We start from the raw sequence: 57,482 nt of genomic DNA, 5'->3' as shown, positions 1-57,482 counted from the left end.
CGAAAACATGACGATCTGACGATGAATTTTCAAGGGACATGTAGGGATCGAATACCGAAGCGTTTAGATCCTTGACCTCGATAATTTCCATCCGTCTATATCGTCGATAAAATTCCCGGATAATCTCGGTTGTAGCGGCGTTCGCTTCGTCTATAATAATCGGTTTTTTATTCCAAATTAAGATATGGAGAAACCGTTCTACAGTATCTTGAGAATAATCATGCGAACCGGAAAGTAAGGCATAGCCATCAGCTAATAAAAGCAACTGCCATTGCCTAGTGCCAAAAGGGATATTTATGGTGTCATAAATCGCTTTACTTGCTAGGAGATATTCGGGAACAAGTACTTCTTTTGCCAAATTACCATCTATCATGTCGGGATATGTATATGGACTTCACTTATTTGCAAACTGTCTCCACTCATTTAGGATTGATACAGCTAGAGGTTGATGTATCTTCCATAGAATCGTTTGTATTTCTGGGTTTGAGCAGGTAGCAGTTCCTCAATCGCGGTCTAGTTGAGCGAACTTTTGTGTCTCTAGTTGGGCAATGTCCTTCATCGAATTATGCAGCCACTCTTGAACAGACAATTCCCACCCCTGTGTAAACTCAGTGCTTAACCAAGTATCCACAATTTCCTGAGCTACCTGGGGTGTGGTTACTAACCCTCCTAAAGTCAGAATGTTAGAGTTGTTGATAGAGCGGGACAGACGGGCAGCTTCAGCATTCTCACAAACCGCCGCATATATACCCGGGTGCTTGTTGGCGACAATCGCCATTCCCATACCACTAGCACAGAACAAAATACCCCGATTTACTTGGTGATTCGCTACCTGCTTGGCTACCAAAGAAGCCGTCTGATAATAAGGTGTTTCTGCATTGCGATCGCTGACACCTACATCCTCGATTTCCCACCCTTTGTCAAGTAGGTGGTTTTTCACCTCTTGTTTGAGGTCAAATCCATGATTATCAGAACCCAGGGCAATTTTCATAACACTATCTATATTTAATATTTTTAGTTTATTGTAATGCATTTAATTTGATCAGGCAATCTTGGTTACAGCTATTTGCCCACATTCCGCACTTCAAGTTTAAGCACAAAACACTACATCGCTAAAAACGGGGGTAAATCGGAAAAATTGGACTATTGAAGACTAAATAAAAATGAAACACAAATTATAGCACTACGCACATACGTTAGGATATTTAGCTGTGATCAGGAATCTAAGCATGTGCCATTCCTTCTTTATATATGTGTAATATCTGCTTTTGTCAATGCTTGGTAATAATTTTTATTGTAAGTTTAACAAAATACATGGGTTCAACGGGATATAGGGAGTGAGACGAAAACCAGGAGTTATACAAAGTTTTACGAAAATTCAAGGGGTTTAGCTGTGTCGATCTTATTTTTACCCAAAAAATACCCACCATAAATAGTATACCGGAACATCGCACAATCTCCTCACAATCGCCGTAAGCCTTTAAAATTCGTAGTTTTTTCTCAAAAAAAGGTAAAAAACGAGCAATCATGAAGTTTTGTTGAGAGCTGTGCCTGATTGAAAAATTTAAACCATTCTGGGAGAAAGAATCATTTAACTTATCAGAACTTGACAGGTTTAGGAGAAACGACATTATGTAGAGACGCGCCAGGGAAAGTCTCTACACAGATTGTACGGGCAGATCAACATGGACATCTAGATCCAGTAGTCTTTCTGATTCCCCGATATCTGCTCTTTCTGGGAACAAGCTAAAGTCCAATCTTCAGCCCGATAACGTCGCTTATAGTCGTGTTGAGGCAGTCGCGGCTGATGAATGATCCATGAGGCATGATCCATGATTCCCAAATTAATGATATTGTTAAGGAATCGTTAAGTTTAATTAACGATTCCCGCTTGATTTGCGTTAATACAAGTCGAACTGACTGCCACTATCAGGAGTAAGCTAATACCCATGATTCTCCAGCCACCCCACTCCTCTACCCCCAATCCTGCTGAATCTGATCAGATTGTCAGCCAACGCCCCGACAAACCTGAAGAAGCTTGCGGGGTTTTTGGTATCTATGCACCGGAAGAAGATGTCGCGAAGCTAACTTACTTTGGTTTGTTTGCCCTGCAACATCGGGGTCAAGAATCAGCGGGGATTGCCACCTTTGAGGGAGAACAGGTGCATCTCTATAAGAATATGGGACTTGTCTCCCAAGTCTTTAACGAAGAGATTTTGAACCAAATGCCCGGAACAATAGCGGTGGGTCATACCCGTTACTCGACAACCGGGTCGAGTCGGGTTGTCAATGCCCAACCTGCTGTGGTGAATACCCGCTTAGGTTCTTTAGCTTTAGCACATAATGGTAACTTGGTCAATACCAGCGAGTTGCGAACAAATTTACAAAACCGCAACTATGATGAGTTTGTCACCACGACAGATTCTGAAATGATTGCCATTGCAATCGGTGCTGAAGTGGATCAAGGGAAGGAGTGGCTAGACGGGGCGATTAGTGCGTTTAACCTCTGTCAAGGCGCCTATAGTTTGGTGATTGGTACACCAGAGGGGATGATGGGAGTGCGTGACCCCCATGGCGTGCGTCCCTTAGTGATTGGTACCTTAGGTACGAATCCGGTGCGCTATGTTTTAGCCTCAGAAACCTGTGGGTTAGATATTATTGGTGCAGAATACTTGCGGGATGTCGAACCTGGAGAATTAGTTTGGATTACAGAAGCCGGGATGGCGTCGTTCCACTGGAGTCGTAAGCCAGAACGCAAGCTGTGTATTTTTGAAATGATTTATTTTGCCCGACCGGATAGCGTGATGCAGGATGAAAGCATCTATAGCTATCGGCTGCGTTTGGGGCGTCAATTGGCAAAAGAAGCACCAACTGAGGCAGATATTGTGATTGCGGTGCCGGATTCGGGTGTACCTGCGGCGATTGGCTTTTCTCAGGAGTCGGGAATTCCCTACGCCGAGGGGTTGATTAAAAATCGCTATGTGGGGCGCACTTTTATCCAACCGACGCAAACTATGCGAGAGTCGGGGATTCGGATGAAACTGAATCCTTTGAAAGATGTTCTTATGGGTAAGCGAGTGATTATTGTGGACGATTCGATTGTCCGGGGAACCACGAGTCGGAAGATTGTCAAAGCGTTACGGGATGCAGGGGCGACTGAGGTTCACATGCGCGTTTCTGCACCGCCAGTGACTCATCCGTGTTTTTATGGGATTGATACCGATTCTCAAGACCAGCTTATTGCGGCAACCAAGTCGGTTGATGAAATCGCTGCACAAATTGGTGTGGATTCCTTGGCGTATTTGAGTTGGGAAGGTATGATGCTGGCGACTCAAGACAATGCTAATACCTTCTGTTCGGCTTGTTTCACCGGAGATTATCCGATTCCGGTTCCCGAACAGCTTAAGCGGTCTAAGCTGATGCTGGAAGAAGCGAAGGTTTAAGCAAATCACGAAGAAAATTTCTTGCTTTCTGCTATAAATCGGGCGCACGGAGCGTTATCGATTTCCGAACTATGGCAAGGGGTTTTCTGGGCAAACATACAGTTGACGCAGGTTTTGGTCAGTTCAGGGATATTCTCTACTATGTGGCTAAGCAACGCGGTGTTTACGTCGCTGAAGTTGACCACCGAGGTACATCTCAAACTTGTCCAAATTGCCGCATCGAAGTCAGAAAAGAACTGTCTGATAGGTGGCACAGTTGCCCAGAATGTAAATACCATCTCGATAGAGATATAGCCTCAGCACAAGAAATTTGTAACCGAGGCTATGAGCAACTGAGTACCCAGGGACTCTGGGGGAAAGAAATTGGCTGTCAAGTCGGGCTGTCGGGGGCTTTTAGCCTAGATAAGTGGCGTAGGGCAGCAATGTCTAACAGCGATGTTGGAAGCCTACACCATAATCTCTGATTTGGTGTAGGAGGATGTCACACGAGCAGTGGATGAGGTATCCAGCCTAAAGTATCTGGCACGCGATCGCAAGGGCAAAGCTCTAAAGTCTTTGAAAAAAGTCTGCCAGCATATTCAACAGGTGGGGATTACTCTACAGGTGAAGAAGAAAAACGGACACCTGATTGCCAAAAACTGGGATTATCCCGAATTTGCCGTCGGTCCCAATGAAAAGAAAGAAGTGGGCTATCGTCAGTTATGGCATTATGAATCTCCTGATAGCGACACATCGGATATTCCCGAAGACTTGATTATCGCCCATGAGGTGACGGCGGATGAATTTGAAGGGGTGATCGATACGTCGATTGAGTATGAACATGAATTGAATATTTCCATGTTCCACTCCGATGAAGTGAATGAGGAAGCGATTTTATTTGCGAATTGGGCAGATCGACTACTTCATGATGCGATTATCTCCCATCGGCATATTTTAGCCGGGAGTCCCTTATCCTGGTTAATGCAGCTTCCTTTTGCTGTGGAAATCCTTTGTTCAACGGCTGACGAAACGGAAGTAGTGACAGAATGTTCAGCAACCTGTATTAACTACAAAGATTTCGAGAGCAAAGTGATCCGTCGTTCATTTACCTGTCAATTCCATCCAGAACTCCTCCAAGATCTACGGGATATTAGTCACAGTCATCCTCCAACTTATGATGAGTTAAAGCATGATGATGGCGCTCGTTTATTTGCCCGACTATTGTATTCTGGGATGCAGGAATAAGGGCATGATCAAGGGAAGCTGGGGGAGCTTCCCTAAAATTATGACCCGAGGAGCGCGATCGCACCACAGCAAATCTGTCCGCCTGCATTACCTGTGGGTTGACCAAAGTCAAGCTTTTTTCATGAGCAACCCTTCCTCTTCTGCAAATTCCTATTACTCGACTCCCAATTCAGGAGCAGTTTCTGATTCAAAATCGGATTCTGTGCCTCGAAGTTCGTTATCAGTCTCCGCTTCTAAACCGGATTCTCCGCCTTGAAGTTCGTTGCCAATTTCCGTGCGTTTACGGGTGCGCCAGCTAAGCCTATAGAGGCTAGAGAAATTACAGACACCACACCGACAGATGCAAAACTGGATGGGAAAAATCTGGTACTCATGATTATAATCTCCTTTCCCAAGGGCATTCCCTTCTCAGAGCCTGGGAACGAGGAGAAGACTAGCTTAAGAAAGCAGCAAGACGTTCTGCCAAAACGCGCAGATGAGGTTCCAGAATAAACGAATAGTGATGTCCTGGAACTGGAATCACGTCAATCTCTTTCGCATCTAAAATAGCAAACAATTCCACCCAAACTAATTGAGGATCAGGGGCGTGTAAATGCTTCTCCTGCGCCCGGAAAACGGTAACTTTTCCGGGATATGGCTGGCGTTTATAGGCATACGTGGCTTTTAGTGTTCCCACCAATACATCTAAAATACGCCGATTTTGTTCCTGATTGCCTTCAGTGGGAAAAACTCCAACCTGTTGCGCTTTAGCGAGAATGTAGTCGATTTGTTCGGGAACTGTTAATCCTTTTAATTCATCGGGGGAAACTAAATTATCTTGACCAAACATACCCCCAAATACGCGGGAACAAACCCCCACTAAGTAATGATCATCAATCTTTTTCCCTTGATCCAGTATAATCGGTACCCAAGAGTCTAAAATAGCCAGCCGACTGACCTCTTGACCCTGTTTCTGTAACTGCTGGGCAACCTCATAAGCCACCACTCCACCAAATGACCAACCACCAATTTGATAGGGTCCTTCGGGTTGCACCTCTCGGATGGCTTTGACATAGAGATGTGCCATATCTTCAACCCGAGTTAATGTTTCCTCCCCCTGATTAAACCCTTGGGCTTGTAAACCATAAAAGGGTTGGTCTGTACCTAGATAATCCGATAACTTCAGATAACATAGTACATTTCCGCCGGCGGGATGGACACAGAAAAATGGGGGTTTGGTTCCCTGAGGCTGAATGGGTACGATTGGAGAATAGGACTGAACCTCGGAACGGCTGATAACATTAGCTAATTCGGTAATCGTGGGACTCATAAACAGAGTGGTTAATGGCAATGTTTGACCAAACTGTTGCTGAATTTTTCCCATTAATTTCAGGGCTAATAGGGAATGACCACCACGTTCAAAGAAGTTGTCATTGATGCCGATTTGGTCGATGTCTAGTAAGTCTGACCAGATTTTCGCTAATTGTTGTTCCTGATAATTCCGAGGGGCGATAAATGTCGTTTCTCCACCAAAACTGGCGGGGTCAGGTGCAGGAAGAGCGCGACGATTGACCTTACCATTTGGCGTTAGCGGTAAAGAGTCTAAGCTGACAAAAGCAGCAGGAATCATGTAATCGGGTAGGGTTTCTTTGAGGAAGCTACGTAAGGTACGGGGAGTGGGTTTTTCTTGAGTTGATACTAAATACGCGACTAACTGTTTCCCCCCCGATTTCTCGTTTCTGGCAATGACGACGGCTTCCCGTATTTGCGGATGTTCGGTCAAGGCATTTTCAATTTCTCCGAGTTCGATACGGAAGCCGCGAATTTTGACTTGATGGTCAATGCGGCGTAGGTATTCAATTGTTCCATCGGGACGATAACGGGCTAAATCTCCGGTTTTATACAATTTTGACCCATGATATGTCTGTCGGGATTGGTTTTGAAAGGGGTTAGCAATGAATTTTTCTTGGCTTAATTCGGGACGATTCAGATATCCTCTGGCGACTTGTACGCCGCCAATATGAATTTCACCGGGAACGCCAATGGGAACCGGGTGTAAATAGGGATCAAGGATATAAATTTGGGTATTTGCCACCGGATGTCCTATGGGAACGATGCTTGAATTACTGTCTCGTTGACATTGCCAATAGGTGACATCAATAGCGGCTTCGGTGGGACCATATAAATTGTGGAGTTCACAGTCTAACCGAGAAAAGAAACGCTCTTGGAGGTCAAAGGGTAAGGCTTCGCCACTGCAAATCACTCGCTTTAGGGATTGACAACCGTTGACTTTGGGTTCTTCTAAGAAAAGTTGCAGCATGGAGGGGACAAAGTGCAGTGTGGTAATCTGCTGCTGGGTGATTAGATTAACCAAATATAGACTATCTTGATGTCCCCCCGGTTTAGCCACAACTAAACAAGCCCCCGTCATTAATGTCCAGAAGAATTCCCAGACGGAAACATCGAAACTAAAGGGAGTTTTTTGGAGGACAGAATCTTCGGGTGTCAGTTGATAGGTTTGTTGCATCCATAGCAAACGGTTACAAATTCCCCGATGGGTGTTCATCGCCCCTTTAGGTTTACCTGTTGAACCGGAGGTGTAAATAACGTAAGCTAGGTTTTCCGGTTGAATCGTGCTATCAGGATTGTGGTTATTTTCTGCGACAATATCTTCCCATTGGGTATCTAAGCAGATTATTTGGGCGGTGGATTTAGGTAAGTGCGGAACTAAGGGTTCTTGAGTGAGTAATACCGGAACTTGGGAATCTGCCAGCATGTAGGCAATGCGGTCAACTGGATAACTCGGATCAATGGGAACATAAGCCCCTCCAGCTTTGAGAATTGCTAAGAGTCCCACAACCATTTCTAGGGAACGTTCGACACAAATCCCGACTAAAGATTCGGGTTTTACGCCTAATTTTTGCAGGTAATGGGCGAGTTGATTGGCACGAGTATTTAACTCTCGATAGGTTAATTGTTCCGATTCAAAGATGACAGCAATAGCATCAGGGGTTTTCTCGACTTGGGCTTCAATGAAGTGGTGCAGACAGCGAGATAAATCATAATCGGTTTGGGTGGCATTCCAATCCTGTAAAATGTGCTGTTGTTCAGCGTCACTCAGCACAGGTAATTGACCCACAGGTTGGTTGGGATTGGTGATAATTGCGGTCAGTAAATTCTGGTAATGCTGGATAATCTGGGATATTGTATCAGCGTCGAATAAATCGCTGCTGTATTGAAGAGAAATCAGCAAGGAATCAGTTAATTCAATAATCTCTAGGCTGATGTCAAATTCGACGCTGTGCTGAGGGAGTTGAAAGTAGCTAACTTTTAGTGTACCGCATTGAGTTAGCTGATTATTAACCGTTGCCTCAAGTAATTGAGAAATTGTTGACAATGACTGCCAATTCTGAAACGTAAATGAGGCTTGGCAAATCGGGGAATGACTCAAGTTAGACGCGGACGGTAATTCTTTGACTAATCGGGGGAAGGGATAGTCTTGATAATCTTTGGTTTCAGTAACCGTCTGATGCACTTGTTGGAGAACTTCAGCGAAGGTTTGATTGCCAGAAATTTCATCTCTGGTAACCGTTACGTTACTGAAATCCCCAACTATTTTGGCAAATTCCGGTTGAGTTCGGGGACTATTCGGGATGCCGACTAAAATATCAGATTCTCCGGTATAGCGGTAAAGCAATACTTTAAATGCCGTGAGAAGAACCGTATCCAGAGAAACCTTTGATTGCTGTGCTAGTTGGTTGAGATTTTGGGTTATGTTCTGATCAAGTTTCAATTGACAAGCAGAACCTTTATAGGTGCGTAATGGGGGACGAGTCGCACTTCCTGGTAAGTCTAATACAGGCAACTCTCCGGCTAATTTGTTGTGCCAATAGGTTTTAAGTTGTTCGGATTGGGCAGGATTTAAATGATGGGTTGTTAGCTGTACCCAGTTTTGATTAGACTGATTCAGCTTACTTTTCACGGAATCGGGAAAACCTCTATCCATCCCCCCTTGCCCCCATCCCCCCTTGCCTCCATCCCTTTTTGCCTCCATCCCTCTTTGCCTCCATCCCCCCTTGCCCCCCTTTGAAAGGGGGGTATAAGGGGGGTATAAGGGGGGTATAAGGGGGGTATAAGGGGGGTTATAGAGAGGAGGCTTTGAATTCTCTCCATTAAGAGTCAGGGAATCGCTATAAAGAATTAAAAATTCATCGATTAAGATAAATAAAGATTCTTGATCACTGGCTATTTTATGAACTGTTATTAACAAAATATGGTCAGTTTGGGAACGACTCAATAGCCTAACCCGTAACCCGGAATTCTGTTCTAAGTTAAAGGGAACAGTCGCCATCTGTACCAGGGTTGTATTCAAATCCTGCCAACTTTGGTTAGAGACATCGATCGCGTCAAAATCCACCGTCATTGTATCGCTGATTTCCTGAGTCAATTGACCGTCGCGATCGCGGAAGGTACTCCGTAAGCTGGGATGACGATCAATTAATCGTTGAAACGCCCTGACTATGGCGTCTAGATCGACCGGAGATTGAATCCGCAAGCCGATGGATCGTTTATCATGAAGTCCCTGGGAAGCTAACTGATACAGAAACCAATGAGTCTGTTGAATGGGGGATAGGGGAAAGGATTGGCTTTTGCTGAGTAATTGAGTCATTTTTCTTGATTAACTAAAAGGAACAAGGAATAAATAAGGGATTATTTCACTGTATTTTGTTTAGCATTTATTTGACTTTTCATGAGATTGGGATAACCTCTATCCATCCCCCCTTGCCCCCATCCCCCCTTGCCCCCATCCCCCCTTGCCCCCCTTTGAAAGGGGGGTATAAAGGGCGGTATAAAGGGCGGTATAAAGGGCGGTATAAAGGGCGGTATAAAGGGCGGTATAAAGGGCGGTATAAAGGGGGGTATAAAGGGGGGTATAAAGGGGGGTATAAAGGGGGGCAAGAGAGAGAAGGCTTTTCACTCCCACCTTTTCTAAAAAAGTCTGGCATTTATTTTTGCAGATAGCGTTAAAATCAGACATTTTTAAGCGGTTTTATGGGCGAGAAAAACTTGAGATACTAAGTAGATGAGACCCCCCGCCGCCATACCCGGAAGCACCTCGTAAACTATACCCGATAAATTCAGTCCCAACTTCCAGAACAACGCCGCCGCAATCCCCCCTAACATCATCGCGATCGCGACTGGCGTGATCACCGATTTTTGCCAAACCCGCAAGATTAATAGAGGTCCTAAACCTGAAGCTAGAACTGACCAAGAGAACGTAATCAAGGCAAAGACATTATCATCTCCGGCTAAAGCAATACTCAAGATAATTAACGTCACCGTTAATGTCCCTAACTTGGCATACTTATACGAATGTGCCAATCCCGGAAACAAGTCTTGAGTTAATGCGGCTGAACAGGACAAAATTTGCGAATCTGCTGTCGATATTGTAGCCGCAAATAGTCCAGCTAGCATCAGTCCAACTAAAATAGCCGGCAATAATTCCAGGGCTAAATAAGGTAGTGCCAATTCTGGATCACCATTGGTTAACAAATCGGGCAAAAGCACCCGCGCCGCCATCCCCACACCCATGGCTGAAAACGAGGTGAATAACGCACAAATCACTTTAATATCCCGGGCAAAACCGATATTCTTCGCCGAATCAATCGACATCGCCCTGACTAAAATATGAGGTTGTCCCACGACACCAAATCCGGCTACAACCCAGCAAATTAAAAAGGGCAAAAATCCCCACTCTAGATTCTGTGGACTTAAACTCACCAATTCTGGGTCAATTGCTGCAAGCTGTGTCCAAAATCCAGCCAATCCGCCACAATTTGCAATCGCCACCACCACCAACAGTACCAGGGAACCAATCATAATCGTGGCTTGCACCGCATCTGTCCAAATTGAAGCCCGAATCCCCCCCGAAAAACAGTAAATCACCACGACAATTGCGCCAACAATCACACCGAGGGAACAATTCCAATTAAACACCGCATGAAGCGCCTTACCTCCAGCAACCAGTTGCGCCGCCGCATAAGAACCCAGAAACGCGATGGTAATTAAAGCCGAAATTGTGGTAATCCAGCGAATTCCTTTCGTTTCTTGACCCAGGAAAGAAGACACTGTATCGGCAGAAATTTCTTCAGAAACCAGTCTTAATCGTTTAAACACAAACCACCAAGCAATATAATCTCCAATTGCCCAGCCAATGGTTAGCCAAATCGCCGATAGTCCAATCGTATAAGCAAAGCCAACCTGACCAATAAATAGTAACCCACTTTGACCCGTCGCCATAGCGGAAAGGGCGACTAGCCAGGGATTCACATTTCGGCTGGCAAGGAGGTAATCGGTTGTCGTATTTTTCTGTTGAGTTGCCGAGTAAATACCGACTCCGGTAAATAACAAAAGAAATAAAATAAATGTTGTTGCAATCATTTTGATTAGTGATTGGTGGTTGGTTTTGTCAGGGTGGGTTTGACGATTCTCACCCCGCTGTAACTAAACCCGTCCCCCTGTAGAGACGTTCCATGCAACGTCTCTACAGGATTAATCTCCCCCCAACTCCACCAACTTACCAATATTAAAATCAATCCTGATCCAGCCCTGCATCCGGCGCAGATTATCCAGCAATAATAAAGGAATTTGCCAATAGTGTACCATCAAAAAGGGGAGGGGGTCATCCACCTGAAAAATGGCATCTTTACCGCCAAAAACTGTCTTAAACCAGCGATTTATATCCCCAAACGAGCGAATCTCATTCAACCGCCAAACTTCGTGATATAACCAATAGGTTGGTTTACTTTCCGGCAAGGGCTGCAAGGGTTCAGGTAACGGCGTGTCACTCAAATACGCCTCTGCTACTCCTGGATGGTTATAAAACATGGTAATAGCCGAATGAGTGCGAGGATTACACTCGATCGCGTAAACCGTCCCATCCTCTGCCTTGATAAAATCAAAGGAGGCTTGTCCCGTCAGATTCAATCCCTGGACAAACCGACTCACCCACTGCAAAATATCCGGCTGATCCACGTTTTCATAGTTCACTTGAAACGCCGATGATTCACAGCAGCAGTGCAGTCGTAATTCCCCATTCCGCACTGTACTATGAGTACAGTATTCCGTTCCCGGAATAAACTCCTGCATAATCCAGGGTTTCTCCTCACTGATGGGCAAACTATTGACAAATGCAGCAGTTTCTGATGGAGTTTCACAGGGAAGTTTCGTTAAGTTTAAACGCCGCACAGAGTCGTAGGGAATGCTTTTCAGGATATACTTTCGGGTTTCCTGAGAAAAGTCAAAATCAATCACCTGTTGCGGGTGAGTAATTTTAAAGGATTTCGGTACAGATAAGCCAAATTCTCGTGCTTTTTGGGCAAAAGCAAACTTATCATCCAGAAGTTGGGTAACATCTGGATCAAAGTGGAACACTTCACAACAACCCGATAACACAGGCTTGGCTAGAGAGTCATAATAACTAGCGACGGGACTACAGACGGGAACATAAACATCCACATTTTCTTGTTTCGCGATCGCGAGTAAGGCTTGAATGTAGCCATCGGGATCTTTGTTGGGCGCAGGAACCGTATAAAAGCGATCAACCGCCCGGGAAAATCGATGTCCCACTAACCAATATTTATGACTTTCCACTAAAATAACCCGATGTCCATCGGCGGAGAATGACCGCGCCAGTTGCAGCGCTTTGGTCATTTTCCCCCCAGTGAGCATAATAGTTTTAGGATTGGGGTTAGCAATCTTAGGTTTCTGGAAGGGGCGGGTGAGACTATCCCACAACAGCGCCACGACGACAGTGGTTAAATTTAACGGAAACGCGAAGGCGAGTAAAGTTAATGTCCCCAGGTTTTGCAGTACAGCGAGAATACGTGATGTTGTCATTTGTCATTTGTCATTTGTCATTTGTCATTCGTCATGGCAAAAGTCGTAGGTTGGGTTGAGGAACGAAACCCAACGCAAGCGGGTTAGCTTAAACATCTTTTACTTTCCCTGACATGCTTCCATTGAGGGTTGAGTCGGGGCGGGTTTAGTTACATTTTGGTGGGGTAAGCAAGGATAGTTGTCAAACCCGCCCCTACAGATGTGGGTTTAAACCCGCCGGATTAGGGTCAAACCGTCACGCAACGGTAATACAACCTGTTCCACCCTAGGATCATCCGTAACCACCTGATTAAACTGGGCGATGGCGTCTCCATTGGGTGTCCGTTCTTCGGGTGCTAAATAAACCTGTCCTTGCAGTAAGGTATTATCCACACAAATTAACCCATCTGGTGCTAATAACTGGGTATCCAGGAGCATCTGATAATACTCCACATACTCCTGCTTATCCGCATCAATAAATACCAAGTCAAACGACTCTCCCGCTTCCGCTAATTGACGCAGCGTCTCCAAGGCTGGGGCAACTTTTACGGTAATTTTGCGACCATGAGGTGAAGCTTGGAAACAGGTTTGGGCAAAACTAGCCACATATTCATCCACCTCACAAGCAATGACTGATCCATCATCGGGTAACGCCTCAGCCATGGCTAAGGCGGAATAGCCAGTGAACATACCCACTTCTAGGACACGTTTCGCCCCAGTCATCTTGACAAACATCTTTAGGGTTTGTCCCTCAATATGTCCGGATAACATCTCCTGTTCTAACTGGCGCACTGTCTCGCCATCGGAGAATAGTTTACTCCAGTCTTCGGTGCATGTTTTTTCAACTAAGGCGGCTAATGCTGGAGAATCTGGAGTGGTATTTTGATTCAGGTAGGGTTCGAGTTTAGCCGCGAGTTGATAGGCTTTTTGCAGAGAACGCGCCAGTTGCGGATGTTGTGCTGCGTCTACTAATTCCAGGGTTTGTTCAAGGTGTTCCACCAGAATCCCTAGGGGAGTAACCGCTCGCTTTGTCGCGTCTTTTGTTATAGTTTGCATGATTTGTTTCCTAAATAATTTGGCAATCTGTACCAGACGTTCCATGCAACGTCTCTACATTGGGGGATAGAATTATTCCAAACCCAAATCATTGAGATACATTTCTACGCCAGCACCAGCATCAGGTAAGGTTGCACAGACGGTTTTATGCTCCCATACCGCCGCTTCCAGTAAATCCGGGGGTACCTCTTGTGCATAATCACAAGCACCGATACCACAGGGTAGAGGTGCCCACAGACCCCCATCTCCCCGCTTACACCGCATATTTTTCTGACCCGCAATCATCAGATCAATGTCTTCGAGGATAGGATGATAGACACTCAACCCCAGAGAGCGAATCAGTGCGATAATGCGATCGCGTTCTGTGGGTTGCAGCCAGCCTAATTTCGTCGCTAAACTAGCGCCGAACGCCATTCCTACCGCTACCGCATGACCATGCATCAACTTGGCGGCGGGTTCATAACGGGGACTCCAGGTGTGACCATAAGCATGAGGGCGATCCTGATACGTCTCGAACATATTGGTTCCCTCATGTTTCATATAAGAGAACAATGCCCGATAAATCACCTCATCAGCAATTTTGGCTAACTCCTCATCGTTTCCTAAGGTAGCGAAGTGAGTTTCAACTAAGCGCGGACCATAGTCTTCGAGCAGTTCAAACAGAACCGGATCATCCGTCACCGCCATTTTAATAATTTCCGCCATGCCATTCCGGATATGACCCGTGGCGAGGGTGCGGAAAAAGGTGCGGTCTACCAAGGTTAGCACGGGCGGATGATACGCCCCAATACTATTCTTAAATTGTTTGCCATTGGTACAGGTACGGGGACTAGGACCTGCATCAATTGCCGCGACTACAGTCGTACCCACCATAATATAAGGCGTGCGGCGATGTTGTAAGGCACAAGCTAATCCCGCCACATCACTGAGAACACCCCCACCAATCACTAAGACGGGTTCATTGCGGGAGACATCACAGCCGTCTTTTCCTAAGAATTCCAGCAGGCGATGCACCGTTTCCGGGGTTTTATCGGCTTCCCAGGCGCGACAGACATTCATCTGGAGGGGAATTTCGTGGGTGTCAAAATACTTACGCACCGATTCCCCGTACAAACTATCTACCGTTTGGTCGATAATGGCAACACAGCGACCTCGACTATTATAGATTTCAGCCAAGGTTGGGTTAGAGGGGTCGAAGACGCCCTCAATTAACTTAACTTGCGCTTTTAGGGTAAAGGTTGCAGTGACTTCAAAGGAGCGATTATCATTCCCCGGAACGATTTCTCCAGATCCGGTGTACCATTCCGAGGTGCGATACTTGGCTCCATGTTGTACCCCAATATTTTGGGTTTCTCTAGTTGGGAATGAGTCGATTAAATCGTCCTGAAGGGTTTCCGTCAGTTCGGTTTGAGGAAAGGTTGTTTGCAGAGTCATTGTCGTTTGGTTTTTCCTGTACTTAATGGTTCAGTCACGTTTGATGTGACAGGGTGTTGTCCATTTCTGAAATTATTGGCAGCGAAAATTAACCCGATTCTGGGGGAAACACTGGTGCCCAAATGGGCAAGTAAGTAATACCAGAGAAGCCTAATGGCACTGACTTAGAATAGGTTCCTCGTCAGCCTTTGAATGCTAGGTGCGATCGCCTGGCTGACTACAACCACTTAATGAGAGCGGCATTCTAGTTATCTCTTCTCTCAAATTGACCCAAAAACCAGGAGTCCTGGCTGATTGGATTCCGTTCAACCAAGGTAGTCATCAGGGTTTATCCTGATTTATGTTTTTCCAATGGGATTGACTTTGGAAAAAAGGACAGAAAACTAACTCCTAAATAGCTAACCCGAAAGCGTTGACGCCAAGTGATGAGAATAAATAATCAATCACTTGACTTGCTTGGCAGATAATCCTGACAAGCTTATCTAGTCTTCAATCAGCAGGTTTTCGGTTAAATAATGTTCTTCATAGACCGTTGGCAAAACGGTGAACAAACTGATTTTTTCAAAGGGTCTTACGTAGACAAACTTGGCTTGAAGCCTATCTTACACCTCACTGGCGCTGTTGTTGCCAACCAATAGTCTGTTTGGTCGGCAGGCTTCAATTTTAAGTTACACCCGTGATTAATTTGCTGATCCGGGTTCAGCGGTTTGGTGGTAAGATCCATCCTTATTATCGCTGCTCGAAATTTTTCATCAATCATGAGTGTGTTACTGATGAATTCACTGATAATCAATCTGCCCGTTTAGCTAATCCGGCGATAGGTTCCCCCCACTGTACTCCTAAGAGTCAGTGCGTGGAGTTGTCACACCAAATAGTTTAGCTAAAGTAAATTATCTCTGACCAGAAATAATTGTTGGCAGGTAATAGAGGTCGTCCTCATTACAAAATTTAATGCACGCTTGTTAGTGTAACGCTTTACGTTTCTTCTTCTTTCTAGTATTTGATAACTTTATAGCTTTATAAAAAAGCAATAAGCAAGCCTTATTTTATCGGGATCTAAAAAAATAAATTCAGTACTATTTGTCAATAAGTAAAAATACTGATGATGCCCAAAACGGTCAATTGCTCAACCTATTCAGTGGTAGTCTTAGCTGGTACTATCTTGTACAACGGGAGCATTCCAATTTGGCGCGTTGGCTCTTTGAATGGGGCTGAAACCCTTGCAATTGCGTTACATTAGGGAATGCTTTGTCCAAAACGGGATGCTCCCTGTACAACGTTAGACCAATATCGTAGTCTGGTCTGATCCGCTGTTGGTGTTTTCTAGACCTTTCCTGTCCGATCTAGCATTGGAGTGGTGCTGTGGGGTCGAATTTTGGGTAACTGAAAAGAGTAAAAATTTTGGAGCTTAATTATGCTAGGAACGGCGTCTGAATCGAAGAAAAAAATCTACCAAATTATATATGGTTCTTGGCAAAGTCAGTGCCTTTATGTAGCCACAAGTTTAGGCATCCCAAATTTGTTGCGATCGGGAGCTAAAACCGTTGAGACAATAGCAGAAAAAACAGGAACAAAAGCAGAAAATCTTTATGTCGTGCTGCGTGCTTTAGCTCATTTAGGCGTGTTTGCCGAAAAACCGGGGCGCGTTTTTGCCCCAACCGAGTTATCGGAACTTCTGCTCACTGATGGTTCTCCATCTGTGGGTCATTTTTTAATGCACATTACAGAACCCAATATGTGGGATGCTTGGCGGGAATTAGAAAACAGTTTAAAGACAGGAAAAGTGCCTTTTGAGTTGGCTAAAGGTCAGGATTTTTACAGTTCCTATATGACCGAAAATCCCAACAGCAAACGCCTGTTTAACAATGCCATGAGCTTTTTAACCAATGAAGCCGTGGAACCCTTGTTTGAAGCTTATGATTTTAGTAGGTTTAAAACCGTGATGGATCTCGGAGGAAATCAAGGTACTTTAATTGCAAATATTGTCAAAAAGTTTGGCTGCAAAGGGATTTTATTTGACTTACCCCATGAAGTAGAAACTGCTCCTAATAATCTTTCCAAATATGGAGTCAGCGATGCTGTACAAGTTATTGGTGGGAGTGCTTTAGACTCATTGCCAAAAGGTGCAGATGCGATCGTAATGAAGTATTTTATATCGGTGTTTAGTAAGGAAGATTCAATTAAGGTACTGACTAACTGTCGGGAAGCTCTCCCAGCAGATGGTAAAGTGATACTTATACAAACTCTAGTTCCCTCTCTCGGCGCACCAGTAGAATATCCAGATGGAACGATACCCGGTTTGGCAGCCGTTCAGATGATGATTACAAATCCAGGAGGTTACTGGCGCACGGAACAAGAATATAGGGACTTGTTTGAAGCGAGTGGTTTTCAACTAGAACAAGTCGTTCATACGGGTACAAGTCTCACAGTTATGGAGTTTAGCCTCCAATAAAATAATGGTATTTTTGATTAACTTCTTGTTCCCCCCCTTTCTTCCCCCTTTTAAAAGGGGGCTAGGGGGGATCTCTTACGAAGTTGCTAAGGAATGTTCAGCGCGATCGCTCTTCCAGCCAATGTTCCAAATCTTGCATCAAGAAGTTAATCACATCCAGGCGGAATCCATCCACGCCTAAATCCAGCCAAAATTGAGCCACCTCTAAAATGGCATGGGCTTGATTCAGTAGCTGCTGGAAGTCGGCGAGTGTACCAAACTGAGGCGCGATCGCACAATAGTCAGAAATATCATAACCCCCGTCTTTCATCGGTGACGGAAAAAACGGGGAAATCCAAACCGCGTCAACCCCCAGGGAGGCGATGTAATCCAGCTTCTGCACAACTCCCAGCAAGTCTCCCCGCCCCATCTCCATCACTATCTGTAAAGCTGCGGATGTAAACCTGATAGATAACGCCACCAATCCTGGGTAGTCATAGCAACACAAAGGACGAATGACTCATGAGAGTCTTAAATCGAATTGCTATAGTTGGGTTCTTCACCAAAGCTTTAAATAAACTATCATCTTTTTCACAGAAACTTTATAGTAAATGGATTATTTTATTTTAAAATAAAAAAGACACCAAACCAGAAGGGAAATACACAAAGAGTATACAGCTTGATTCCCCTGACTTTTACATTGAGCCAATTATTGAAATAAATGGCGTTTAAGAGGATAATGGCTGTGACTCAACTGGATTACGTCTATCACTGACTTATAAAACAGGTATTTCCTAGTTGAGTTGCTTGCCAATTTATTACTCTTCAAGGAGGCATTTATGCTCCGAAAGCACGGACTCGCTGAAAATCTCTTGACGATTGTTACGCCTGTTGTCGCTGGTCTAGCTCTGACGACTTCACCGACTATTGCTGCAACTTTAGCATCTTCTGAGGCAAGAGTCAATCTTGACAATTTTAGCCACACCCCTACCGAAATTTTCACACTCACGGATACTCGCACAAATACGATAGTTACCGATGGGGACGTGACAGCAGACGCCGAAGCCGAAGCCAATTTTACAGCCGATCCGTTTGGGACAACAGAAGCTAATAATTACTCGTGGAGTCAAGCGGAAGGCGAAGGGAGACGGTATCTGGGTGTAGCCGAAAGTTTTGCTGCCATTATTGGTTATGATTTTATCGTCGATGCCGGGGATACATTTGACTTCGATTTTATGGGATTTTTAGACCTAGAAACCTCAATTGATAATCTTCCGGGAGAATATGCCACGGCTGAGGGAATGATTTCTTTGGCATTGTACGACAGTACTAATCCAGGGAATTGGGTGCTGTTAGATTCATTCCTGCTATCTGGTATTTTGGATACTCTCGGAGAGTCTGATACTTTAGATTATCAGTTTTCTGAGAATTTTACATCAAATCTCAGTCGCACCTCTTTAGACACTGACTTTGGCGGACAAGAGGAACTGGCTAAAGCCGTGATCAATGGCTCGTATTCAAAGACGTTTGATAGCTTAACGAAGTTAATTTTAATTGAAGCCAAAACCAATCAAGCCCAAGTTCAAGCTGTACCTGAATCCTCTAGTCTACTGGGGTTACTTGTATTGGGGTTGCTGTTCCTGGGATATGGATTTAAGCAGAAAGGGCGGGTTTAGTGAGTAGGGGCTTGGTTAGGGGCTTGGTAACCAAGCCCCTACTATCTGTTTTCTTTAGGTTTGGTTATGCAGCCGATAATTAATTTCACTGGTAAGCCACTCTTGAAACAGGCGATCGCGGATTTCTTGATAGCGCTGAGGGGTTAATTCGGCAGGAATAAAGGCTTCTACCATGAGGATATGATAACCCAGAGTCGTTTGGATTGGACTAATCACTTCTTTTGGGAGCGCATTAAAAACGGCTGCGGCGATTTCGGGTTTTAATTGCCAACGGTAAACGGTTCCTTCGCAACCACACTGCTGTCGGCGTTTCTCATCACTATCATAGATATGGGCGGCTTGATAAAAGCTAATTTCTCCTTCTTCAATTTCATAGAAGAGTTCTTGTGCCACTGACTCAGTGGGAACAATGATTTGATAGAGTAAAACTTGATCAAACTGAATCCTATTCTGGGCAAAAAACTTCTCCACTTCTTTAGCAAAGAGAGATTCAGCCAATTTTTCCGTCAGCAGGCGATCGCAAATTCCCACTTCCCAATCATCCGGGGAGATCATCTGATCAGCCAGCCAAGCCAAGGTATCTGACGCCTTCTCCAGACGCATTTCATGACGTTGGCGATCGGCTTCTGCTTGAACTTCTTGCGCCGTGACGATTATACCCCCTTCTTGAGCTGTCTGATTAATCACGTTTTGAGATAAAATTTTATAGACTATCTCCTTGATTTGTAGGTTTCGCTTCAAGTGGCTAAATATTTCATCTAAATTGACAGGAACTGTCGAACTCTCGTGCATCGGTATCTCAGGCTGGACGTTCAGAATCTTCGTTCGTAGTTAGCACTTTAGTGCCATAATCATTCGCATAGAGTGCCACACTTCCCGCTACGCTAAGACATAAAGTGTAGTGCTCAATTCGGATGATAACAACTCCTTGGCAACTGGAGATGCCATTCGAGGAAACAAAAATGCCGAAGCAGCTACTGATTAGAGGGGAAAAATTACCACGTCCTCGAATCAATAGCTGATTCACTGAATAGATAACAGTTTTTGAGGTGTACTATAGTGTCGTCTGCCTAGCTGTCTCATCGACAACGATAAACTGCTAGAGGTATCTGGCGACTTTATTAGGACTTACACACAGTCTCTATTTGTAGGGTGTGTTAGCCTAGCGTAACGCACCATTACCTCTATAGATGGTGTAGCTGCCTAAGTCCTGTTTATAAAGCACCCGTTTGGACATAAGCATAAGCATCCGTATAACCCCCTTGGGAGAACGAACGAGCGACAGCAAAACCGTAAACGTTGGCGGCTGTGTATCCTCCACTATAGGAAAAGTTAAGTCCTCTGACAGAAACACTAACGCCGACACCAACCTGAGTTGCTACATCAACACCAACATCGAGAGACGATGAAACTTTAGGAACATAAAGTCCACCTTTTACTTCGCGGTTTTCTGTTGATAAACAGTCACAGAAGCTGATATCTTTAATCTTTAAGTGGGTCATTTTCTTACTCCTTGTGCTCCGAAGTGAAGAGAGTAAACTCCCATAAATATTAGGGATACAGCTCTCCTTGGGAGTTTATATAATCTTCAACTTATCAAGCAAAACTAAATTATTTGGCTGCTCAAGACGAAAAAGAGACTGATAATGTAAATACTCCAAGTTCGGTTAAAGTCACACTGTATTCTCCAGTAGCAAAGGCAAAAGCATCGCCCCAAGCCTGGGTAAACCAAACACCACCATTGACAACTGGGGTTTCCTGAGCGACAATTTCTAAGTGATCTAAATCCGAGATAATCATGATAATTTTCCGGCAAAGAACTAGGTTGAAAATAAGTGGGAAATAGACCCATTAATTTTTGATTGAATCAGGGCTAAGTGCCAGAGTTTGTTGGCTGTCTCAAAGCTAAAGGAACGATGCTTGGATCATATCATCATCACTTATCTCTAAGCCAAAGATTAGTAAACTTAGCCCTTATTCATTTATGGCGACTACCCTCTAACTTAGTAATAGTAGTAATAGGGATAGGTTGATGCCGATGAGCTGGAAAACGAAGAAGCGGCGGCAGTGCTGGAATCCGTGTAGGTGTTGGTTTCGGTCAATGTCGAGGCTGAAGCACCGTCCCAGTAGTAGTAGTAGTCGGAATAACCACGGGCTAAAGAATCAGCATAAGCTCTAGCACTGGCACTATTTCCACCTTCAACCTCTCTTGATTCAGAGACAACTTGCAAATGTTCTAAGTCAGAAATAATCATGACATAACTCCTTTTGTTTGCACAGAAAATACGGGACAAATACACTAGATGATTTTGACAACCTTAGTAATAGTAGGGATAGGTTGATGCCGATGAGCTGGAAACAGAAGACGCGGCAGAAGTGCTGTAATCGGTGTAGGTGTTGGTTTCGGTGAATGTCGAGACGTAAGACCAAAAACCCCGGGCTAAAGAATCAGCAAAAGCTCCAGCATTGGCACTATTTCCACCTTCAACTTCCCTAGATTCTGAAACGACTTGTAAATGTTCTAAATCAGAAATAATCATGACATTACTCCTTGTGGTCAATAAATCGTTAATAAGTTCAAAACCAAACTCTGATGGTTTAAGGGCTGAGTACCCGATTGAGCAAGCCATTTTTATGTGAGATTGCTTACTATTTGCTCGTGGCAGAATCACTAGTCTCTAACCGAGAGCTTCGTGTACTTAGCCCTAATCAACGTCTCGTGACTAACCTTTCACAAAGGTATTCCTCTTATTGAGCAGAAGATGATTGCCTTTTTTGGGATAGTCAAACTTCTAAAATTTTCCGGTGTTAGTAGGAATACGAGCTGGCGCTACCGGAAACATAGGAATAGGAGTCGTTGTAATAGCTGTAGGAATAATACGGATAGCCACGATAGCCGTAGCCGCTATCCGTATCCGTGCGGACGTAAAGGGATGCATTGGTGCGAGAGTAAGAGCGACCATCGGCATTAGCTGATGTTGAACCTCCTGCACTAGCAGAAGCTGTTCCGCCTTCAATACTGTTATCTTCGCGAAGGATTTCCAGATGTTCTAAGTTAGAAATAATCATCGTCTTACTTACTCCAAGTTGCAATTTTTTTGTGGGTTGACAACCAATTTTTTATTTCTTTTCTTTGGTTGTAAGACTAATTTAATACTTGTACCTCTTGACCGTCTTGCCAAAATGGCACGGTTGAATAAAGCTTCGATGAAGATGGAAGAGTGTTTTGTGAAGGAATGATGAAGTTGGTAGTGAGGACTTTAGTCCTCTTGTAAAGAGCGCTGAAGCGCTGACTACAAACAGAAAAGGGCGCACGCCGTGCGCCCCTACGATGCTAATCCATCTAATTTAGGCTAATACGCCAGAATATCACCGGAAAACACGGGAAATCTTCGATAAAAAATCTGTAACGCGAGGTGACAAGGATGAGAATCCCTGGTTCGCTTCACCGCCTCTTACCTGCACAGGCTGCTCGCGCACTCGCTCTAAATAGGCAAGATCCTTGATTTTGGTTAAATGCTGCCTTGATCTTGAGTTATAAGCAGGAGCATGATGGAATTGGCGATCGCGCTGATAAACGGTACTGGCTTCGGGTTCGTTGTCTTGCAGGGATTCACGATGTTCTTTGAGCAGACGGTAATAGGTTCGATAGGCTATATATTCTGACGGTTCGTAGCCAACATCGCGCAAGAGCAAAAAACACGCCCAGGAATACTTCCCATCAAGTATGGCTTCGGTAATTTCACTCAGTTGCTCAGAATCAAGGGTTGTGGCGACTCCGGTATTGCTATCAGAAACTTGATAAACCATGATTAGTCTTCTTCTCTATTAATGTATCGTTGGGTAGTCTGAATGGTTTAAGGAAGCTTTACAATTGCATGCCACCTTTTTGCAGTTGTTTAATCGGATCAAATAGGATGTCCACAATCCGGCGGCGACGCAAGACGATATCTGCACTCGCCGTTTGACCCGCTTTCAAGGGAATCGTGGTCTGATTGTCACGAATCGAGTTCTGCTCCAGGGCGATTTCCACCTGATAAACCGCACCTAGGCGTTCATCGGGTTTACTATCGGGGGAAATGGAGGTAACTTTGCCAGCAATAACCCCGTAATCTTGATAGGGAAAGGCATCCAATTTAACTTGTACAGGCATTCCCGTCTTGACAAAGCCCGCCTCTCGATTGGGTAAAATCGCCGACAGCACGAGGGGTGTATCCTGGGGAGCGACTTCTGCAATGGTTTGTCCCGGTTGCACGACTTCGCCCGGATTGGGCAGATTTAGGGATGAGATGCTGCCATCAACAGGAGACTTCAGAGATAATTGTTGTAACTGCGCCTTAGCGGTAGTCAGGCGATTTTGCGTTTCGTTAATTTTGGCTTGGAACTGAGTGACTTGGACTTGCAGTTGCTGAATTTTTTGCTGCGACTCGAGTAACACCCGATTTCCCTCAGCTTTCTTTTGCGCCAGTTCCGCTTTAAGTCGATCTAATTCAGCGAAAGCTTGCCGTTGTTCGGCTTGGAGTCGCTGGGATGCTGATCGGCTTTGCTGAAGTTCTCCTTTACTTTGGGTAATTTGGTGTTGGCGATCGCGTAACGCCTGTTCCCGTTGAAAAACGAGTTCCAGAGAGATGGCGCCGTCTTCGACCAAGGGTTGCAATCGCGCCAATCGCCCTTGATGCGCCGCGACATCGGTTTCGAGTTCCTGGAGTAGCTGTTTTTGGGTGTTTATCGTCCCTTGATTTTCCACCAACAACACTTCCCGCGCTTCAGCTTGTGCCTTCCCTTGAGCGATCGCAGCGTCTTGGGCTTTAATCTGTGCCGCTAAAACAGCCTCATGAGTTTCCGCTTCTTGGCGGATCTGCTCAATTAACCCCTTTGTCTGTAACCATTCGGTTTTATGGGCGGCTAACTCCTGCTGCAATCGTTGGACTTCATTGGCGGCAATTTCCCGATCTAACTCCACCAAAACCTGACCGGCTTTTACCACCTCGCCTTCTTTAACCGCGATGTTGTCTACTTTACCCGATACAACGGGATGGATTTTATAGACATCACCTTGAGGAACTAACCGCCCTTGAGCATGACCCACTTCATCAATGGTGCCAAAGTTTGCCCATGCGGTAAACGCTAGACAAAAAACAACCCCACCTAAAACCAGTTTGCGGGGTAATGTGGCAGGCGGCTGATCCAGTAAGGTTTGTAGTGAAGTAGACCAATTGCCGTTATTATTAGACACCTCTGTGGCTGAAGTCGCCAAGGTTGAGGAATTTTGTACATTTTCTGGTTGGTGTGAGGATGCAGCAAGGGGTACATTCTCTGGTGTTCTCACCGCTACACCACCATATAGTTTCTTCAGTTGAGTCGCATCAGGCGTCAACAACCTATCGTTTAAGGGCACAGCAGCGCTCAAATGACTTGGCTGCGTTGAACACCCTGAATTAAAAACCCTGAGATCATGGATGTTGATTCTCATTACTCTACCTTGAGAACATCGTATCGTCTATTCACATAAAAACCCCTGTTAATGGTTTGATTTTAGACAAAAACAGGGTAAGCGACCTTTGTGAAAACTTAAGGGAACCTCACTGATTACTCTGGATTGGGTCATTAATTTTACGCAAAAGGGCGATTTTTGTTACAAAAACTTACAAACTTTGAACAATAAGAAACTGAACTCACGCCTTTACCCTAAATAGTGAAAACAAAGGTTGAGGAACGAGACCCAACGCCATTTTTAGCCTGTTGGGAACGTTTACGCTCCACTCAACCGACAAGAACTAAAGTAGAAACACTACATTCTTTTTTAATCGCCATCTGCCTAGGGGTTTTAGACTTACATCACCTTTTGCCTTAATGGAATCCAAAATCGACTGACAACAAGTGTCAATCGCTGATTAAAAATTTGCATCAATCGTAAGTAGGATTTAGCACACCACAGTCTCCTAAAAATTGTTGGCTATATCACCAAAGATGAAAAACAGATTAAAGATCAAGCTGCTGCTGGGCTAGGTGATAATAAAGACCTTGAATAGCGATCAGTTGATCGTGGGTACCCTGCTCAACTAAAATGCCTCGGTCTAACACTAGGATGCAGTCAGCATGTCGAACGGTAGAAAGACGGTGGGCAATGATTAACGTCGTGCGGTTGCGACTGATCCGAGCTAGATTTTGCTGAAACCGCCGCTCCGACTCGGTATCGAGGGAGCTGGTTGCTTCATCAAGTATGATAATACGGGGATCATTCAAAAGAGCACGTGCGATCGCAATTCTTTGCTTTTGCCCTCCCGATAGGGTTGAACCCCTCTCCCCAACTGGGGTGTTGTATCCCAAGGGTAAGGATTGAATGAATCCATGAGCTTCTGCCAGTTTGGCAACTTCGATGACTTGCTCTCTTGTAAACTCTGGATGATAGAGAGTAATATTATCGAGGATGGTGCCGGAAAATAAGAAACACTCCTGAGGTACGACACCAAGCTGCGATCGCAACGACGGGGGCGAAACATGGCGAATATCGTGTCCATCGACACAAATTTTGCCTCGGTCTGGGTGATAGAGTCCTTGGAGGAGTTTGACTAAGGTACTCTTCCCCGAACCACTCCGCCCGACAATCGCCACGGTTTGTCCGGGAGACACCTGAAACGAAATATTTTCTAGGGTGTAGTTTTCTTCCTCGTCACCATAGCGGAAGAAAACACTGTCAAACTCTACCTCTCCTTTTAACTGGGGTAAACCCATCAGCGGTTTTTGCGGATGTTCCTCGGGTTGGGCGAAAAAGACATCATTGAGTCGTTCCACGGATACGAGAACTTCTTGAAACTCATCCCACAGACTCACCAACGCTAAAATCGGACTAATCACATTGCCGATGAGCATGTTAAATGCCACAAATTGACCGATGGTAAGCTGTTCCTGCATGACGAGGGTGGCACCGTACCAGAGTAAGGCGGTGCTACCTAAGCTATTAATTAAGCCACTGGTGGATTGGAGGAAATTACCGAGAATCTGGGCTTTGAATCGCACATTTAACATTTTCGTCAGTCGATCTTCCCAGCGCCAGCGTAGTTCTCGTTCTGCGGCGGAGGCTTTAACGGTGCCGATTCCTGATATCATTTCCACAATCTGGGAGTTTTGTCCCGCATCCTCTTGGAAGATTTCCCGCGATCGCTGACGTAATAATGGACTAGCGACAACGGTTAAAATCGCGATCGGCGGAATCAGTGCCAGTACCAGTAGCGTCAGCTTCCAGTTGTAGTACACCATCAACCCTAAGTAGACAAATACCATTAGGGTATCCAGCCCGGTAATCACCGCTCGGCGGGTGAGAAATGCCTGAATTTTCTGAGCTTCCTGAACTCGGGTGATAATATCCCCAACTTGGCGCGATTCAAAGAATTTTAGGGGTAAACTCAGGGCATGGTTAATAAAGCCACTGATAAAGGTTAGATCTAAGCGATTGGCAAAATAGTCTAAGAAATATTGTCGAGTGGCACTTAAGCCAATCCGCCACAGGTTAAACAAGACAAGTCCCAGGGCGAAGACATTCAGCGTCGTAAAACTGCGGTTGACAACAACCTGATCCAGAATAATTTGGGTAAATAGGGGCGTAATTAGACCAAAAATTTGCAGGAGTAATGACGCCAGCAGAATTTGCCCAATTAAGATACGATGGGGCCACAGGACTTTTAAGAAGCGCCCTAGGGAGTTCTTTTCGTTGGGCGTGGCGGCGAGTTGAGGTGTCGGATCTAATAATAGTGCGTATCCTGTCCAGTTATTGACAAATTCGGCACGGGGGATCAACCGCTTACCCACCGCCGGATCAGCAATTAGGATGCGATCGCTTTTATATTGATAGACGACAATATAATGATTGCCTTGCCAGTGGGCAATCCATGGGTTACTTTGATCCCTTAACCGGTTCAAAGATGCTCGTACTGGAGCCGCTCGAAATCCTAAACGTTCTGACGCTTGGGACAATCCCTTGAGCGAAGCCCCCGCACGCCCCACCCCGGCTAGCTCTCGCAGGGTATTGATACTAAACTCTTTACCCCAGTACCGCCCAATCATCGACAAGCACGCCGCACCACAATCGGCGGAACTCTGTTGTAATACCAGGGGATAGCGTTGCCAAAATCCCTTTCCCCAGGGGCGCCAAGATGTGGGTTGGGGAAAGACGACGGATTCGGCTTCCGTTTGCTCTGTCGGTTCTGGCTGAGTTTGATGCATCAGCGCCGACATCTGAACAGCTAGGGGAATTAAGGGTTTATCGGAAACGGTGGGATGATTCGCTGTTTCCGGTAAAGCGTCTGGGGCGGTTCCCGATAATATTGGGGCGATGGCTTGAGCGGCTTGCCAATGATCGCTCGGCAGTTTATACACCCATAAGTCGGTTTGGGCAATCCAATGGGCGGGAATGGGCTGCGGATATCCCCAGCTTTCACCAATTGTTGGAGGTGGGGGTGATTCTTCCCCGGTTGTGGCGATTTCACCCTGACGTAGCCAGCAGCGATTCGCCTGTAATTGGGTGAGAGTTTCGCCAGGGGGAATCGTGGTGGTAACGAGATAGGGTAATAGTTGCTTGATTGTATGGCTATTGAGCGATCGCAGTTCGGTTTGCGTTTTCAGGAAAATCAAACCTTGTCGCTGTTGAGCCTGTTGTTCACACTGGGCTTTGAAGTGGGGAATCTGCTCAAACCAAGGCTGGAGTTGGGTTACCCGAATCCGAGCCAGGAATCCCGGACTCGCCGCGATCGCACAGTAGGATGAGGAGTGGTGAAAAAATAAACTGTCTGCTCCAAAGGTTTCCCCTTCTGCTAACACAACGGCGGAAACCTCTCGCTGTTTTTGGGGCTCAAAGCCCAAGAGCCTCACCCGCCCCTGACAGACGATGTAAAAATACTCATCATCGGGTATATTTTTCGCTTCCTGTTCCTGTTGGGGGGGATGATAGGCGAATAGCCTTTCTCCAAACTTAAACTCGTACAGTTCAAAGGAGTGACTCAACTCCAATGCCAATTCTGGGGTGATTGACCCTTGGCTCAATTGTTGGAGTATACCTGCAACCCCAATGTCATTGATGGCATTGGGGGGATCAGATAACCCTTGCACCCTATTTGGAGAAACTTTGTTCATGGGATAGAACTCTGAATAAGAAACTCACTGCTGGAATTTTGACATAGATTCATCCCTAATCCATCGCTCAACCTCGGTGGCGAACCGAGCGCTGACAACCCACGCCGTCGGTCTTTTTTACATTACTTTATTTTTTTTTACTTAACGCAATAAAAATAGATGATACTATAGAAACATTGTGAAGAATTTATGAAGAAGTCCATAAAGATTGTATGAAGCGCTAGATTTTACCTTGATTTTCTCTAAAGTTGTAAATTATCCTTAAAATATGTGAAGGATTATAAAATTTTTCTAAAGTTTCGATCCGTTCGTTTTTAACCCTTTACTTCATCGCCGCCCCCGACTGGAAGGTGGCTAGGTTTAATATACATCAACGATGGGGTGCTCGCAGATGCGAAAACTGAAAGCCGGGTTTACAGAAGATAATCATGCCTCTGTGATAAGTCTGGGCTTCGATGACGAGCTTCGGGCTGTGCTGCAACGTTCCAGTCAGGGTTTACTGGATGAGGCAACAGCAGCAGAATTGAGCCAATGCTTTGAAATTCTCGAATTCCAACTCGGAAATGAACTGTCAACCGATACTTTACTGCAACCTGCCCCACAACGGTCTGTTCACTCAGAACATAATCCGGATAATTTAGCCAAAAATCTATATATTATCGGTGAAGGGCGAGTCCGGCTGTTGGGGTTTGATTCAGCAAAGGGACGAGAGGTGTCAGTTGGGGTACTCCAAGGCGGAGACACCTTTGGCGCCGATGCTGGCTGGGGAAATGAATCCCTGCCGTACCAAGTGGTGGCGGGGAGTTCCGGGTGGATGGCTCGCATTGACTGGGAGCAACTGCAACCCTGGTTGGAACGGTGTCCTCAGCTTGCAGCGCAGTGGCGTCAACAAGCACAGCACCGGCAGTGTTTGTCTTTCATGAAAACGTTAACCAAGCTGCGATCGCAAAGTAGCTTAATTTTACAGCAACTCCTTATATATATAGAGGAAACGCAGATTAGAGCTGGGGAATCCTTAGCCGATTTCGCCGCCACTCAACCGGGTTACTTCTGGTTACGGGGAGTTGACACTCCCCCGGTTGAAAACACGGGGGATTCTTCGTTCATCCAATCACCTTAGAGTATTGACTTTCATCAATACACCAGAGGGCGAGTTGTCCCGAAGCGTTTATCCAGTATTCCTGGAGAGTTCCTGTATGCCCTACAGTACGAAGTGCTTCCTTGAGTATGTTGATAGCGGCATTCCAGTCGCGGTCTAAAATATACCCGCACTTACACCTATGTGTTCGTGTTGAAAGGGATTTTTTAACAACGCAACCGCAATTTGAGCAATTTTGAGAAGTGTAGTGAGGCTTAACGGCAACCGTCGCTACACCAAACACTTTGCCAAAATACTCAAGCCAGCATCTAAATTCTGACCAAGCTGCATCACTAATCGATTTAGCTAGGTGATGATTTTTGACCATATTTCGCACTTGCAAGTCTTCATAAGCTACCAAGTCGTTAGACCGGACTACGCACAATGCAGTCTTTACCGCAAAGTCTTTACGCTGCCTACTAACTTTTAAGTGTTTTTTAGCTAACTTTTGTTTAGCTTTCTTGTAGTTGTTAGATTGGGGTTGACCCTTTTTAAACTTCTTAGATACTCTCTTTTGAAGCCGTTTCAGTTGTTTTTCTGACTTCCTTAGAAATCTTGGATTTTCAACTGTTGAGCCATTTGAGTCGGTATAGAAATGATTCAACCCGACATCTAATCCTACAGTATTACCCGTTGGTCTCTTGTCCTCAGTTCGGTCATGGTCTATACAGAACTGAGCATAATAACCATCGGCTCGACGAACTACCCTAACCCTCTTGATTTGAGTGAGTTGGTAGTAGTTCAGGTCACGAGTTCCATAAAGTTTGAACGTTCCCGCTTTGAACCCGTCAGTGAATGTGATGGCGTCACGATTCTCTGAAAGCTTCCAACCTGATGTTTTGTACTCTACAGAACCATGGTTAGGACGATTCTTTTTGTACTTGGGGTAGCCCTTCTTGCCGGAAATTTTCTTTTTACAGTTATCAAAAAACCGACTAATGCTAGCCCAGGTACGCTCAGACATGGCTTGTCGAGCTTGAGAGTTTAATTTCCCCGCCCAGGGGAACTCTTTACTTTTACCAAGAATCGTACAATACTTAGAAAAATCGTTGCGGGTCTTAGCATGACCATCTTCCCAATAGCGAAGACAAGCATTACGAATAAACAGACCAGTACGAATGGCTTCATCAAGCCTTCTATACTGATACTCTTTACCTTTTAGCTTACCTTCTAAGACAATCATTTTACCACGTCAAACTTATGGTACAATTATAGCGAAAGCTGATTAGCACGCTTCAACTAAAGTTGCTAGGCTAGACGCATCGCTCGGCTTCATCCCCCGCTTAAAAGACGGGGGCTTTCACCATCGCTATCTTGTAAAATCGAAAGTCAGGGGAAAACCGATGAACCGAATCGCCTCCCACCGACAATTGGTATCGGTTGGGGATATCCCCAAGGGATACCAAAGGATTGGGTGGCTCAGACAGATTTGTCGGTGTATCGATTACCGCGACAATCCTGGGACGCCGCCCAAGAGATTGTCCCCGCGTTAACGCCAGGGGATGCTCGGGCAACCAATGGCAAACCAGCCAAACCCGCTTTAAAATCATCACCTAAAAAACGTTTAACCCCAGCATCGCCGCCTCCGTCTCCCACAGCCCCAACTCAAGCTGAACCCATTACCCAACCCCAGTCCTCTGATACCCAACCCATCGCCTTTCCCCAACCGGCGACAAAGCGATACCAGGGGCGACAGTTTTGGGGTGGGTATCCGTTTATTCAGCAGCAGAGTTCCTCAGATTGTGGACCTACCTGCTTAGCAATGATTGGGCGGTACTGGGGGAAACGGTTTAGCATCAACACCCTGCGGGAATTAGCCGGTGTGGGGCGGGCGGGAGCGTCTCTGACGGGATTAACCAAAGCAGCTCAAACCTTAGGCTTTCAAGGGACGCCGGTGCGGGCATCCTTGAGTCGCATTGCCGAGCAGAAGCATCCTTGGATTGCCCACTGGCAAGGAGACCACTATGTCGTAGTCTACCGCGTTAAGGGCGATCGCGTCCTCATGGCTGATCCGGCGATGGGTAAGCGCCAAGTTCCCCGACAAGAGTTTTTGACAAATTGGACAGGGTATGCATTGCTGCTGGAACCCACCGCCCAACTAGCAGCGATGCCCGACGAAAAACTGTCCCTGAAACGCTTTTGGGGATTGCTGTGGCCCCACCGAGGGATTCTGCTCCAGGTAATCTTGGCGTCGTTGCTGCTGCAGGTGTTTGGGCTGATTACGCCCCTGTTTACCCAAATCATCCTTGACCGGGTGGTGGTGAACAAAAGTTTAATCACACTCCAGGTGTTTGCTGTAGGACTGATTATCTTTGGGATATGGAGTATTGGTTTGGGTGCCACCCGCCGCTACCTGATGTTTTATTATTCCAATCGCCTGAGTCTCACCTTTATCAGTGGGTTCATTAACCATACCCTGAGTTTACCCCTGAAGTTTTTTGAATCGCGCCAGGTGGGGGATATTATTACCCGGGTGCAGGAAACGGGGAAAGTTAAAGCATTCTTGACTCAGCAAGCCATTGGCACTTGGCTGGATGTGTTGATGGTGTTTGTCTATGCTGGGCTGATGTTCTACTACAACTGGCAACTCACCCTGTTGGTACTAGCCACGATTCCCCCGATTGCTATCTTAACGGTGGTTGCCAGTCCCTTTCTGCGTCAGAAGTCGCGGGAAGTGTTTAAGGAAGCCGCCGCCCAAAACTCCTTGTTGGTGGAAATGATGAATGGGGTAGCAACGGTTAAATCCACAGCAGCGGAACAAGAGGTGCGTTGGCGCTGGGAAGAGCGGTTCACCAGCCAGTTAAATACCCAATTTCAAGCCTTCCACCTGAGTAATGGTTTGCAGGCGGTGAGTGGGTTGTTTAATACCTTGGGGAGTACGGCGTTACTCTGGTATGGGGCGACGTTGGTGATTCAGGATCAGCTAACGATTGGTCAGTTTGTGGCATTTAATATGCTCATTGGCAAAGTGACCAGTCCCATTTTATCCCTGGTGGGGCTTTGGGACCAATTTCAAGAAATCCTGGTGTCTGTGGAACGGCTCAATGATGTCTTTGGTACGCAGCCGGAGGAACATCCCCAAGAACCGATGTTGACATTGCCACCCATCCGGGGAGATGTTACTCTGGATAATTTGACATTCCGCTATTCGGATGAAGAGGAACGGAATGTTCTGGAAACAATTTCTCTAGATGTGCGGGCGGGAGAAACCATTGCCCTAGTCGGGCGCAGTGGTTCGGGGAAGAGTACCCTGGTGAAGCTTTTGCAAGGGCTTTATCAGCCAACCTCTGGGCGGATTACAATTGATGGTCATGATATCCGTCATGTTTCGCCCCAATCTTTACGCTCTCAACTGGGTGTGGTGCCGCAAGAGTGTTTCCTCTTCTCGGGGACGATTTTGGAGAATATTACTCTCTATCGACCGGATTTGAGTCTGGAGCAAGTCATTGAGGTGGCGAAACTGGCAGAAGCCCATGCCTTTATTCAAGCGTTGCCTTTAGGGTATAATACCAAAGTTGGTGAACGGGGTTCCACACTTTCCGGGGGGCAGCGGCAGCGCATCGCCATTGCCCGGGCTTTGCTGGGGAATCCGCGCATTCTGGTGCTGGATGAAGCGACGAGTTCTTTGGATACCGAGTCAGAACGACGGTTTCAAGATAATTTAACTCGAATCAGCCGCGATCGCACCACCTTTATTATTGCCCATCGCCTCTCTACAGTGCGGAATGCTGACCGCATACTGGTTCTCGACCAAGGCATTCTCAGGGAACAAGGAAATCATAATGAATTAATCGCGCTTCGAGGACTTTACTACCACTTGGCGCAGCAGCAGCTAGATATTTGAGCCAAGGTTTAATCTTTAAATTTCGGGTAGAGACCTAATCAATCTCATACCTCAGCAATACAGTGCTTTCCGTCGTTAGTTGATAACAACAACAGAGTTAAAAGCATGCCAGATTCAATTCATCCTTTTCAGGATCAACTATCTTCCAGAGTTTCCTTAGCCCCAGCATCTCAGGAGCATCAGGAAATACATTCGATAGACTCAATGCACCGTGCCAAATCGACAGCGGCATCTATCTATGGAGGTATAGCTAATTTGGCATCACCGGGTTCAGTGATATCGCGTCCCTCTTCATTCCCAGGTACTGGGATAACAGAGGAGAAAACGGTGAAATGGTCAACCGCTTTGCAGACGATGCTCGACCAGCCACCCGCCGCCTTTCCCCGGCGACTGATGTTGGGTGGAATAGCCTTCTGTATGGCATTTGGCGCTTGGGCAACCTTGGGACAAATCGATGAAATCGGTAAAGCTCAAGGACAGTTGGTGCCGAAAGGAAATGTTTATAAAATTCACTCGGTACAGTCGGGCAAGATTGTGGATATTGAGGTGGAAGAAGGGGAGTCGGTACAAGCGGGGCAAGTGCTGGTGGAACTAGACACTGAACTGGCAGCGACTGAAGTAGAGCGCTTAGAACAACTGCTTAATTCCCAGCAAACGGAGTTAACTCAAAAGGAAGCCTTGATGGAGAGAACTGGTTTAGAAGCCCAAACCCGCCAACAAATTGTTCAAGCAGACGTACAAGCCCAACAAGCCGCACTGGCTCAAGCCCAGGCAAGGGTAACCGTTTTAAAGCAGAAATTGCCCCAGGTGAAAGCAGAAAAGGCGTTCCATCAACAACGACAACAACGACTCAAATCCCTCACCGCTCACGCGGATGAACTCCTTGTCCGACGCCAAGTGGAAGCCGAAGCCCAAGCTGAACGACTCAAAAACCTTAAACCGCTATTGGAAGAAGGGGCGATTTCTAAAGAAATCGTGTTTCAGGCAGAACAAAGTCTGCGAGCTAGCCAAAGTGCGATTGTCCAAAGTCAACTGCAAGAAGGGACGAATACTCAAGAGCAGGTATTCCAATCGCAACAGACTCTGCGCGATTTGGACTTGCAAATGATTCAAACCCAAGGTGAGTTACAACAAACCCTGGCAGAAATTGACCAACTCCAGGCAGGATTAGCGCAGAAGCAAAGTGAAGTAAACCGCTCTCAGCTTGAGTCCCAAGAGCGCATGCAGCAGCTAGAAATGGAGTTGACTCAACTCAAAGCCAAGATTGCCGACAATGAAAATCAGTTAGCTAGAGCCAAAGCCCAACTCAACCAGCAGTTTCTCTATGCGCCTGTGGATGGGGTGGTTTCATCTCTGAATGTCAGTAACCAGGGTGAGGTGGTGCAACCCAGCCAAACCATCGCGGAAATGGCACCGGAAGGGGAGCCGTTGGTACTTTCCGCCAGTTTACCCAACCGCGATGCTGGGTTTGTGAAAGTGGGTATGCCCGTGAAGGTGAAGCTAGATGCCTATCCCTATCAAGATTACGGCATCGTCACGGGTGAAATTACCTCGATTTCTCCGGATGCTAAACCCCACGAACAATTCGGGGCTGTTTATCAGGTGGAAGTGGAACTTGATCGAAATCATATCAAGGATAAGGGACGTCTGATTGAGTTTAAGGCAGGTCAAACCGCGACGGCTGAGATTATTATCCGTCGTCGTCGCATTGCCGATATTTTACTTGAGCCGTTCCGGGGATTAAAAGAAGGCGGTATCAGTCTTTAATTTTTGGGACAGGGGCGCAAGCGCATCCTACCCTGAAACCGATGTTTGATTTTACATAGCGATATCACGCACATTGTCGATTTTACAGAGTAATAAAAATGACGTATCAAATCCCAACCATCAAAACCCAACGTGAGAAAAGTCTTGCTCCTGAACAGGTTGAGCAGATTATCGACGCCATTCGAGATGGGAAGTATTCTTGGGCTTGTGTGTTGCTCCTGCGTTTTATCGGTCATAATCCCCAATACTACATTCCCTACCGCACCTACAACCGATTGCGGAAAGAAAACCCTTTGCCAGAATCAAATCCCAGTCTCAAAACGGTGGATGAAGACAGGAGCAACCCAGGACGTTGCCCGTCTACCAGAAAAGCCTCCTGCAAAATCGTTGACCTCAATCACTTGCAGGTTGTTGAAGAGAAAACGGTCTCCGTTCAGGGCGGTTGTCAACGACAGGATTCGGTAGAGAGTGAACCAGAAGACTCTATCACAGATTCAGCCACACCTGGAGACAGTTGGTTCTCAGGAGTATCGTCTCTATTTGACTGCTGTACTGGATTGAACTAGAGCCAAATGGCAGAGGTTGTTCTATAGGGGCGGGTTTTACCGATAACCTTCTGCAACAAACTGATAACTGTAGAGACGTGCCATGGCGCGTCTCTTTTTCATGGCTGTTAGTCAATAGTGAATTATTAAAACCTAAAATAGTCTCGAACGGAGTCGATTAATCCGGCTGCCATTTTGGCAGCCTTGACTGAATGGAAGGAATTGTATCCCCAAAAATAGAGTAATATAAATCTCAGTAGATTTTGGGTTGATGCGAAAGCCAGGAAAAACCGCTTAACCATAAACAAAAATCTATAGGCTGTCTAGACCAATCCTTATTCATCGAGTGAGGTTGACTCTACAGCAATAACTATTCTAATTAAAAACTATTTTTTCAAGATTTTCTGATTCTCTCACGACGATGAGAATTGGAAAATCTTCATGATTATAATAAAAAAAATCTATTCTGCCAAATTGGCAATCTTTTCCAAAAAAAGCATTGCAATTCATAATTGACCAATTTATATTGAATACAACAGCAAAAACAAAATAGCTGCAAACGATTATTCCCAGAAAGTAAAATTCTCATGAATATTTCCGATCTGAATCACTTAGAAGTTGTCAGCAATAACCAGGAAGTTGTTGGTGGATACTATGGTTACGGTGACTACAGCTTCATTAGCTACACCAACAAAGATTTTAACGTAGATATCTACACGGAAGTAGACCAATACACCTACTTGTCCTCCTACGGATTTGCGTACAACAATACAGCCACTGCAGAAGGTGAAGCTGTAGCATTTGGTGATAATACCAACGCTCAAGCCTACTCATTCACCTACACAGATGATTGGACTTCTCAGGCGGGAGCTACGTCTTCCTCCACCACAGACGACAACTACTGGTGGTAATAAAATCGGCTCAGGTCTACTAGGGGAAATATGAGACTCTCCTAGTCGTTCTAGAAGCCAGTTACCTCTTGAACAATTGAGTTTAGTTTTTCATTCAATCCATTACCCCAAAGAAGAAACAAAAGCCATGAATATTTCCGATCTGAATCACTTAGAAGTTGTCAGCAATAACCAGGAAGTTGTTGGTGGATACTATGGTTACGGTGACTACAGCTTCATTAGCGACACCAACAAAGATTTTAACATCGATATCTACACGGATGTAGACCAATACACCTACTTGTCCTCCTACGGATTTGCGTACAACAACACAGCCACTGCAGAAGGTGAAGCTGTAGCATTTGGCGACAACACCAACGCTCAAGCCTACTCATTCACCTATACGGATGATTGGACTTCTCAGGCGGGAGCTACTTCCTCCTCCACAACTGGCTCTTTGTACTATTACTAAAATCGGATCAGAGCTACTAGGAAAAACTTTATGTACTCCTAGTAGTGCCAGAGACAATTAAATTGCCTCTAAAACAACAGTTTCAGTTGAGTTATTTCTTTCAATCCATTACCAAAAACAAAAAAAAGCCATGAACATTTCTGACCTAAATCACTTAGAAGTTGTTAGCGAAAACAATGAAGTTGTTGGTGGCTTCTATGGTTATTATGATGACTACAGCTTCACCAGCTACACCAACAAAGACTATTACGTCGATATCTACACGGATGTAGACCAATATACCTACTTGTCCTCCTACGGATTTGCGTACAACAACACAGCCACTGCAGAAGGTGAAGCTGTAGCATTTGGCAATAATACCAACGCTCAAGCCTACTCATTCACCTATACGGATGATTGGACTTCTCAGGCGGGAGCTACTTCCTCCTCCACAACTGGCTCTTTCTAGTATTACTAAAATCGGATCAGGGTTTATTTATGATTAGAAGCGTCCCACTTATTTAGCTAAATTGGGACGCTTCTAATTTTCTAATCATCTATCACTAAAAACGCCAAAGACCTTAGAGGCTAAGAATATGAATCAATTAAGCAAGAATGCTTTTTATATTAGCTTAATCGGCGGCTTAATCATTGCTGTAGCTCCCCCTTCTTTATCTGCGGTGGTTAGCGCTGGCTCTTCGAGTAGCTCATCTGTCAATTCAGATGGTGGAAGCGCTACCAGTAATGGGAGAGCCACTTCACCAACAGGTAGCAGTAGCGATAGCGAAACAGTATACACGCCAGGAGGTACAGCGAGTGGCGCGAGTGCTTCAGCTAGTGCTTCAAACGGTTTAGCTGATGGTGGTAGCGCTTTTGCCACTGACATAGAGAATGGAAGTGATTCAGGCAGTACCACTAACAATTTTGCTACTGACACCGATAATGGGGGTGATTCAGGCAGTACCACTAACAATTCTGCCTCTGACATCGGCTCTACTATCAATTCATCTAGTAATGGTAATGGAGACACAGAAGTGGTTTCCGTACCTGAACCATCTACTATCCTAGGATCACTCTTGGGTGGCTGGTTAATAATGACTTTTAAACGTTGGTCAAAATCAACCCCCTTAAAGTAAATAGCACTGACTTAAACTCAGTTGGTAGTTGCGCTTAGAGCTACTACAACCTCTTTCATTCAGTTTGATTAATTAATGCTAAACTCTACTATATATTTAAGTTTACTCAGCAGTTTAACCATCCTATTTGCATTACCCTGCCACGCCCAAGTCGTGAGTGTTGGTGCTTCAAGCCGCTCATTTGTGAATTCCCAGGGGGCTGGCGCTACTAGCAACGCCACAGTTAACTCGCCTACTGGTAGCCTTAGCAGTAGTCAAACGATATTCACGCCTGGAGCTACCTTCAGCGGTGCTAGCAGCTCAGCCAGTGCTTCAACCAATGCTCCACCCATGACAAGCACCAACGTTTTCATCGGTTCGTCTAGCGGTACGAGTATGAAAACCATTCCCTTAACAACAGGAGCGAATAACACCAGCCAGAGCGAGTTGGCACCGGGAGTCTCCTCCGGTAATATTCCTGCTAATAGCCCTAATCCTCAGTTGACACTCCCCGCACTATAAGAGCGGGGATTCTTCCGTCCTCTTGATTCCTTTGAATTTACCCTCAGAAAGCTTCTTGACCGTGTGTCCCACGGCTGAAATTCAACGAATTAAGAATACTTGAGCGGATGCAACGTCTCTATCGGTTGTATAGCCACAATGACCACATGAATGGATGCGCTGGGATAGCAACTTTTTACCCGTTTCTGTTAGGCAGTTGGGGCAATCCAAGGGAGCGCGGTTAAATTGCCCAAGATTGGGTTAGTTAAATTTAACCAATCGCGCCCAATCCCAGAAGGGGCAACCATCAAGCAAGCCCGTGTGGTTAAACGTGCATCTGGTTGGTATGTCATGCTAACCCTACAGTGGGATCTAGATGTGCCTCAGCCAACACCCCACGGGGAAGCGATAGGGATAGATGTAGGGATTAGTCATTTTGTCGCTGTGTCTAACGGGAAATTATTCCCTAATCCCAAGCCTTTTAGGAAACTTGAAAGCAAGCTTAAATTGCTGCAAAAGCGAGTATCTAAAAAGCGCTTAGGAAGTAATAACCGGAAAAAAGCACAAGCCAAAGTAAGTCGATTGCATGAACGGATAGCCAACATCAGAAAAGATTACCACTGGGAGTTAGCTCATAACCTTTGTGATTGGGCGGGTATGATATTCGCTGAATCACTTAACCTTAAGGCGTTAGCCAAAGGGATGCTAGGTAAACATTGCCTAGATGCTGGCTGGGGTCAATTCTTGCAAATACTAGAGCAATGCTGCTTTAAACGTGGTGTATTTTTCCTCAAAACTGATGCTAGGAAAACAAGTCAGATATGCCCCAACTGCCTAACAGAAACGGGTAAAAAGTTGCTATCCCAGCGCATCCATTCATCTGGTCATTGTGGCTATACAACCGATAGAGACGTTGCAGCCGCTCAAGTAGTCTGTATTCGTGGACTTGCAGCCGTGGGACACACGGTCAAGATGCTTTCTGAGGGTAAATTCACTGGAATCCAGAGGACGGAAGAATCCCCGCTCTTATAGGGCGGGGATTGTCAAAGGTTGATGTTTAGCCAAGTCTCTCTCACCCCCCATTCAAATAATTCTTATTATTATTTATTAAGCTAAATCATAAATTTTTGATTTCTGATTAGATTATGGCATTTGAGTATCCCTGTTTAGATTTTGGATTTTAGCTAGCTCGCTCGGCGAGAAGCCCCGCTCTATAATCTTTGATGCGAGAGCCAGGATGCGTCACAAGCTTGGCTGAGACTTGCGCTTAAGGTACGATGTCGTTTAGTTTAGATTGTTTGCATCAAAAGAAAGCCTGTAGTTGCATGACTTCAGATTCTGACCAAGTATTATCTATGTCAACGGTTGCCGAGAGCAACATGGCAGTGGATTGCCAATCTCAAGTCCGCCTGAAACAGACCAAGGAAGGGCTACAGCTTGTCTTACCCTCAGTGGAAGATATGTCCGATGCCAATTGGTCTGATATGTGGCAACAGTTTAAGCATCGCTGGCATGGAGGCGATCGCTTCTGGTCAATGCCAGCTACAGTACATCTGATGGCAGGTGACCAACTATTGGATGGACTGAAGTTACAAGCGATCGCGGATGTATTGAACGACGTGGGACTACGAATTTCGCGGGTACACACCAGCCGACGTCAAACAGCCGTTGCTGCGGCGACAGCCGGGTATTGTATTGAGCAACAATCAGCTAACTATTCTCTCCATCAAACCCCTGAACCCATTCAGGAGTTAACTGAACCCCTATACTTACAAATGACCGTGCGATCGGGCGTGGAAATTCGCCATCCTGGTACTATTGTTATACTGGGAGACCTAAACCCGGGTGGTACAGTGATTGCAGCCGGAGACATCTTCATCTGGGGACGTCTACGTGGGGTAGCTCATGCGGGAGCTGATGGCAATCGCTCCTGTCGGATTATGGCTCTGAAAATGGAACCCACCCAACTCCGGATCGCGGATGCTGTGGCTAGGGCACCGGAGACGCCACCGATTGAGTTTTATCCAGAGGTGGCGTATGTCACACCCCAAGGTATTCGTATTGCTAGAGCTGCTGATTTTGCTAAGACCCAGTTATTGTTAAATTCATGAGTCGTATTATAGTGATCACCTCTGGCAAAGGAGGGGTGGGTAAAACAACGGTTACGGCGAATTTAGGCGTGGCGATCGCTAAATTAGGTCGTCAGGTGGCACTCATTGATGCCGATTTTGGTCTAAGAAACTTAGATTTGCTCCTAGGGCTAGAAAATCGGGTGGTTTATACCGCCATTGAAGTATTCGCAGGGCAATGTCGCTTAGAGCAAGCATTGGTAAAAGATAAGCGCCAAGAGGGATTAGTTCTGCTTCCTGCTGCCCAAAGCCGGAACAAGGAAGCGGTTAGCCCCGAGCAAATGAAAAAACTCATTGCTGTGTTATCCCAGAAGTATGAGTACATCTTAGTGGACAGCCCAGCCGGAATCGAAATGGGATTCCGTAACGCGATCGTGGCGGTGTCGGAGGCGTTAATCGTGACGACGCCGGAAATTGCGGCGGTGCGAGATGCCGATCGCGTTGTGGGTTTACTAGAAGCTCAAGGGATTAAGCGTATCTTCCTGATTGTTAACCGTCTTAAACCCGCCATGGTGCAAGCGGATCAAATGATGTCTGTTCAAGATGTCCAAGAGATTCTGGCAATTCCCTTAATTGGCGTCATTCCTGATGATGAGCGCGTGATTGTTTCCAGTAATCGGGGCGAACCCTTAGCCCTAGCAGAAAACCTCACGCTTCCCGGTATCGCCATTCACAATATCGCTCGGCGTTTGGAAGGAGACAAAGTTCCCTTTCTTGATTTGATGGCGGAACATGACACCCTGATTAATCGTATCCGTCGCATGTTCCGCAGTTAAGTTAGTTAGTTAAATTTTGAGTGTTGATAATCAATTAACCCAACTCATCACTCCTCACTCCTCACTCACCACGGATGCAAAACCCCATGATTAGCGAACTTCTAGAACGACTTTTTCCCTGGACAAGTGCCAGTAACAGTCGCGCGGAAGTAAAACGCCGCCTGCAACTGGTTATTGCCCACGATCGCGCCGATCTCAGTCCAAAGATGATTGAGTCGATGCGCTCCGAAATTTTAGAAGTTGTGTCTCGTTATGTGGAGATTGATCAAGAGGGTTTGGAGTTTACCCTAGAAAGTAACCAACGGGCAACAGCATTAATTGCCAATCTTCCCATCCGCAGAGTTAAGGAAGAAGAACCTCCCTTACAATCTGTTGATTAAGGTATCACTACTTAATCTAAAATCAAAAATTGTTAGGTAGTCGTGCCAAGTTTAACTTTGGCACTATTTACGGAAGTATTGAGAATCGCTACAGTTTGCCCAAATTATCTCACAATAGGTTAAATTCAAGAGATTAAACCAAAGGATAGTCATGCAATGAGGCGATGTCCAAATTTAACTCGAAGGGACGAGGCATATCAAATAGTTCTTTGAGTATTGTATTACACCCATAACTAATCCCTAAGAGTAGTCCTAACTGGCGCCCTGTCCACGGGTCAATTAACCAGTAATAGAGGGTAAGGAAGGCGATATAGGCATATTCTGAACCAAGATTGGTAATGGCAAAGACTAAAGGCTGGAAGCGCTGTCCTAGCAGTTCCTGAATCCATTCAATAGTTGTCATCGCTTCTTAAAATTTAGATGAATTGTTGCATCTTTGCGGCTTTGCTTATGCCATCTGCTCTAAACCCTTTCTGATTGGCTTAATTCCAGAGGTTACTTGATGAATCCATCCCACATATTCGGTTTGTACCCGTTTAAAAAAAGCCGCTATCATCCAATCTTCTAAACTATGAGCAGCATAGTCTTTTGAATAGGGTTCTCGGAAGAGTTCTATCAACCAGTGAGCATAACGAAGTTTCCGTTGATTTCCATCCAGAATAATCAATTGTCCTCCAGGTTTAAGCATGCGAAAGCATTCTTGTACGATTAACTGGGAAATCTGGGGTGGCGTTTCGTGTAATACCATAGAGACTGTGACTAAATCAAACGAAGTATCATCAAAATCCGTAGCTTCAGCTAAACCATGCTGCCATTGTATATCTAGCCCTGCTTGCTGTGCTTTGTAGTCTGCCACAATCAGCATATAGGGAGACAAATCTAATCCGATGATGACGGCTTCTTTAAACGCCTGCTTTAACATCAACGTTGTTGAACCTGTACCGCAACCGAGATCGAGAATTCGGCTGGGCGGCTTCTCAATAGTCGTTATTAACTTTTCGCGAATCCGAGTTTCATTGGGTGGGGAAGCGTAAGCCGTCACAGTATCATAGGTTATAGCCGCGACAGTATTAAGGTAACCGCCTTCAATACCATGAAAGTTTTGCTGACTGTAATAGTCTGGATAAATGAGATTGGTTTGTCGGAAACGTTCACTCTGCTTTTGCCAATTAATGGTTTCATAGAACTGGAGTTGATCCTGACCAATCAGGGCGCTTATGATTGGCTTCAGTAAAAGCTCTCCTATTTTGTTTTTACGGATAGACATGGTAATCTATTCCTCTCATAGTTTGTCTCTAATGAAAAACAAAAACTGGCAGACCCGCTGCACGAATGAACATAACCAACCTATTAATTTTATCGGTTTGCCCTAGATTAGGTATTGGTAATTATCTGACACCGCGTACATTAGACGGGGGCGAGTCGAGACAAGTTAATTGGAGACACCGCCACATTTTCTCAGCGACTCGCCCCTACAATCTCGATAATCCCGATAATTCCAATTATCCCAGTAATCCTCACCATCCATAACCTTGCGGTAGAACCAGGAAATCTTGAGGAAGTTTTATGGTAAGCTGATAAACATTCAAAACACTTGATTCTGATTATGCAGTTAAAGTCTATCAAAGAAAAAAAAATCTTTTCAACGCTATAAAAGTTATATCCACCAGTCTGATCAGTGGTGCAATTGGACTAGAACTCTGGAATATTTATGCTTTATTCAGTGATCTGAGTGTCCCCACAATCCTTGAACCCATTTTTGGGCTAGAGCGTTTTGCCGTTACCATTCATTTAGTGGAGGCGATTATCGCGGCGGCTTGTGCGCCGACTCGACAAAAGACACCTATAGTCTATGCAACTTACACCTTCTTTGTGGGTACAGTGGGTTTGTTAGAGCTATTTGACAAGGAAGATGAGTAGACGTGGCGAAACTTTTCTACCTGTGTCATAAGTCTGGATTACCTAATAGTTAGAACTCAAAACTCTAAGCACTCCAAACTTTTTCAAGTTGAAGTGCGTAGTCTGGGTTACAATACCTGGATTTTCCGGCTGGTTTCACGGGTGAGATTATCTTTGAGTTGCAGGTTTTGGGTGGTGCGGTTCAACGAGTGATTCTCGACGATATCCAGTCCACTTTACAGGATACCGCCGTTGTCGATCCAATTCGGCGATCGCTCTTAGGTTGAATCGCACGCTCAGATGAGGCTGGTGGGCATTGCCCACCCTACGATATATCAAGGGTTTCGGCGCTCCAAAAATGCAAGCTTTTCAGTGCCATTCCTCTTAGATTGGTCTACTTGAGAATCGTTTACGGGAACGATTCTAGTTACCTTGCGAGTTCCATAGATACCGTTGTTAACGCCGTTTCCGATATCTGCGTTGTTGTCGGTGTCTGGCTATTTCCTTGCGTTTGTGCTTTTCCAAGGGAGTTTCAAAAAAGCGGTTCTTCTTCATGTCTGAGAAAATCCCTGCGCGAGATACTTTGCGCTTGAATCGTCTAAGTCCAGATTCAATTCCCTCGTTTTCTCCAATAATCACTTGAGCCATGCTTATCTCCTTTTAAGCTCAACACAAAAAGGGCAGACAATTACCTGCCCTCAAAATTCAAAAGCTATAATAATTTAATTCCTTATAGTTCCTAATTTCATAGAAAAATAAGGAATCAGCTTTTGAATCTCCCACCGCTAAATGCTTAACGTTATAGCGCTCTTGCCACAACGGTCAGGATGAGAAAATAACTTTTCTCACAAGGCGCGATTTATGTCACCACTCTCATCCAGTGTAGCGATATCAGTATGACACAAAAAACGAAACATTCACTATCCATCCCCACCGCACGAGATGAGTGGGGAATTGGAGCGATTTTACTTAGAAAGAGCTACGGCTATAGTCACCGCGATTTCCATTTCCATTGCTTCGTTCCCTTGGTCTTGCTTTGTTAACCTTCATTGAGCGTCCCATCCATTCAGCACCATCAAGGGTTTCAATGGCACTGTCTTCGTTAGAGTCAGACTCCATCTCCACAAAAGCGAACCCTCGTGGACGTCCGGTTTCACGATCTTTAGGTACACTCACGCGAGTGACGGTGCCGTATTCGGCAAAAACTTCCGTCAGATCCTCTTGAGTTACATCGTAGGACAAATTACCAACGTAAATAGACATAAGGCACTTCCTTTTACTGAACCTGTAGCGAGATAAATCGGAGAAGTGCCTGCGGACAAAATCGAAATCGAAAAAATCGAAACAAGCTTACTTACCGAAAATCAACCGTATCTAATCTAGCATCGATGGGGGGAATTTGGCAAGATATTTAACTTGTCTGGACTATTTCCCGCCAATCTACCCCTTATCTCTTACCTTCCTGTTGTGCGACTTGCTGCTTCACCTGACTCACACTATCCGGATTCAGGGAAATCGAATCAATTCCCGCTTCGACTAAAAACGCGGCAAAATCCGGATGATCGCTGGGTGCTTGTCCACAAATACCCACCTTGCGATCGCACTGATGCGCGGTTTTAATCAGTCGCCGGATCATTTTCTTGAGCGCCAGATTCCGTTCGTCAAATAAATGAGACAGATCTCCAGAATCTCGATCCACCCCTAAAACTAACTGAGTCAGGTCATTACTACCAATGGAGAAGCCATCAAAGCGTTCAGAAAACTCCTCCGCTAACTCCACATTAGAGGGAATTTTGGCAATTCCCCGGGCTAAATTATCGACAAAATATTCCGTCTTATCCTCATACCCCTGAGTCAAGTCCTGAATCTGCTGGCGTGCATCTTCATCCTCTAACTCATCCCAATGAATCAACGCCATGGGATGAATTTTAATCACATTATTGATAATAAACTCCATCCGTGCCAACCCAATGCCTTCACAGGGTAATCGCCACCAGCGAAACGCCGCATCCGGACTGGCAACATTCATCATAATTTGGGTTTGGGTTTTGGGAATTTCTTCCAGGTTGAGTTCCGATTCCTCATACTCTAATATTCCCTGATAAATCAAACCGCGATCGCCTTCGGCACAGGAAATAGTAATCTCTTGACCATTTTCTAAAGCGCTCGTTGCATCACCCGTTCCCACAATAGCGGGAATTCCTAACTCCCGACTCACAATTGCCGCATGACAGGTACGTCCTCCCTGATCGGTGACAATTCCGGCGGCTTTTTTCATAATCGGCACCCAATCGGGGTCAGTCATTCCTGTCACTAGGATAGTATTTTCTTCAAATCTGTCAATATCTGCGGCGCTCTTAATTCGGCATACTTTACCCGCCGCGATCGCATCCCCTATACTGAGTCCAGAAAGGATTTCTTTGCCCTTTTCCTTGAGGCTATAGGTTTTTAATGATCCGGCTTCTTTTTGAGATTGAACCGTTTCTGGACGGGCTGGCACGATAAACAAGTCGCCTGTATCCCCATCCTTTGCCCATTCCATATCCATGGGTTTTTGGTAATGGGCTTCAATCGCACTTGCCCATTGACCCAATTGTAAAATTTCCTCGTCATTCAAGACAAAAGAATTACGCTCTTGGGACGATGTGTCTATATTTTGCGTCGTCTCGCTTCCCCCTTTCGCGTAGATCATTTTCTGCTCTTTGGCGCCCTGTTTTTTCTCAATAATCGGCTTGAGATTGGCATCCTCTAATAATGGTTTAAACACCCGATACTCATCTGGCGTTACTGAACCCTGTACCACATTTTCACCTAATCCCCACGCCGCATCAATTACAACCACATCGGGAAAGCCAGTTTCGGTATCCAGGGAAAACATCACTCCAGCGCTAGATTTATCTGATCGCACCATCTTTTGCACCCCCACTGAAAGCGCCACTTTCAGATGGTCAAAGCCTTGCGCCTGTCTATAGCTAATCGCGCGATCGGTAAATAAGGAAGCATAACATTTACGACAGGCTTCTAGTAATTCTTCATAGCCAGTAACATTGAGAAATGTTTCCTGCTGACCCGCAAAACTTGCTTCCGGCAAATCCTCAGCCGTTGCGCTACTTCTAGCCGCGATATCTACATCTTGGGTATCATAGCGTTGACTGAGTTGGTCGTAAGCCTCACGAATTTTACTGGCAATGTCTTCGGGAAAGTCGGCAGAATGAAATAGCTTGCGGATAGATTTACCGACTTTTTCTAGAGGAGTTTTATCACTTTCTAGTTCCGATAAATGCGACTTTATTTTTTCATTTAGCTGGTTAGCCTCAAGGAATTTACGGTAGGCATCAGCAGTAGTAGCAAAGCCATCAGGTACACGAACGCCTTCATCTTTTAGGCTACGAATCATTTCACCTAATGAAGCATTCTTCCCCCCGACTATTGACACATCATCGGAGGTAAGATTCTCAAACCAACAAATGTACTGATTATTGTTGTTTGTCATAATTAACGTTAACAGAAATAAAATAGAAATATGAATGAAACAGTCTCTAAACTGGCAGAAGACTGGGCGGGTTTAGTCGCTTATGGGTGCAATCGAAACGATAGTAGTAAAACCCGCCCCTACAAGCCTACATTCAAATCAATCGCTAAGTCCTGAAATTAGCTAGTCGTTTGCTTGGTTTTTGATTCCTTGATCATGCGGACAGCTTCTTTAATCATCTGGGAAGCATATCCCCATTCATTGTCATACCAGCTCATGACTTTAACCAAGTCACCATCAACAACTTGCGTCATCGTCAAATCGACAATTGAAGCATGAGGATCTTGAACGATATCAGATGAAACAATTGGGTCTTCTGAAACAGCTAAAATGTCTTGATAGCGTTCGCTTCCAGCTTCTTCTTTGAAGACACTGTTAATTTCGTCAACGTTAGTTTGCTTTTCCGTGACGAAAATAATATCAGAAATAGAACCAACAGGAATCGGTGCCCGTACCGCCACCCCATCAAACTTATTTTGATATTGGGGAAGGACTTGGGTTGTCGCCACAGCCGCTCCTGTCGTGGTGGGGACTAAATTAGCCGCCGCCGCTCTACCACGCCGAAATTTCTTACTCGGTCCATCAACAATAGCTTGGGTAGAAGTATAAGCATGAATGGTTGTCATTATGGCTTTTTTAATCCCGATTCGGCGCCCCATAATTTCGACAACGGGAGTAATGCAATTGGTGGTGCAGCTAGCACAGGATACAATCTGATCCGATTCATTCGGCTGATTAACGCCATGTACGATTGTGGTGACTCCCTCACTTTTAGCCGGCGCAGAAAGAATCACCCGCTTAGCACCCGCCTGGATATGTTTTTCTAAATCGGGTTTTTTAGTAAAAATCCCCGTACATTCAAAGACAAGATCGACGCCTAAATCACGCCAAGGGAGTTGCGTTGGATCTTTTTCACTTAAGATTTTATAGGATTTGCCGTCAATAATTAGACTGTCCTTCGTACTGTCTACATTTTTATCATATTTGCCGTAAACAGTATCGTACCTGAGCAAATAAGCAAGATTATCGGGTGGGACTAAATCATTAATGGCAACGAGTTCTAAATCGGGATGATCAAGGGCAATCTTAAAAACAGCTCGACCAATTCTCCCGAAACCATTAATTGCTATCTTGGTCATGATTAAATCTCCTGTTAATTTTTGGTTATGAAGAGAATAGGTTGACCTGATGTACCAAGGAGGTTTATCTCAGCTAGCTATAACTCGTCCTACAGGTTAACCCTCTGGTAAGCTGACAAGCGCCAGCAACCTGTCACCCTTAACTTTAGATATGCAAAAAGCTGGTTATCGTCTGTCTGTGGGAAGAAATGACCAAGCTATATCCCTCAGACTTTTACCAGATGACACTGTACCGGAAAATTCCACATCTAGAAGCAGGCTCTAGCGTAGAAGCCAGAAGGCTTCAAGGAAAAAGTACCCTAGGGCTAAAGGGGGTTACTTCATCGGATTTGGTATCATTCTTTATTTTCGACAGATGAAGGAAGTGATAATCTAGATAGTGGCTACAATCTCACTTTCTTACCCCAGCGATCTCTCACGCTTGGGTTTTCCTGAGTCAGCCGATTGTCTTGGGTTCAAGTCCCGTTTGTTTCTCGAACATGGGATTGACTCCTAGGAAGCGGTAATCGACTGGTCTACCATTTTCATCGAACAGCATTTTGATGACGCAAAAGCCTTCATCAATGGATTCAAACACTGTGCGATAGCGTTCCTCTGAGCGGCGCAGGGTTTCTTCGGCAAGTTTGCGATCGCTAATATCAGTCAAAACGCCGGGAAAGGTAATCGCATTGCCGTTTACGTCGTATTCTACCTGTCCCCGGGCTATGACCCATCGCTGTTTTCCGTCAGCATCGCGGATGCGATACTCAGCTTCATAGTTTTCTCCGGTTGCGATCGCGTGTTCAATTCCGGCGGTGACTTGAGTTGGTTTTTTGCCAAACATCATCGGTAAAACCCGCCCCTACAACCTTGCTCCGGAAGCGCTCTCAACCCAAAACTTTCCCAATAACTAAACTTTTGTAACAGTATCTTCCCAATTTAGGGGCAATTTGGGGCGGTTCTATTTACAAATATTGATGTAAGTGTAAAGATTTAATTATATCTATTGAGCATTATGAAATTTAAGTAACCTAATGTATATAAAAAAAGATCGGGCAAGATCTAAAGCTGAAATTTCTCCGAAAAATCTGTGACATTAATCACAACGAAGCGTTTTAAAAATCACATCCTTTAAAGGAAACTATCACAGAACCCCGTGAGAATAATCACTATTTTTTAGGGATTAAATTACAGGAATTCCCCTAAAAATGAGAGATTATTTAACTATAACTTGGTTTATGGTCTAGATTGAGTTGAGAGTAAGCGGGGAACTAACCATGAAACTATTTGCCAATTATACGGTCAGCGAAGGAGATATAGAGCTTCTGTTAAAAGAGACAGATAAGGATGGGGATGTATCCTTCGAGGAGTGGGATGCAGATGTCTTATCCCATGACTGGGAGGCGGATGTTTTTATCGAGGAATGGGATGCAGATTATCCAGTAAATGATCACAATAGGGAGATCTGGTTTAATGACTGGAAGGAGTTTGAGACAAACTTAGACGACCTGCTAATTGACTGTCGCGAATGGGAACTATAAGCTATCTCTAAAATCCAACAGCTTCCCATTGATTTTTGTCTCTGACTTGATCAACCCAATTGCCCAATTTCTTAGGGGCATTACCCTGAACTCAATTCCTAATAATTAACAGCTTCTTGCCGTTAATCTCAATTCCTTAATACCGTAAATAACCCTACCTTCATTTTACAGGTTAGGGGAGGGCGGGTTGGGCAAATAGATTTATAAAACACCATTAAGCGCCTCTCACCCGCCCCGAAAAGCTCCTAAATACTTGTTGTATATGCAGGATTGCCCTATAAAAACAAGGACTCGCGTCTGGACAGTGGAGAGTTACCTCGCCATTTTTAAGCGGATATGACTAGCAAAATCTCCGATCAAACAGGGTTAGAGTGGAGTTCCAACCTTATAGGTTTCCCCTTGTACGCTTACTAAATCTCCTTCAACTAATTTACGTCCGCGCCGAGTTTCGATGATACCATTAACGGTCACATCACCTTCTTGAATCATCAGTTTGGCTTCGCCACCTGTGGACGCGATACCTACCCACTTGAGGAACTGATCTAACTTAATGGTTTGGATGGAGCTGGTCATGCCAAAATAGACAAATCGCTGATCATCTAAAAGTCAGGTTAGGCAGTTGCCGATTTATCAGTTTCCGCCTTAGATGCTGATTCTACCTGATCGGACTTGACAAAGTTTAGCGAGGCAGAATTTAGACAGTAACGCTGACCCGTTGGTGCTGGTCCATCATTAAATACATGACCTAAGTGAGCATCACAAGCTGCACAGAGGATCTCAGTGCGACGCATCCACAAAGTATTATCCGCTTCATATTTGACGTTTTCTTCATCAATCGGCGCCCAAAAACTGGGCCACCCTGTTCCAGAATCATATTTGGTCTTGGATGTGAACAAGTCATTGCCACAGCAGACACATTTGTAGATTCCCGGCTGCTTATTGTCGTGATACTCTCCGGTAAAGGCGCGTTCTGTTCCCTTCTGTCGGGTCACTTTGTATTGTTCCGGGGTAAGCTGTTGTTTCCAATCAGCGTCACTCTTTTGTACTTTCTGAATCATGGTTTTAGGTTCCTTAACTATGCGAATATCAGCTTATATTACTCATAATGTAACGGATTATTACAAAACGTATCTGTGACTTGACTCTGGTGTAGGTGTGATGATAATCACTATCCCCAACCCATTTTTTGTATGGCTGTGAATGAACTAACAACAGAAGTCTTAGTTGTCGGTGGTGGTACAGGTGGCACGAGTGCGGCAATCCAAGCGGCACGTCGAGGCGTCAAAACAATTCTAGTCAGCGAGTTTTCCTGGCTAGGAGGAATGCTGACGACAGCCGGTGTCTGTGCGCCCGATGGCAATGAATTAGCCGCGTGGCAAACGGGGTTATGGGGCGCATTTTTGCGAGAACTTCAACAGCGACAGCCCGGAGGACTCGATCATGGGTGGGTGAGTTTGTTTACCTACCAGCCTAGAATTGGCGCTCAAGTCTTTGCAGATTGGGTTCAAGCATTGCCCAACCTAAAGTGGATTGCGGGACAAACGCCCTTAGCGGTATTAAAAGCAGGGGATTGTGTAACTGGGGTGCGATTTGCTGATGTTGTGATTAACGCCAAAGTCACCCTAGACGCCACGGAATTGGGAGATGTGCTGGAATTAGCCGAGATTCCCTATGGTTGGGGTTGGGAGTTGCTCACGCGCTTTGGTGAACCGAGTGCGCCTGTTTCCTTCAATGACTTGACTCAACGCTATCCAGTTCAATCACCAACCTGGATAGTCATCCTCAAAGATTTTGGCACCGATACAGCCCCGGAAATTCCGCCCCCACCTCAATACAGCCCAGAACAGTTTATCGGGGCGTGGGAAGGCTATGGGGTGGAATCCTTTCTCAATTACGGACGCTTACCTGGGGGACTGTTTATGCTGAATTGGCCCCAATATGGCAATGATTATGGTGAGGGAGTTGGGCGCTTAGTGGAATCGGATGCATCCCGACAGCAGTTTCTCCAAGAAGCCCGTTGGCACACTCAAGGCTTTGCTAGTTTTATTCAATCTCAACTGGGACGGCGTTATGGTTTAGCCGATGATAGTTTCCCAAAGGCGTCCCTCGGTGGTGAGGCTTACGCCCTACATCCTTACTATCGAGAAAGTCGGCGTCTGGTGGGAGTGGTGACGTTGAAAGAACAAGATATTTTACCGATAGCAGGGGGTCAAGTTGCGCCTTTGCCCATCGATGAATCAGGGGCTTTTACCGGAATTGCTGTGGGCAATTATGCCAATGACCATCATTATCCTGGTTTTACCTTTCCCTTAGCCCCAAAATCCATCCGTTGGGGAGGGCGTTGGACGGGAGTGCCGTTTACGATTCCTTATGGTTGCCTTTTACCTGTGTTAATGGATGGTTTATTGGTCTGTGATAAAAATACTTCCGTCTCTCACATTGCCAATGGTTCGACAAGGTTGCAACCAGTGGTGATGAATCTAGGTCAAGCCGCAGGAATGGCGGCTGCGCTGTGTGTGGAACTTGGCTGTCAACCGAGGGAGTTACCCATCCGGCGTATTCAAGAGGCATTGTTGGGCGATGCTATTGCCCCTGCGGCTATGATTCCCTTATTCAACAAATCCCTTGATCATCCAGATTGGCGGTACTGGCAACGTTATTACTTGGATCATCCAGAAGAGTATCCCAGTTCTGGGATGGTTGAGGAGCCGGGGGAGCTTGTAGAGACGTTGCGGTGGAAGGTTTGGGAACATAGAAGCACAGGAGAATCTGCCCAATCACCAATCACCAATCACCAATCCCATGCCTTAATCTATTTCACTGGCATATTCCAACGCCGTGCTGAGCAGGATTACATTATTACCCTGAGCGAACCTGAAAGTTATGGGGGTCAAATTTGGATGTTGATTACGACACAATCTGATGTTAACCAGCAACTCCAGCATTATCCTGATCAGCAACAGCTACAAGGGTGGGGACGTTTTAATTCGGCGGGAAACTGGTTGCTGGTAAACAGTTTGCACTGATCAGCAATCAGTCTCCAAACATGGATGGGTATAACCATTGGCGTCAACTTAAGCGCCAAAAGCAGGGATTGTAGAGACGTGCCATGGCACGTCTGGGAACTGGAACAATTTGAAGATAAACTCGCTAGTGTACCATTAATCTTCACACAATCCACATTAACTCTGGCAGGAATTTTTCCTGAACCATGAGTAAAAAGTCCGTAACAGGGACTAGAAACCCTGACACGGACATCTGCTATGCGCTTTTACACTTGTGTTACTTTAGTGAGCCTGCTTACGCTCTCATTTGCTGTCCATGCTCATGATAGTCGCGATCGCTCAGTCTCACTTTTTCAGTCTACTCCTGCCCACTCGCTGTTGTCTCTAGTCAAAACTGGAGATGCTGGTCCTCAAGATCCTGAGACCAATCGCGGTGGACAACGGCGTTTCTTTACCTCCCAAGATACCTTCGTGCCCCAGATTTGTCACCGGGGTAGTGGACGGCGCGAATTTACTTGGGCATAGGCAGTAAGTGCCATTTGATATAATATATACTTTCCTGGAAGAATTTTACCCCCTAGTTGTGACCCACCCAGGGGGTCTTCCAGTTGGCGGTATCTCCTAGGTTGTTTATAATCCAGTCTATAATCTAAGGAGAATTTAGACTTTAATATTAGGGTGCTTTAAGTAAGCGCATGTTTTGCTTCTTGAGTTGGACTCGCTGGTTTAGGTGAAGCCGTGGGTTCGCCATTACCTTTATTCTTTTGTACCCATGCGATGTGACCGCTCCCTAAAATGACTAATCATCTCGATCTGATCAAAAGCCTCAGCCCCAGCGCCATGGATCAGATTATGATATATCTGGCTTTCAGCGCAATGAGAACCAGTGGACACCGACATGGGGCATTTCTAGATGCGGCAGCAACGGCTGCTAAATGTGCGATTTACACGACTTATTTGGAACAGGGTGAAAATATCCGGATGACCGGACATTTACACCATATTGAGCCAAAACGGGTCAAGGTTATTGTTGAAGAAGTTAGACAGGCATTAACAGAAGGAAAACTGCTGAAGATGCTGGGGTCTCAAGAACCCCGCTATTTGATTCAGTTTCCTTATGTGTGGATGGATCAGTATCCCTGGCAACCTGGGCGATCGCGGATTTCTGGCACTAGCCTGCACAGGGAAGAAAAACGCATCATTGAGGAAAAATTACCGGATCATCTCCCCGATGCCCAGGTGGTCAGTTCTTTACAGTTTATGGAATTGATTGAGTTTCTGCACAGTCGTTCTCAGGAAGATTTACCTCCGGAACGACAAGCGCCTCTTTCTGAAGCCATGGCAGAACATATCAAACGACGCTTACTGTATTCGGGAACAGTGACGCGCATTGATTGTCCCTGGGGTTTACCCTATTATGCCCTGACCAGTGCATCTTATTCGCCCGTAGATGGCAAAGAACGTACCTACACGGTGGTGGAGGATACGGCGCAGTATTTCCGGTTGATGAAAGAGTGGGCAGAACGTCAGCAGCATGTGATGCGGGTTTTGGAGGAGTTGGATATTCCACCGGAAAATATTGACCAAGCGATAACGGAACTTGATGAAATTATTCGCGCTTGGGCGGATAAATATCATCGCGATGATGGTAAACCGATGGTTTTACAAATGGTGTTTGGTCGGCAAATAGAATAGTTATTTGTCATTTGTCATTGATTATTTGTCCTTGGTTATTTATAACTGAGGACTTTTCTATCAAGATGTGGGGGTCTGGGGGAGCAAGGGGGTCAACAAGTATGACCTCAATAAATATTGCAGGGTACTCAGGGAACAGTTTGAATGGTGCAAAAAGCGGGTCTTCCGTACTTAGTGTGCTAAACTATCAGTTTTAATATCTTAAAAGCAATCACCATAAAGAATGTAGCGCCTAAGCCCCTCAAAACAACTTGAAATTAGGGGATAAATGGCTAAAGCTCTTGCTGTCGAATATTTTAGCAACTCAAACTAACAATTTAGCACACCAACTACGGAAGACCCGATATCAACGCCGCCATCAACATTTTGATGAAGGCATTACAAGGTCTGGCACAACTACCGAGGGGCACTCGGAAAGTAACGCCTGGGGATGAGATGACCCTCTGCTTGGATGGGGAAACCCAAAAAAGTAAGGTTGCTCGACGAGCCAGGAACCCCCGTCAGCGATGATGGGAATCCCCACCTTCAACGAAGTAAGGTGGGGAGGATGTCAACCAGGTAATCCCATGATACTGTGCCAGATGATGACAAAAAGGATAGCCGCGATCGCACCAATTAATGTATTGATAAAATTCACGACTTCGTTGGTCATCCATTCGACCTGAGATTGCCAGGTGGCACCAATCACACTTTCCAAGTTGGTGGCAATAAAGGCGGCGAATACACAAAACCAGACCCCTGTCAAGTCTATAAAGCCAATGCCCCAACCCAGAAACGCGATCGCAGCCGAGGCGACAGCCCCTGCTAAGGTTCCTTCTAAGCTGACTGCGCCTTCGGTTCCGGGGGAGACGGGTTGTAAGGTGGTGATTAAAAAGGTGCGCTTACCGTAGGCTTTACCCACCTCACTGGCGGTAGTATCAGAAAGCTTAGTGGCGAAACTAGCGACAAAACCCAGTAGGAGGAAACTGCGATAGGGTTCATCCAGGAAAAGAACGCCCACCGCGCAAAGCGTACCCGTTAAAGCTGAACCCCAGACATTTTCCGGTCCTCTAGCGCCCGAACGCTTTTCAGCAATCCCCGCCGCTTCTTTTTGTGCCATACCGATGCGGGTAACAGCAGAACCGACAAGAAAATAAACCATCACAATCAGATACCCTTGCCAGCCTAAGGTTCCCCAAATCAAAATCCCCAACGCCCCGGCGTGGAGAAGTCCAGCCGGGGTGAGGAGTTGCTTGGGGATCAGCCACGCGATCGCTAATAATATTGTATTTAAGAGGACGGCAATCAGCCAAGGATTAAGAGAATTGAGTGTTGCAAACATTGCTGAGTTTTGAGTTTGATTGTGTAAGGGCGGGTTTTATTACTATCGTTTCTTACCTCACAAGGGATGTAAATCGCGCCCGCCCTGAGTGAGTGCTTTGAGTTTTGTGTCAGGGCGGATTTTACTATTATCGTTTCTGATAACCCAGATGCGACTAAACCTGCCCAGACCCCACAATGGCATATATTAAGGGTTAAGAGGATGTTTCCGGGTGTATAGTAGGCAACAGTTTTTGGTATGCAATCGATGCATAACTGTTTAGGATGATTATCGGATTAGGCAAAACTTAAATTAATAGCAATGAATCCCATTCTCTTCCATTTAGCATTTCCCGTTAGTGATATTGAGCAAACCAAAGAGTATTATGGCAGAGGACTCGGCTGTGATATTGGGCGAGAAACCCGTCAAGCGGTCATTTTAAACTTATATGGGCATCAACTGGTAGCCCATCTCACCGATGAACCCTTAACACCACAACGGGGGATTTATCCGCGTCACTTTGGTTTAATTTTTACCGCAGAAGCCGATTGGCAAGCTTTATGCGATCGCGCCCAACAGCAGCAGCTTCAATTCTATCAGCAACCGAAGCGACGCTTTCCAGGTGATGTGACTGAACATCGCACTTTTTTCTTACAAGACCCATTTTATAATTTAATGGAGTTTAAATTTTATGCTCATCCAGAGGCAATTTTTGGTAGTCACGAGTTAGCCGCGATCGGCGATGGATGATTAGTCATTTGTCAATCCTTAAAATAGGGCTAAAGCCCTTACTACAAACTACGCAGCTAATTTGCCTTCTGAATCCGATAAAAGGGTTCTGATAAAGCAGAAGCTACCGCTTGCATACTGTGGGAATTTATCACCATACAAGCATGGGCAAGAACTGAAACTTTCACATCTTTACCCACGGGCATTTGTGAACTATTACCCGGAACAATAATAAAATCCCACGGTGTCCAAATTGATGTAAAATTAAGGCATTCTAACATTTTGACATCTCGGTTTAAATCCTCTATTAAAGGACTTTTTGGACGCATTTGTACGCAGGCGCGACGGTTCAATAGGTAGGCTAACCAGGTGCCGTGATGGGGGGCGGCAATGGTAATATAACGCTGCACTCGGTCAATTCCACCTAATCGCTGGACATAATAGCGGGTGACGAGTCCCCCCATACTTAAACCGACTAAATCAATGGGTTGATTTTGGGGAAAGGTTTGGTTAATAAAATCGGCTAATTGGGCAGCCATTTCGTCTAAACCCAATGTAGCATTATTGGGTTTAAGGTCAATACTATAAACAGAAAAACCCTTTTTCCTAAGGTAGGGAGAGAGTTTGCGAAAAACAGATGAGGTGCGGAAAATACCGTGAACGAGAACAACTGGATTAGTCATTTTTCATACTCAAGGAAGCCAGAAGCAAGCTACGTCATTTGCTAGTAACAGGGAACAGGTAATTAACAGTATTTTCTGCTATCTTCTCCCCTCTACTTTATCAAACGTTTTCTCTAAGATATTCAATCCCTCTGCGTACTCTGCGGAACCCTCTGCGTACTCTGCGTTAAAAATAGACAATTGTATCTATTAAT

55 protein-coding genes and 5 pseudogenes (1 of these 60 only partly in view) are annotated in these 57,482 nt (G+C 45.4%); 28 read left to right on the top strand and 32 right to left on the bottom strand.

The annotated features are described in order from the left end of the window. From RIM23_RS18475 to RIM23_RS18465, 3 genes are all read right to left on the bottom strand, one after another. Nucleotides 1–373: the beginning of a hypothetical protein gene (locus RIM23_RS18475; protein WP_446368607.1), read on the bottom strand. 881 nt of this gene lie to the left of the window's left edge; the window shows 373 of its 1,254 coding nt (coding positions 1–373); its start codon is at nt 371–373; its stop codon lies off the left edge, out of view. A gap of 129 nt (nt 374–502) precedes the next feature. Next, nucleotides 503–991, bottom strand: a complete 489-nt coding sequence (locus RIM23_RS18470; RefSeq protein WP_446368606.1) for an RpiB/LacA/LacB family sugar-phosphate isomerase — start codon at nt 989–991, stop codon at nt 503–505. A 702-nt stretch (nt 992–1,693) separates the two neighbouring features. Next, nucleotides 1,694–1,834 (bottom strand): hypothetical protein, encoded by a 141-nt coding sequence (locus RIM23_RS18465; RefSeq protein ID WP_446356745.1) that lies wholly within the window; start codon nt 1,832–1,834, stop codon nt 1,694–1,696. Nucleotides 1,835–1,949: 115 nt separating this feature from the next. Here RIM23_RS18465 and purF point away from each other — a divergent pair, with 115 nt between their 5' ends. The 3 genes and pseudogenes from purF to RIM23_RS18450 all read left to right on the top strand — a co-directional run bounded on the left by purF (nt 1,950) and on the right by RIM23_RS18450 (nt 4,667). Further along, nucleotides 1,950–3,443, top strand: a complete 1,494-nt coding sequence (gene purF, locus RIM23_RS18460; RefSeq protein ID WP_446368605.1) for an amidophosphoribosyltransferase — start codon at nt 1,950–1,952, stop codon at nt 3,441–3,443. Nucleotides 3,444–3,499: 56 nt separating this feature from the next. Next, a pseudogene (locus RIM23_RS18455) lies at nt 3,500–3,907 on the top strand (zinc ribbon domain-containing protein); the annotation flags it as partial. 28 nt (nt 3,908–3,935) lie between these two features. Continuing rightward, nucleotides 3,936–4,667: a hypothetical protein gene (locus RIM23_RS18450; RefSeq protein ID WP_446368604.1), complete on the top strand. Its 732-nt coding sequence runs from the start codon at nt 3,936–3,938 to the stop codon at nt 4,665–4,667. Nucleotides 4,668–4,900: 233 nt separating this feature from the next. Here RIM23_RS18450 and RIM23_RS18445 read toward each other — a convergent pair whose 3' ends face one another. The 6 genes from RIM23_RS18445 to RIM23_RS18420 form a co-directional block, all read right to left on the bottom strand. Next, the gene (locus RIM23_RS18445) at nt 4,901–5,041 is read right to left on the bottom strand and encodes a hypothetical protein (protein ID WP_446368603.1); all 141 of its coding nucleotides are present in this window, start codon (nt 5,039–5,041) and stop codon (nt 4,901–4,903) included. 59 nt (nt 5,042–5,100) lie between these two features. Beyond that, on the bottom strand, nt 5,101–9,315 hold the full coding sequence (locus RIM23_RS18440) for an amino acid adenylation domain-containing protein (RefSeq protein ID WP_446368602.1): 4,215 nt from the start codon (nt 9,313–9,315) through the stop codon (nt 5,101–5,103). Between the two features lie 371 nt (nt 9,316–9,686). Then, nucleotides 9,687–11,087: a sodium/proline symporter gene (locus RIM23_RS18435; protein ID WP_446368601.1), complete on the bottom strand. Its 1,401-nt coding sequence runs from the start codon at nt 11,085–11,087 to the stop codon at nt 9,687–9,689. Between the two features lie 111 nt (nt 11,088–11,198). Continuing rightward, nucleotides 11,199–12,545: an ATP-grasp domain-containing protein gene (locus tag RIM23_RS18430; protein WP_446368600.1), complete on the bottom strand. Its 1,347-nt coding sequence runs from the start codon at nt 12,543–12,545 to the stop codon at nt 11,199–11,201. A gap of 207 nt (nt 12,546–12,752) precedes the next feature. Continuing rightward, nucleotides 12,753–13,580 carry an O-methyltransferase gene (locus tag RIM23_RS18425; RefSeq protein ID WP_446368629.1) on the bottom strand — a complete coding sequence of 276 codons (828 nt, stop codon included), beginning with the start codon at nt 13,578–13,580 and terminating at the stop codon, nt 12,753–12,755. A gap of 72 nt (nt 13,581–13,652) precedes the next feature. Continuing rightward, on the bottom strand, nt 13,653–15,014 hold the full coding sequence (locus RIM23_RS18420; protein ID WP_446368599.1) for a sedoheptulose 7-phosphate cyclase: 1,362 nt from the start codon (nt 15,012–15,014) through the stop codon (nt 13,653–13,655). A 1,414-nt stretch (nt 15,015–16,428) separates the two neighbouring features. Here RIM23_RS18420 and RIM23_RS18415 point away from each other — a divergent pair. Then, a complete protein-coding gene (locus tag RIM23_RS18415; RefSeq protein ID WP_446368598.1) occupies nt 16,429–17,466 on the top strand; it encodes a methyltransferase in 1,038 nt (345 codons plus the stop codon). 130 nt (nt 17,467–17,596) lie between these two features. Here the strand turns inward: RIM23_RS18415 and RIM23_RS18410 are convergent. Further along, nucleotides 17,597–17,930: pseudogene (locus RIM23_RS18410) on the bottom strand (alpha-amylase family glycosyl hydrolase); the annotation flags it as partial. Nucleotides 17,931–18,284: 354 nt separating this feature from the next. Between RIM23_RS18410 and RIM23_RS18405 the strand changes: the two are divergent. After that, nucleotides 18,285–19,121: a PEP-CTERM sorting domain-containing protein gene (locus RIM23_RS18405; RefSeq protein WP_446368597.1), complete on the top strand. Its 837-nt coding sequence runs from the start codon at nt 18,285–18,287 to the stop codon at nt 19,119–19,121. Between the two features lie 54 nt (nt 19,122–19,175). Here the strand turns inward: RIM23_RS18405 and RIM23_RS18400 are convergent, their stop codons facing one another. The 9 genes from RIM23_RS18400 to RIM23_RS18360 all read right to left on the bottom strand — a co-directional run bounded on the left by RIM23_RS18400 (nt 19,176) and on the right by RIM23_RS18360 (nt 28,250). Beyond that, a complete protein-coding gene (locus RIM23_RS18400; protein WP_446368596.1) occupies nt 19,176–19,913 on the bottom strand; it encodes a peptidylprolyl isomerase in 738 nt (245 codons plus the stop codon). 422 nt (nt 19,914–20,335) lie between these two features. Then, nucleotides 20,336–20,623: a hypothetical protein gene (locus tag RIM23_RS18395; RefSeq protein WP_446368595.1), complete on the bottom strand. Its 288-nt coding sequence runs from the start codon at nt 20,621–20,623 to the stop codon at nt 20,336–20,338. 121 nt (nt 20,624–20,744) lie between these two features. Beyond that, the gene (locus RIM23_RS18390; RefSeq protein ID WP_446368594.1) at nt 20,745–20,921 is read right to left on the bottom strand and encodes a hypothetical protein; all 177 of its coding nucleotides are present in this window, start codon (nt 20,919–20,921) and stop codon (nt 20,745–20,747) included. Between the two features lie 203 nt (nt 20,922–21,124). Further along, entirely contained in the window at nt 21,125–21,376 is a 252-nt protein-coding gene (locus RIM23_RS18385) for a hypothetical protein (RefSeq protein WP_446368593.1), read from the bottom strand. A gap of 63 nt (nt 21,377–21,439) precedes the next feature. After that, complete coding sequence (locus tag RIM23_RS18380) at nt 21,440–21,661, bottom strand: hypothetical protein (protein ID WP_446368592.1); 222 nt, start codon at nt 21,659–21,661, stop codon at nt 21,440–21,442. Nucleotides 21,662–21,929: 268 nt separating this feature from the next. Then, the gene (locus RIM23_RS18375; RefSeq protein ID WP_446368591.1) at nt 21,930–22,214 is read right to left on the bottom strand and encodes a hypothetical protein; all 285 of its coding nucleotides are present in this window, start codon (nt 22,212–22,214) and stop codon (nt 21,930–21,932) included. A gap of 276 nt (nt 22,215–22,490) precedes the next feature. Beyond that, a complete protein-coding gene (locus RIM23_RS18370; protein WP_446368590.1) occupies nt 22,491–22,931 on the bottom strand; it encodes a HetP family heterocyst commitment protein in 441 nt (146 codons plus the stop codon). Nucleotides 22,932–22,989: 58 nt separating this feature from the next. Continuing rightward, nucleotides 22,990–24,519, bottom strand: a complete 1,530-nt coding sequence (locus RIM23_RS18365; protein ID WP_446368589.1) for an HlyD family efflux transporter periplasmic adaptor subunit — start codon at nt 24,517–24,519, stop codon at nt 22,990–22,992. Between the two features lie 584 nt (nt 24,520–25,103). Then, the gene (locus RIM23_RS18360) at nt 25,104–28,250 is read right to left on the bottom strand and encodes an ABC transporter transmembrane domain-containing protein (protein ID WP_446368588.1); all 3,147 of its coding nucleotides are present in this window, start codon (nt 28,248–28,250) and stop codon (nt 25,104–25,106) included. A gap of 391 nt (nt 28,251–28,641) precedes the next feature. On the opposite strand from RIM23_RS18360, the gene RIM23_RS18355 reads away from it, so the two are divergent. Next, the gene (locus RIM23_RS18355; RefSeq protein ID WP_446368587.1) at nt 28,642–29,370 is read left to right on the top strand and encodes a Crp/Fnr family transcriptional regulator; all 729 of its coding nucleotides are present in this window, start codon (nt 28,642–28,644) and stop codon (nt 29,368–29,370) included. Here RIM23_RS18355 and RIM23_RS18350 read toward each other — a convergent pair. After that, the gene (locus tag RIM23_RS18350; RefSeq protein ID WP_446368586.1) at nt 29,354–30,571 is read right to left on the bottom strand and encodes an RNA-guided endonuclease InsQ/TnpB family protein; all 1,218 of its coding nucleotides are present in this window, start codon (nt 30,569–30,571) and stop codon (nt 29,354–29,356) included. The genes RIM23_RS18355 and RIM23_RS18350 overlap by 17 nt on opposite strands. Before the next feature lie 177 nt (nt 30,572–30,748). Between RIM23_RS18350 and RIM23_RS18345 the strand changes: the two are divergent. From RIM23_RS18345 to RIM23_RS18310, 8 genes and pseudogenes are all read left to right on the top strand, one after another. Continuing rightward, nucleotides 30,749–33,232 (top strand): annotated as a pseudogene (locus tag RIM23_RS18345) (peptidase domain-containing ABC transporter); the annotation flags it as partial. A gap of 105 nt (nt 33,233–33,337) precedes the next feature. Beyond that, nucleotides 33,338–34,999, top strand: a complete 1,662-nt coding sequence (locus RIM23_RS18340) for an HlyD family efflux transporter periplasmic adaptor subunit (RefSeq protein WP_446368585.1) — start codon at nt 33,338–33,340, stop codon at nt 34,997–34,999. A 98-nt stretch (nt 35,000–35,097) separates the two neighbouring features. Beyond that, the gene (locus RIM23_RS18335) at nt 35,098–35,565 is read left to right on the top strand and encodes a HetP family heterocyst commitment protein (protein WP_446368584.1); all 468 of its coding nucleotides are present in this window, start codon (nt 35,098–35,100) and stop codon (nt 35,563–35,565) included. 566 nt (nt 35,566–36,131) lie between these two features. Continuing rightward, on the top strand, nt 36,132–36,455 hold the full coding sequence (locus RIM23_RS18330; protein WP_446368583.1) for a hypothetical protein: 324 nt from the start codon (nt 36,132–36,134) through the stop codon (nt 36,453–36,455). Between the two features lie 127 nt (nt 36,456–36,582). Continuing rightward, the gene (locus tag RIM23_RS18325; RefSeq protein ID WP_446368582.1) at nt 36,583–36,906 is read left to right on the top strand and encodes a hypothetical protein; all 324 of its coding nucleotides are present in this window, start codon (nt 36,583–36,585) and stop codon (nt 36,904–36,906) included. Nucleotides 36,907–37,036: 130 nt separating this feature from the next. Beyond that, a complete protein-coding gene (locus tag RIM23_RS18320) occupies nt 37,037–37,354 on the top strand; it encodes a hypothetical protein (protein WP_446368581.1) in 318 nt (105 codons plus the stop codon). A 127-nt stretch (nt 37,355–37,481) separates the two neighbouring features. Beyond that, complete coding sequence (locus RIM23_RS18315; RefSeq protein WP_446368580.1) at nt 37,482–38,021, top strand: PEP-CTERM sorting domain-containing protein; 540 nt, start codon at nt 37,482–37,484, stop codon at nt 38,019–38,021. Nucleotides 38,022–38,096: 75 nt separating this feature from the next. Continuing rightward, entirely contained in the window at nt 38,097–38,522 is a 426-nt protein-coding gene (locus tag RIM23_RS18310; RefSeq protein ID WP_446368579.1) for a hypothetical protein, read from the top strand. Here RIM23_RS18310 and RIM23_RS18305 read toward each other — a convergent pair. Further along, nucleotides 38,517–38,726: pseudogene (locus RIM23_RS18305) on the bottom strand (RNA-guided endonuclease TnpB family protein); the annotation flags it as partial. The gene RIM23_RS18310 and the pseudogene RIM23_RS18305 overlap by 6 nt on opposite strands. On the opposite strand from RIM23_RS18305, the pseudogene RIM23_RS18300 reads away from it, so the two are divergent. The 4 genes and pseudogenes from RIM23_RS18300 to minE form a co-directional block, all read left to right on the top strand. After that, nucleotides 38,727–39,533: pseudogene (locus RIM23_RS18300) on the top strand (RNA-guided endonuclease InsQ/TnpB family protein); the annotation flags it as partial. It abuts the pseudogene before it with no gap. A 293-nt stretch (nt 39,534–39,826) separates the two neighbouring features. Then, nucleotides 39,827–40,612 (top strand): septum site-determining protein MinC, encoded by a 786-nt coding sequence (gene minC, locus RIM23_RS18295; RefSeq protein WP_446368578.1) that lies wholly within the window; start codon nt 39,827–39,829, stop codon nt 40,610–40,612. Beyond that, nucleotides 40,609–41,406: a septum site-determining protein MinD gene (gene minD / locus RIM23_RS18290; RefSeq protein WP_446354471.1), complete on the top strand. Its 798-nt coding sequence runs from the start codon at nt 40,609–40,611 to the stop codon at nt 41,404–41,406. Before minC ends, minD begins: the two co-directional genes overlap by 4 nt. 86 nt (nt 41,407–41,492) lie before the next feature. Next, on the top strand, nt 41,493–41,786 hold the full coding sequence (gene minE / locus RIM23_RS18285) for a cell division topological specificity factor MinE (protein WP_446368577.1): 294 nt from the start codon (nt 41,493–41,495) through the stop codon (nt 41,784–41,786). A gap of 133 nt (nt 41,787–41,919) precedes the next feature. Here the strand turns inward: minE and RIM23_RS18280 are convergent, their stop codons facing one another. Next, a complete protein-coding gene (locus RIM23_RS18280) occupies nt 41,920–42,189 on the bottom strand; it encodes a hypothetical protein (protein ID WP_446368576.1) in 270 nt (89 codons plus the stop codon). A 45-nt stretch (nt 42,190–42,234) separates the two neighbouring features. Beyond that, the gene (locus tag RIM23_RS18275; protein ID WP_446368575.1) at nt 42,235–43,053 is read right to left on the bottom strand and encodes a class I SAM-dependent methyltransferase; all 819 of its coding nucleotides are present in this window, start codon (nt 43,051–43,053) and stop codon (nt 42,235–42,237) included. 65 nt (nt 43,054–43,118) lie between these two features. On the opposite strand from RIM23_RS18275, the gene RIM23_RS18270 reads away from it, so the two are divergent. The 3 genes from RIM23_RS18270 to RIM23_RS18260 all read left to right on the top strand — a co-directional run bounded on the left by RIM23_RS18270 (nt 43,119) and on the right by RIM23_RS18260 (nt 43,972). Beyond that, on the top strand, nt 43,119–43,316 hold the full coding sequence (locus RIM23_RS18270) for a hypothetical protein (protein ID WP_446368574.1): 198 nt from the start codon (nt 43,119–43,121) through the stop codon (nt 43,314–43,316). Nucleotides 43,317–43,580: 264 nt separating this feature from the next. Beyond that, nucleotides 43,581–43,706 (top strand): hypothetical protein, encoded by a 126-nt coding sequence (locus RIM23_RS18265; protein ID WP_446368573.1) that lies wholly within the window; start codon nt 43,581–43,583, stop codon nt 43,704–43,706. Nucleotides 43,707–43,822: 116 nt separating this feature from the next. After that, the gene (locus RIM23_RS18260; protein WP_446368628.1) at nt 43,823–43,972 is read left to right on the top strand and encodes an after-VIT domain-containing protein; all 150 of its coding nucleotides are present in this window, start codon (nt 43,823–43,825) and stop codon (nt 43,970–43,972) included. A 169-nt stretch (nt 43,973–44,141) separates the two neighbouring features. Here the strand turns inward: RIM23_RS18260 and rpsU are convergent, their stop codons facing one another. From rpsU to ppsA, 3 genes are all read right to left on the bottom strand, one after another. Beyond that, the gene (gene rpsU, locus RIM23_RS18255) at nt 44,142–44,333 is read right to left on the bottom strand and encodes a 30S ribosomal protein S21 (protein WP_006103066.1); all 192 of its coding nucleotides are present in this window, start codon (nt 44,331–44,333) and stop codon (nt 44,142–44,144) included. A 321-nt stretch (nt 44,334–44,654) separates the two neighbouring features. Continuing rightward, nucleotides 44,655–44,948, bottom strand: coding sequence for an RNA recognition motif domain-containing protein (locus RIM23_RS18250; RefSeq protein ID WP_446334466.1), 294 nt, complete (start codon nt 44,946–44,948; stop codon nt 44,655–44,657). 184 nt (nt 44,949–45,132) lie between these two features. Further along, a complete protein-coding gene (gene ppsA, locus RIM23_RS18245) occupies nt 45,133–47,178 on the bottom strand; it encodes a phosphoenolpyruvate synthase (RefSeq protein WP_446368572.1) in 2,046 nt (681 codons plus the stop codon). Between the two features lie 30 nt (nt 47,179–47,208). Between ppsA and RIM23_RS18240 the strand changes: the two genes are divergently transcribed. Continuing rightward, nucleotides 47,209–47,334: a hypothetical protein gene (locus RIM23_RS18240; RefSeq protein WP_446368571.1), complete on the top strand. Its 126-nt coding sequence runs from the start codon at nt 47,209–47,211 to the stop codon at nt 47,332–47,334. 2 nt (nt 47,335–47,336) lie between these two features. On the opposite strand, the gene gap is transcribed toward RIM23_RS18240, so the two are convergent. Both gap and RIM23_RS18230 read right to left on the bottom strand, forming a co-directional pair. Beyond that, nucleotides 47,337–48,356, bottom strand: coding sequence for a type I glyceraldehyde-3-phosphate dehydrogenase (gap, locus tag RIM23_RS18235; protein WP_446368570.1), 1,020 nt, complete (start codon nt 48,354–48,356; stop codon nt 47,337–47,339). A 436-nt stretch (nt 48,357–48,792) separates the two neighbouring features. Continuing rightward, complete coding sequence (locus RIM23_RS18230) at nt 48,793–49,182, bottom strand: PAS domain-containing protein (protein ID WP_446368569.1); 390 nt, start codon at nt 49,180–49,182, stop codon at nt 48,793–48,795. Between the two features lie 430 nt (nt 49,183–49,612). Between RIM23_RS18230 and RIM23_RS18225 the strand changes: the two genes are divergently transcribed. Next, nucleotides 49,613–49,876 (top strand): hypothetical protein, encoded by a 264-nt coding sequence (locus RIM23_RS18225; protein WP_446368568.1) that lies wholly within the window; start codon nt 49,613–49,615, stop codon nt 49,874–49,876. Between the two features lie 366 nt (nt 49,877–50,242). Here the strand turns inward: RIM23_RS18225 and RIM23_RS18220 are convergent, their stop codons facing one another. Then, complete coding sequence (locus RIM23_RS18220) at nt 50,243–50,449, bottom strand: RNA-binding S4 domain-containing protein (protein WP_446334470.1); 207 nt, start codon at nt 50,447–50,449, stop codon at nt 50,243–50,245. A gap of 38 nt (nt 50,450–50,487) precedes the next feature. After that, nucleotides 50,488–50,934, bottom strand: a complete 447-nt coding sequence (gene msrB, locus RIM23_RS18215) for a peptide-methionine (R)-S-oxide reductase MsrB (RefSeq protein WP_446368567.1) — start codon at nt 50,932–50,934, stop codon at nt 50,488–50,490. Nucleotides 50,935–51,066: 132 nt separating this feature from the next. On the opposite strand from msrB, the gene RIM23_RS18210 reads away from it, so the two are divergent. The 4 genes from RIM23_RS18210 (at nt 51,067) to hetR (ending at nt 54,576) form a co-directional block, all read left to right on the top strand. Beyond that, nucleotides 51,067–52,902: an FAD-dependent oxidoreductase gene (locus RIM23_RS18210; protein WP_446368566.1), complete on the top strand. Its 1,836-nt coding sequence runs from the start codon at nt 51,067–51,069 to the stop codon at nt 52,900–52,902. 24 nt (nt 52,903–52,926) lie between these two features. Then, on the top strand, nt 52,927–53,091 hold the full coding sequence (locus RIM23_RS18205) for a hypothetical protein (protein WP_446368565.1): 165 nt from the start codon (nt 52,927–52,929) through the stop codon (nt 53,089–53,091). A 48-nt stretch (nt 53,092–53,139) separates the two neighbouring features. Beyond that, entirely contained in the window at nt 53,140–53,406 is a 267-nt protein-coding gene (gene patX, locus RIM23_RS18200; RefSeq protein WP_446368564.1) for a heterocyst-inhibiting protein PatX, read from the top strand. Nucleotides 53,407–53,676: 270 nt separating this feature from the next. Further along, nucleotides 53,677–54,576, top strand: a complete 900-nt coding sequence (gene hetR / locus RIM23_RS18195; protein ID WP_446368563.1) for a heterocyst differentiation master regulator HetR — start codon at nt 53,677–53,679, stop codon at nt 54,574–54,576. Between the two features lie 550 nt (nt 54,577–55,126). Here hetR and RIM23_RS18190 read toward each other — a convergent pair. Continuing rightward, entirely contained in the window at nt 55,127–55,897 is a 771-nt protein-coding gene (locus RIM23_RS18190; protein ID WP_446368562.1) for a TIGR00297 family protein, read from the bottom strand. 300 nt (nt 55,898–56,197) lie between these two features. Between RIM23_RS18190 and RIM23_RS18185 the strand changes: the two genes are divergently transcribed. Continuing rightward, entirely contained in the window at nt 56,198–56,626 is a 429-nt protein-coding gene (locus RIM23_RS18185; protein WP_446368561.1) for a VOC family protein, read from the top strand. A 56-nt stretch (nt 56,627–56,682) separates the two neighbouring features. Here RIM23_RS18185 and RIM23_RS18180 read toward each other — a convergent pair whose 3' ends face one another. Beyond that, nucleotides 56,683–57,288, bottom strand: coding sequence for an esterase/lipase family protein (locus tag RIM23_RS18180; RefSeq protein ID WP_446368560.1), 606 nt, complete (start codon nt 57,286–57,288; stop codon nt 56,683–56,685). Between the last annotated feature and the right edge of the window lie 194 nt (nt 57,289–57,482).

The organism is Coleofasciculus sp. G3-WIS-01, assembly GCF_040223135.1.
Classification (GTDB): Bacteria; Cyanobacteriota; Cyanobacteriia; order Cyanobacteriales; family Coleofasciculaceae; genus Coleofasciculus.
This window is presented reverse-complemented; position numbering and strand designations above follow the sequence as displayed.

What these genes read in the sequence shown, in the direction of transcription:
- gap (WP_446368570.1), bottom strand. Translation starts at nt 48,356, where the DNA reads ATGACCAAGATAGCAATTAATGGTTTCGGGAGAATTGGTCGAGCTGTT.
- RIM23_RS18435 (WP_446368601.1), bottom strand. Translation starts at nt 11,087, where the DNA reads ATGATTGCAACAACATTTATTTTATTTCTTTTGTTATTTACCGGAGTC.
- RIM23_RS18400 (WP_446368596.1), bottom strand. Translation starts at nt 19,913, where the DNA reads ATGCACGAGAGTTCGACAGTTCCTGTCAATTTAGATGAAATATTTAGC.
- purF (WP_446368605.1), top strand. Translation starts at nt 1,950, where the DNA reads ATGATTCTCCAGCCACCCCACTCCTCTACCCCCAATCCTGCTGAATCT.
- RIM23_RS18445 (WP_446368603.1), bottom strand. Translation starts at nt 5,041, where the DNA reads ATGAGTACCAGATTTTTCCCATCCAGTTTTGCATCTGTCGGTGTGGTG.
- RIM23_RS18240 (WP_446368571.1), top strand. Translation starts at nt 47,209, where the DNA reads ATGAATGAAACAGTCTCTAAACTGGCAGAAGACTGGGCGGGTTTAGTC.
- RIM23_RS18280 (WP_446368576.1), bottom strand. Translation starts at nt 42,189, where the DNA reads ATGACAACTATTGAATGGATTCAGGAACTGCTAGGACAGCGCTTCCAG.
- RIM23_RS18340 (WP_446368585.1), top strand. Translation starts at nt 33,338, where the DNA reads ATGCCAGATTCAATTCATCCTTTTCAGGATCAACTATCTTCCAGAGTT.
- RIM23_RS18220 (WP_446334470.1), bottom strand. Translation starts at nt 50,449, where the DNA reads ATGACCAGCTCCATCCAAACCATTAAGTTAGATCAGTTCCTCAAGTGG.
- RIM23_RS18440 (WP_446368602.1), bottom strand. Translation starts at nt 9,315, where the DNA reads ATGACTCAATTACTCAGCAAAAGCCAATCCTTTCCCCTATCCCCCATT.
- RIM23_RS18180 (WP_446368560.1), bottom strand. Translation starts at nt 57,288, where the DNA reads ATGACTAATCCAGTTGTTCTCGTTCACGGTATTTTCCGCACCTCATCT.
- RIM23_RS18320 (WP_446368581.1), top strand. Translation starts at nt 37,037, where the DNA reads ATGAACATTTCTGACCTAAATCACTTAGAAGTTGTTAGCGAAAACAAT.
- RIM23_RS18380 (WP_446368592.1), bottom strand. Translation starts at nt 21,661, where the DNA reads ATGATTATTTCTGATTTAGAACATTTACAAGTCGTTTCAGAATCTAGG.
- minD (WP_446354471.1), top strand. Translation starts at nt 40,609, where the DNA reads ATGAGTCGTATTATAGTGATCACCTCTGGCAAAGGAGGGGTGGGTAAA.
- patX (WP_446368564.1), top strand. Translation starts at nt 53,140, where the DNA reads ATGCGCTTTTACACTTGTGTTACTTTAGTGAGCCTGCTTACGCTCTCA.
- RIM23_RS18310 (WP_446368579.1), top strand. Translation starts at nt 38,097, where the DNA reads ATGCTAAACTCTACTATATATTTAAGTTTACTCAGCAGTTTAACCATC.
- RIM23_RS18225 (WP_446368568.1), top strand. Translation starts at nt 49,613, where the DNA reads ATGAAACTATTTGCCAATTATACGGTCAGCGAAGGAGATATAGAGCTT.
- RIM23_RS18350 (WP_446368586.1), bottom strand. Translation starts at nt 30,571, where the DNA reads ATGATTGTCTTAGAAGGTAAGCTAAAAGGTAAAGAGTATCAGTATAGA.
- RIM23_RS18190 (WP_446368562.1), bottom strand. Translation starts at nt 55,897, where the DNA reads ATGTTTGCAACACTCAATTCTCTTAATCCTTGGCTGATTGCCGTCCTC.
- RIM23_RS18185 (WP_446368561.1), top strand. Translation starts at nt 56,198, where the DNA reads ATGAATCCCATTCTCTTCCATTTAGCATTTCCCGTTAGTGATATTGAG.
- RIM23_RS18270 (WP_446368574.1), top strand. Translation starts at nt 43,119, where the DNA reads ATGAACATAACCAACCTATTAATTTTATCGGTTTGCCCTAGATTAGGT.
- RIM23_RS18230 (WP_446368569.1), bottom strand. Translation starts at nt 49,182, where the DNA reads ATGATGTTTGGCAAAAAACCAACTCAAGTCACCGCCGGAATTGAACAC.
- RIM23_RS18315 (WP_446368580.1), top strand. Translation starts at nt 37,482, where the DNA reads ATGAATCAATTAAGCAAGAATGCTTTTTATATTAGCTTAATCGGCGGC.
- RIM23_RS18425 (WP_446368629.1), bottom strand. Translation starts at nt 13,580, where the DNA reads ATGCAAACTATAACAAAAGACGCGACAAAGCGAGCGGTTACTCCCCTA.
- RIM23_RS18370 (WP_446368590.1), bottom strand. Translation starts at nt 22,931, where the DNA reads ATGGTTTATCAAGTTTCTGATAGCAATACCGGAGTCGCCACAACCCTT.
- RIM23_RS18430 (WP_446368600.1), bottom strand. Translation starts at nt 12,545, where the DNA reads ATGACAACATCACGTATTCTCGCTGTACTGCAAAACCTGGGGACATTA.
- ppsA (WP_446368572.1), bottom strand. Translation starts at nt 47,178, where the DNA reads ATGACAAACAACAATAATCAGTACATTTGTTGGTTTGAGAATCTTACC.
- RIM23_RS18415 (WP_446368598.1), top strand. Translation starts at nt 16,429, where the DNA reads ATGCTAGGAACGGCGTCTGAATCGAAGAAAAAAATCTACCAAATTATA.
- RIM23_RS18275 (WP_446368575.1), bottom strand. Translation starts at nt 43,053, where the DNA reads ATGTCTATCCGTAAAAACAAAATAGGAGAGCTTTTACTGAAGCCAATC.
- RIM23_RS18210 (WP_446368566.1), top strand. Translation starts at nt 51,067, where the DNA reads ATGGCTGTGAATGAACTAACAACAGAAGTCTTAGTTGTCGGTGGTGGT.
- RIM23_RS18385 (WP_446368593.1), bottom strand. Translation starts at nt 21,376, where the DNA reads ATGATTATTTCTGACTTAGAACATTTGCAAGTTGTCTCTGAATCAAGA.
- RIM23_RS18360 (WP_446368588.1), bottom strand. Translation starts at nt 28,250, where the DNA reads ATGAACAAAGTTTCTCCAAATAGGGTGCAAGGGTTATCTGATCCCCCC.
- RIM23_RS18420 (WP_446368599.1), bottom strand. Translation starts at nt 15,014, where the DNA reads ATGACTCTGCAAACAACCTTTCCTCAAACCGAACTGACGGAAACCCTT.
- RIM23_RS18205 (WP_446368565.1), top strand. Translation starts at nt 52,927, where the DNA reads ATGGGTATAACCATTGGCGTCAACTTAAGCGCCAAAAGCAGGGATTGT.
- RIM23_RS18405 (WP_446368597.1), top strand. Translation starts at nt 18,285, where the DNA reads ATGCTCCGAAAGCACGGACTCGCTGAAAATCTCTTGACGATTGTTACG.
- RIM23_RS18335 (WP_446368584.1), top strand. Translation starts at nt 35,098, where the DNA reads ATGACGTATCAAATCCCAACCATCAAAACCCAACGTGAGAAAAGTCTT.
- minC (WP_446368578.1), top strand. Translation starts at nt 39,827, where the DNA reads ATGACTTCAGATTCTGACCAAGTATTATCTATGTCAACGGTTGCCGAG.
- RIM23_RS18390 (WP_446368594.1), bottom strand. Translation starts at nt 20,921, where the DNA reads ATGATTATCTCGGATTTAGATCACTTAGAAATTGTCGCTCAGGAAACC.
- RIM23_RS18330 (WP_446368583.1), top strand. Translation starts at nt 36,132, where the DNA reads ATGAATATTTCCGATCTGAATCACTTAGAAGTTGTCAGCAATAACCAG.
- RIM23_RS18325 (WP_446368582.1), top strand. Translation starts at nt 36,583, where the DNA reads ATGAATATTTCCGATCTGAATCACTTAGAAGTTGTCAGCAATAACCAG.
- RIM23_RS18465 (WP_446356745.1), bottom strand. Translation starts at nt 1,834, where the DNA reads ATGGATCATGCCTCATGGATCATTCATCAGCCGCGACTGCCTCAACAC.
- RIM23_RS18250 (WP_446334466.1), bottom strand. Translation starts at nt 44,948, where the DNA reads ATGTCTATTTACGTTGGTAATTTGTCCTACGATGTAACTCAAGAGGAT.
- hetR (WP_446368563.1), top strand. Translation starts at nt 53,677, where the DNA reads ATGACTAATCATCTCGATCTGATCAAAAGCCTCAGCCCCAGCGCCATG.
- RIM23_RS18395 (WP_446368595.1), bottom strand. Translation starts at nt 20,623, where the DNA reads ATGACCCACTTAAAGATTAAAGATATCAGCTTCTGTGACTGTTTATCA.
- rpsU (WP_006103066.1), bottom strand. Translation starts at nt 44,333, where the DNA reads ATGGCTCAAGTGATTATTGGAGAAAACGAGGGAATTGAATCTGGACTT.
- RIM23_RS18355 (WP_446368587.1), top strand. Translation starts at nt 28,642, where the DNA reads ATGCGAAAACTGAAAGCCGGGTTTACAGAAGATAATCATGCCTCTGTG.
- msrB (WP_446368567.1), bottom strand. Translation starts at nt 50,934, where the DNA reads ATGATTCAGAAAGTACAAAAGAGTGACGCTGATTGGAAACAACAGCTT.
- RIM23_RS18470 (WP_446368606.1), bottom strand. Translation starts at nt 991, where the DNA reads ATGAAAATTGCCCTGGGTTCTGATAATCATGGATTTGACCTCAAACAA.
- minE (WP_446368577.1), top strand. Translation starts at nt 41,493, where the DNA reads ATGATTAGCGAACTTCTAGAACGACTTTTTCCCTGGACAAGTGCCAGT.